General features: G+C 38.1%; 56 protein-coding genes (2 of these 56 cut by a window edge). 41 read left to right on the top strand and 15 right to left on the bottom strand.

What is annotated here, in order from left to right; translation table 11 throughout:
* Both JI666_RS13855 and JI666_RS13850 read left to right on the top strand, forming a co-directional pair.
* On the top strand, positions 1–3,318 hold the 3' portion of the coding sequence (locus tag JI666_RS13855) for a C40 family peptidase (RefSeq protein WP_206892852.1). 615 nt of this gene lie to the left of the window's left edge; 3,318 of the gene's 3,933 nt are visible here — the last part of the coding sequence; the start codon falls outside the window, past its left edge; it ends in the stop codon at positions 3,316–3,318.
* A 96-nt stretch (positions 3,319–3,414) separates the two neighbouring features.
* Positions 3,415–4,089, top strand: a complete 675-nt coding sequence (locus JI666_RS13850) for an N-formylglutamate amidohydrolase (RefSeq protein WP_206892849.1) — start codon at positions 3,415–3,417, stop codon at positions 4,087–4,089.
* A 163-nt stretch (positions 4,090–4,252) separates the two neighbouring features.
* On the opposite strand, the gene JI666_RS13845 is transcribed toward JI666_RS13850, so the two are convergent.
* Positions 4,253–5,620 (bottom strand): FAD-binding oxidoreductase, encoded by a 1,368-nt coding sequence (locus JI666_RS13845; protein WP_206892848.1) that lies wholly within the window; start codon positions 5,618–5,620, stop codon positions 4,253–4,255.
* A gap of 306 nt (positions 5,621–5,926) precedes the next feature.
* Between JI666_RS13845 and JI666_RS13840 the strand changes: the two genes are divergently transcribed.
* Positions 5,927–6,211 (top strand): hypothetical protein, encoded by a 285-nt coding sequence (locus JI666_RS13840; RefSeq protein ID WP_206892847.1) that lies wholly within the window; start codon positions 5,927–5,929, stop codon positions 6,209–6,211.
* A gap of 109 nt (positions 6,212–6,320) precedes the next feature.
* Here JI666_RS13840 and JI666_RS13835 read toward each other — a convergent pair whose 3' ends face one another.
* From JI666_RS13835 to JI666_RS13825, 3 genes are read right to left on the bottom strand one after another with little or no spacing between them, the layout of a single operon-like run.
* Entirely contained in the window at positions 6,321–7,025 is a 705-nt protein-coding gene (locus JI666_RS13835) for a YfjC family protein (protein WP_206892846.1), read from the bottom strand.
* A gap of 39 nt (positions 7,026–7,064) precedes the next feature.
* Positions 7,065–7,367, bottom strand: coding sequence for a hypothetical protein (locus JI666_RS13830; protein WP_286170825.1), 303 nt, complete (start codon positions 7,365–7,367; stop codon positions 7,065–7,067).
* A 45-nt stretch (positions 7,368–7,412) separates the two neighbouring features.
* The gene (locus tag JI666_RS13825) at positions 7,413–9,083 is read right to left on the bottom strand and encodes a T7SS effector LXG polymorphic toxin (RefSeq protein WP_206892845.1); all 1,671 of its coding nucleotides are present in this window, start codon (positions 9,081–9,083) and stop codon (positions 7,413–7,415) included.
* A gap of 294 nt (positions 9,084–9,377) precedes the next feature.
* On the opposite strand from JI666_RS13825, the gene JI666_RS21925 reads away from it, so the two are divergent.
* The 8 genes from JI666_RS21925 to JI666_RS13785 all read left to right on the top strand — a co-directional run bounded on the left by JI666_RS21925 (position 9,378) and on the right by JI666_RS13785 (position 13,489).
* The gene (locus JI666_RS21925; protein ID WP_349769340.1) at positions 9,378–10,100 is read left to right on the top strand and encodes a TNT domain-containing protein; all 723 of its coding nucleotides are present in this window, start codon (positions 9,378–9,380) and stop codon (positions 10,098–10,100) included.
* A gap of 2 nt (positions 10,101–10,102) precedes the next feature.
* Positions 10,103–10,723, top strand: a complete 621-nt coding sequence (locus tag JI666_RS13815; protein WP_206892844.1) for a hypothetical protein — start codon at positions 10,103–10,105, stop codon at positions 10,721–10,723.
* A 72-nt stretch (positions 10,724–10,795) separates the two neighbouring features.
* Positions 10,796–11,047 carry a hypothetical protein gene (locus JI666_RS13810; RefSeq protein ID WP_206892842.1) on the top strand — a complete coding sequence of 84 codons (252 nt, stop codon included), beginning with the start codon at positions 10,796–10,798 and terminating at the stop codon, positions 11,045–11,047.
* Positions 11,048–11,201: 154 nt separating this feature from the next.
* Positions 11,202–11,987, top strand: coding sequence for a hypothetical protein (locus JI666_RS13805; RefSeq protein WP_206892841.1), 786 nt, complete (start codon positions 11,202–11,204; stop codon positions 11,985–11,987).
* Positions 11,988–11,994: 7 nt separating this feature from the next.
* Positions 11,995–12,300, top strand: coding sequence for a hypothetical protein (locus JI666_RS13800; RefSeq protein ID WP_206892839.1), 306 nt, complete (start codon positions 11,995–11,997; stop codon positions 12,298–12,300).
* Between the two features lie 18 nt (positions 12,301–12,318).
* Positions 12,319–12,771, top strand: a complete 453-nt coding sequence (locus tag JI666_RS13795; protein WP_206892837.1) for a hypothetical protein — start codon at positions 12,319–12,321, stop codon at positions 12,769–12,771.
* 18 nt (positions 12,772–12,789) lie between these two features.
* Complete coding sequence (locus JI666_RS13790; protein WP_206892836.1) at positions 12,790–13,170, top strand: hypothetical protein; 381 nt, start codon at positions 12,790–12,792, stop codon at positions 13,168–13,170.
* 13 nt (positions 13,171–13,183) lie between these two features.
* Positions 13,184–13,489, top strand: coding sequence for a hypothetical protein (locus JI666_RS13785; protein ID WP_206892835.1), 306 nt, complete (start codon positions 13,184–13,186; stop codon positions 13,487–13,489).
* Positions 13,490–13,737: 248 nt separating this feature from the next.
* On the opposite strand, the gene JI666_RS13780 is transcribed toward JI666_RS13785, so the two are convergent.
* The gene (locus tag JI666_RS13780; protein ID WP_206892834.1) at positions 13,738–14,433 is read right to left on the bottom strand and encodes a YfjC family protein; all 696 of its coding nucleotides are present in this window, start codon (positions 14,431–14,433) and stop codon (positions 13,738–13,740) included.
* Between the two features lie 746 nt (positions 14,434–15,179).
* Between JI666_RS13780 and JI666_RS13775 the strand changes: the two genes are divergently transcribed.
* The 3 genes from JI666_RS13775 (at position 15,180) to JI666_RS13765 (ending at position 16,619) form a co-directional block, all read left to right on the top strand.
* Complete coding sequence (locus JI666_RS13775) at positions 15,180–15,620, top strand: UCP033725 family protein (RefSeq protein ID WP_524535770.1); 441 nt, start codon at positions 15,180–15,182, stop codon at positions 15,618–15,620.
* Positions 15,621–16,058: 438 nt separating this feature from the next.
* Positions 16,059–16,334, top strand: a complete 276-nt coding sequence (locus tag JI666_RS13770) for a hypothetical protein (RefSeq protein WP_206892825.1) — start codon at positions 16,059–16,061, stop codon at positions 16,332–16,334.
* 9 nt (positions 16,335–16,343) lie between these two features.
* On the top strand, positions 16,344–16,619 hold the full coding sequence (locus JI666_RS13765) for a hypothetical protein (protein WP_206892823.1): 276 nt from the start codon (positions 16,344–16,346) through the stop codon (positions 16,617–16,619).
* A 243-nt stretch (positions 16,620–16,862) separates the two neighbouring features.
* Here the strand turns inward: JI666_RS13765 and JI666_RS13760 are convergent, their stop codons facing one another.
* Together JI666_RS13760 and JI666_RS13755 are read right to left on the bottom strand one after the other, a co-directional pair.
* Positions 16,863–18,044, bottom strand: coding sequence for a hypothetical protein (locus JI666_RS13760; RefSeq protein ID WP_206892821.1), 1,182 nt, complete (start codon positions 18,042–18,044; stop codon positions 16,863–16,865).
* A 252-nt stretch (positions 18,045–18,296) separates the two neighbouring features.
* Entirely contained in the window at positions 18,297–18,713 is a 417-nt protein-coding gene (locus JI666_RS13755; RefSeq protein ID WP_206892819.1) for a hypothetical protein, read from the bottom strand.
* A gap of 427 nt (positions 18,714–19,140) precedes the next feature.
* Between JI666_RS13755 and JI666_RS13750 the strand changes: the two genes are divergently transcribed.
* From JI666_RS13750 to JI666_RS13710, 9 genes are all read left to right on the top strand, one after another.
* Positions 19,141–20,424 (top strand): ammonium transporter, encoded by a 1,284-nt coding sequence (locus JI666_RS13750; protein ID WP_206892818.1) that lies wholly within the window; start codon positions 19,141–19,143, stop codon positions 20,422–20,424.
* Positions 20,425–20,459: 35 nt separating this feature from the next.
* Positions 20,460–21,443: a DUF294 nucleotidyltransferase-like domain-containing protein gene (locus tag JI666_RS13745; protein WP_286170823.1), complete on the top strand. Its 984-nt coding sequence runs from the start codon at positions 20,460–20,462 to the stop codon at positions 21,441–21,443.
* Positions 21,444–22,175, top strand: coding sequence for an exonuclease domain-containing protein (locus JI666_RS13740; RefSeq protein ID WP_206892815.1), 732 nt, complete (start codon positions 21,444–21,446; stop codon positions 22,173–22,175).
* A gap of 185 nt (positions 22,176–22,360) precedes the next feature.
* A complete protein-coding gene (locus JI666_RS13735) occupies positions 22,361–23,950 on the top strand; it encodes an amidohydrolase (protein WP_206892813.1) in 1,590 nt (529 codons plus the stop codon).
* 239 nt (positions 23,951–24,189) lie between these two features.
* Positions 24,190–25,473, top strand: coding sequence for a CYP152 family fatty-acid peroxygenase CypC (gene cypC / locus JI666_RS13730; protein WP_349769339.1), 1,284 nt, complete (start codon positions 24,190–24,192; stop codon positions 25,471–25,473).
* A gap of 372 nt (positions 25,474–25,845) precedes the next feature.
* Positions 25,846–26,982 carry an acyltransferase family protein gene (locus JI666_RS13725; protein WP_206892812.1) on the top strand — a complete coding sequence of 379 codons (1,137 nt, stop codon included), beginning with the start codon at positions 25,846–25,848 and terminating at the stop codon, positions 26,980–26,982.
* A gap of 225 nt (positions 26,983–27,207) precedes the next feature.
* Complete coding sequence (locus JI666_RS13720) at positions 27,208–28,002, top strand: nucleotidyltransferase domain-containing protein (RefSeq protein WP_206892811.1); 795 nt, start codon at positions 27,208–27,210, stop codon at positions 28,000–28,002.
* 239 nt (positions 28,003–28,241) lie between these two features.
* Positions 28,242–29,276 carry a hypothetical protein gene (locus JI666_RS13715; RefSeq protein WP_206892810.1) on the top strand — a complete coding sequence of 345 codons (1,035 nt, stop codon included), beginning with the start codon at positions 28,242–28,244 and terminating at the stop codon, positions 29,274–29,276.
* Positions 29,277–29,407: 131 nt separating this feature from the next.
* Entirely contained in the window at positions 29,408–30,262 is an 855-nt protein-coding gene (locus JI666_RS13710; RefSeq protein ID WP_206892809.1) for an SDR family oxidoreductase, read from the top strand.
* Positions 30,263–30,414: 152 nt separating this feature from the next.
* Here JI666_RS13710 and JI666_RS13705 read toward each other — a convergent pair whose 3' ends face one another.
* Positions 30,415–31,770: an SLC45 family MFS transporter gene (locus tag JI666_RS13705; RefSeq protein WP_206892807.1), complete on the bottom strand. Its 1,356-nt coding sequence runs from the start codon at positions 31,768–31,770 to the stop codon at positions 30,415–30,417.
* A 518-nt stretch (positions 31,771–32,288) separates the two neighbouring features.
* Between JI666_RS13705 and JI666_RS13700 the strand changes: the two genes are divergently transcribed.
* From JI666_RS13700 to JI666_RS13680, 5 genes are all read left to right on the top strand, one after another.
* Positions 32,289–33,491: a M14 family zinc carboxypeptidase gene (locus JI666_RS13700; RefSeq protein ID WP_206892806.1), complete on the top strand. Its 1,203-nt coding sequence runs from the start codon at positions 32,289–32,291 to the stop codon at positions 33,489–33,491.
* Positions 33,492–33,526: 35 nt separating this feature from the next.
* Positions 33,527–34,579 carry a M14 family metallopeptidase gene (locus tag JI666_RS13695; protein WP_206892803.1) on the top strand — a complete coding sequence of 351 codons (1,053 nt, stop codon included), beginning with the start codon at positions 33,527–33,529 and terminating at the stop codon, positions 34,577–34,579.
* A 257-nt stretch (positions 34,580–34,836) separates the two neighbouring features.
* Positions 34,837–36,282, top strand: coding sequence for a cell wall-binding repeat-containing protein (locus JI666_RS13690; protein WP_206892802.1), 1,446 nt, complete (start codon positions 34,837–34,839; stop codon positions 36,280–36,282).
* Positions 36,283–36,599: 317 nt separating this feature from the next.
* On the top strand, positions 36,600–37,484 hold the full coding sequence (locus JI666_RS13685) for a DUF1672 family protein (protein ID WP_206892795.1): 885 nt from the start codon (positions 36,600–36,602) through the stop codon (positions 37,482–37,484).
* 37 nt (positions 37,485–37,521) lie between these two features.
* The gene (locus tag JI666_RS13680) at positions 37,522–39,609 is read left to right on the top strand and encodes an SA1320 family protein (protein WP_206892793.1); all 2,088 of its coding nucleotides are present in this window, start codon (positions 37,522–37,524) and stop codon (positions 39,607–39,609) included.
* Positions 39,610–39,979: 370 nt separating this feature from the next.
* Here the strand turns inward: JI666_RS13680 and JI666_RS13675 are convergent, their stop codons facing one another.
* Complete coding sequence (locus JI666_RS13675) at positions 39,980–40,579, bottom strand: YvcA-related protein (RefSeq protein ID WP_206892792.1); 600 nt, start codon at positions 40,577–40,579, stop codon at positions 39,980–39,982.
* Between the two features lie 346 nt (positions 40,580–40,925).
* On the opposite strand from JI666_RS13675, the gene JI666_RS13670 reads away from it, so the two are divergent.
* The 3 genes from JI666_RS13670 to JI666_RS13660 all read left to right on the top strand — a co-directional run bounded on the left by JI666_RS13670 (position 40,926) and on the right by JI666_RS13660 (position 43,118).
* Positions 40,926–41,852: a DUF1672 family protein gene (locus JI666_RS13670; protein ID WP_206892789.1), complete on the top strand. Its 927-nt coding sequence runs from the start codon at positions 40,926–40,928 to the stop codon at positions 41,850–41,852.
* Positions 41,853–41,952: 100 nt separating this feature from the next.
* Positions 41,953–42,855, top strand: a complete 903-nt coding sequence (locus tag JI666_RS13665; protein ID WP_206892787.1) for a DUF1672 family protein — start codon at positions 41,953–41,955, stop codon at positions 42,853–42,855.
* A 170-nt stretch (positions 42,856–43,025) separates the two neighbouring features.
* On the top strand, positions 43,026–43,118 hold the full coding sequence (locus JI666_RS13660; RefSeq protein ID WP_206892785.1) for a LysM peptidoglycan-binding domain-containing protein: 93 nt from the start codon (positions 43,026–43,028) through the stop codon (positions 43,116–43,118).
* A gap of 101 nt (positions 43,119–43,219) precedes the next feature.
* Here the strand turns inward: JI666_RS13660 and JI666_RS13655 are convergent, their stop codons facing one another.
* A complete protein-coding gene (locus tag JI666_RS13655; RefSeq protein ID WP_206892783.1) occupies positions 43,220–43,486 on the bottom strand; it encodes a DUF6792 domain-containing protein in 267 nt (88 codons plus the stop codon).
* A 4-nt stretch (positions 43,487–43,490) separates the two neighbouring features.
* The gene (locus JI666_RS13650; protein WP_206892781.1) at positions 43,491–44,090 is read right to left on the bottom strand and encodes a YvcA-related protein; all 600 of its coding nucleotides are present in this window, start codon (positions 44,088–44,090) and stop codon (positions 43,491–43,493) included.
* Between the two features lie 457 nt (positions 44,091–44,547).
* Between JI666_RS13650 and JI666_RS13645 the strand changes: the two genes are divergently transcribed.
* The gene (locus JI666_RS13645) at positions 44,548–45,810 is read left to right on the top strand and encodes a glycosyl hydrolase family 18 protein (protein ID WP_206892778.1); all 1,263 of its coding nucleotides are present in this window, start codon (positions 44,548–44,550) and stop codon (positions 45,808–45,810) included.
* Between the two features lie 69 nt (positions 45,811–45,879).
* Here JI666_RS13645 and JI666_RS13640 read toward each other — a convergent pair whose 3' ends face one another.
* Positions 45,880–46,059, bottom strand: a complete 180-nt coding sequence (locus tag JI666_RS13640; protein WP_206892775.1) for a hypothetical protein — start codon at positions 46,057–46,059, stop codon at positions 45,880–45,882.
* A gap of 99 nt (positions 46,060–46,158) precedes the next feature.
* On the opposite strand from JI666_RS13640, the gene JI666_RS13635 reads away from it, so the two are divergent.
* From JI666_RS13635 to JI666_RS13600, 8 genes are all read left to right on the top strand, one after another.
* The gene (locus JI666_RS13635) at positions 46,159–47,091 is read left to right on the top strand and encodes an endonuclease/exonuclease/phosphatase family protein (RefSeq protein WP_206892773.1); all 933 of its coding nucleotides are present in this window, start codon (positions 46,159–46,161) and stop codon (positions 47,089–47,091) included.
* 170 nt (positions 47,092–47,261) lie between these two features.
* Entirely contained in the window at positions 47,262–48,371 is a 1,110-nt protein-coding gene (locus tag JI666_RS13630; RefSeq protein ID WP_206892770.1) for a plasmid pRiA4b ORF-3 family protein, read from the top strand.
* Between the two features lie 619 nt (positions 48,372–48,990).
* Positions 48,991–49,974 (top strand): ATP-grasp domain-containing protein, encoded by a 984-nt coding sequence (locus JI666_RS13625; protein WP_206892768.1) that lies wholly within the window; start codon positions 48,991–48,993, stop codon positions 49,972–49,974.
* The gene (locus tag JI666_RS13620) at positions 49,968–50,648 is read left to right on the top strand and encodes an HAD family hydrolase (RefSeq protein WP_206892767.1); all 681 of its coding nucleotides are present in this window, start codon (positions 49,968–49,970) and stop codon (positions 50,646–50,648) included. The genes JI666_RS13625 and JI666_RS13620 overlap by 7 nt, the downstream gene beginning before the upstream one ends.
* 324 nt (positions 50,649–50,972) lie before the next feature.
* Positions 50,973–52,436 carry an oligosaccharide flippase family protein gene (locus JI666_RS13615; protein ID WP_206892765.1) on the top strand — a complete coding sequence of 488 codons (1,464 nt, stop codon included), beginning with the start codon at positions 50,973–50,975 and terminating at the stop codon, positions 52,434–52,436.
* 88 nt (positions 52,437–52,524) lie between these two features.
* Positions 52,525–53,130 (top strand): sugar transferase, encoded by a 606-nt coding sequence (locus tag JI666_RS13610; RefSeq protein ID WP_206892756.1) that lies wholly within the window; start codon positions 52,525–52,527, stop codon positions 53,128–53,130.
* An 86-nt stretch (positions 53,131–53,216) separates the two neighbouring features.
* The gene (locus JI666_RS13605; protein ID WP_206892753.1) at positions 53,217–54,308 is read left to right on the top strand and encodes a peptidoglycan bridge formation glycyltransferase FemA/FemB family protein; all 1,092 of its coding nucleotides are present in this window, start codon (positions 53,217–53,219) and stop codon (positions 54,306–54,308) included.
* 7 nt (positions 54,309–54,315) lie between these two features.
* Entirely contained in the window at positions 54,316–55,584 is a 1,269-nt protein-coding gene (locus JI666_RS13600) for a glycosyltransferase family 4 protein (RefSeq protein ID WP_206892746.1), read from the top strand.
* An 863-nt stretch (positions 55,585–56,447) separates the two neighbouring features.
* Here the strand turns inward: JI666_RS13600 and JI666_RS13595 are convergent.
* From JI666_RS13595 to JI666_RS13585, 3 genes are all read right to left on the bottom strand, one after another.
* On the bottom strand, positions 56,448–56,597 hold the full coding sequence (locus tag JI666_RS13595; RefSeq protein WP_206892745.1) for a YvrJ family protein: 150 nt from the start codon (positions 56,595–56,597) through the stop codon (positions 56,448–56,450).
* 67 nt (positions 56,598–56,664) lie between these two features.
* Positions 56,665–56,883: a DUF2922 domain-containing protein gene (locus JI666_RS13590; protein ID WP_206892741.1), complete on the bottom strand. Its 219-nt coding sequence runs from the start codon at positions 56,881–56,883 to the stop codon at positions 56,665–56,667.
* Positions 56,884–56,914: 31 nt separating this feature from the next.
* Positions 56,915–57,133 carry a DUF1659 domain-containing protein gene (locus tag JI666_RS13585; RefSeq protein WP_206891294.1) on the bottom strand — a complete coding sequence of 73 codons (219 nt, stop codon included), beginning with the start codon at positions 57,131–57,133 and terminating at the stop codon, positions 56,915–56,917.
* Positions 57,134–57,404: 271 nt separating this feature from the next.
* Between JI666_RS13585 and JI666_RS13580 the strand changes: the two genes are divergently transcribed.
* Positions 57,405–57,671, top strand: the 5' end (the start) of a protein-coding gene (locus JI666_RS13580; protein ID WP_206892740.1) for an acyltransferase family protein. 798 nt of this gene lie beyond the right edge of the window; 267 of the gene's 1,065 nt are visible here — the first part of the coding sequence; it begins with the start codon at positions 57,405–57,407; the stop codon falls past the right edge of the window.

Here is a 57,671-nt window from a genome sequence, read left to right as displayed (position 1 = left end):
TATATACCGGAACTTAGAGAATACCAATGGGAAGCAGGGGAAGAAGTTGCAGAAGGTGATTTGCAACCAGGCGATGCTGTATTCTTTAGCGATACATACAAACCCGGAATCTCCCATAATGGAATCTACATTGGGAACGATCAATTTATTCACGTAACGACTAGCTCTGGGGTTACAGTAGATTTCATTCAAGGGGATGACTACTATCGCTCTAAATTTACAGGTGCGAAGAGATATACCAATGTAATGCCGCGGCCTGAAAATTCATTTGCTAAACAAGCTATTAAACTACTAGGTACTCCATATGAACGTGGAGGAGATTCAAAAGAAGGCTTAAATAGCTCTGGATTCATTGAATATGCTTTCAAAGAGGAAGGCGTAATTGTTCCTGGATTAACTGAACAGCAATGGGAGACAGGAGAAGAGATCTCGAAAGAAAACCTTCAACCAGGAGATGTTGTATTCTTCAGTAATACTTACAAGCAAGGCATCTCTCATAATGGAATTTATCTCGGAAATGATCAGTTTGCACATGTGACCACTTCTGAAGGTGTAACAATTAGTTATCTAGATAAAAACAACTATTATAGCTCTAAATACACGGGTGCAAAACGTTACGATAACGTCACACCTGAACCATCAAACAGCGTTGCTAAGGAAGCAATGTCCTTGATTGGCGCACCATACAAGAGAGGTGGAGAATCTCCATCGGGCTTCAACCATTCAGGTTTGATTGAGTATGTATTTAAAACTGGTGCTAATATCATTGTCCCACGCTTGCGTGATGATCAATGGGCAGCAGGTGAAGAGGTTGCAAAAGAAAACCTTAAGCCAGGAGATGTCATCTTTTTCAGTGATACGTATAAACCAGGCTTGTCACATAATGGTGTATATGTAGGAAATGATCAATTTGTTCACGCATTGTCTTCCAGTGGCGTAACAATCGATTACCTTAGTAAGAATAGTTATTACAGTTCCAAATATACTGGTGCTAGAAGATATGATGATTTAACACCTAAACCGACAAATGAGGTAGCAAAAGAAGCGATTTCGCTGATTGGAGCTCCATATCAGAAAGGCGGAGACTCACCTGAAGGCTTTAATGGTTCAGGATTTATCGATTATGTCTATAAGAGTGGGGGGGACATCGTCATCCCACGCCTACTAGATGACCAGTGGTCAGCAGGTGAAAAAGTAGCAAAGGAAGACCTTGAGCCTGGAGATGTTGTATTCTTTCAAGATACGTATAAACCAGGGATCTCTCACAACGGTATATATGTAGGAGATGATCAGTTTGTTCACGTCACAACGTCAACTGGCGTAACAATTGATTATCTTGATAAGAACGATTATTACTCATCTAAGTATGCAGGAGCAAGAAGATATCATTCGGTTCAATCAGCTAAACTTGCAAACAATCCAATTTCAGATAAAGCTATTGAATTATTGGGTTCTCCATATGAGAGTGGAGGAGAATCACCATCAGGTTTCAATAGTACTGGTTTTATTGAATATGTGTTCCAGAATGCTGCAGATATTGTAGTTCCGCGGCTGCGTGATGATCAGTGGGTAGCAGGAGAAGAAGTTGCGAAAGAAAACCTAAAGCCTGGAGATGTTGTATTCTTCCAGGATACGTATAAGCCAGGAATCTCGCATAATGGAATCTATGTTGGAAGTGATCGTTTTGTTCATGTAACGACTTCTTCAGGGGTTACAATGGATTATTTAGATGGAAGCAGTTATTATTCATCTAAATATGCAGGTGCAAGGCGTTACAATGATTTAAAACCAACAGCTGAGAATGCTATCACGAAAGAAGCTCTTTCTCACTTTGGAGCTCCATACGAAAGTGGAGGAGAATTACCGTCAGGTTTTAATAGTTCTGGTTATATTCAATATGTTTTCCAGACTGTACTAGAAACTGTCATTCCTAGAACGACGGACAACCAGTGGGAGACTGGGGAAGCTGTGGCAGAAGGGGACCTCCAACCAGGAGATGTTGTTTTCTTTAGTAACACATATAAAGAAGGAATCTCGCATAATGGAATTTACCTTGGAGATGATCAATTCATCCATGTTACAACATCGGGTGGCGTTGTAATAGATTATATTAACAAGAGCAGTTACTACAGTGATAAATACACTGGAGCTCGTCGATTTGATGGACTAAAGGTGGTAGCTAAAAATGCTATTACTGAAGAAGCACTATCTTTAGTAGGAACACCATATGAATCAGGGGGAACTACGCCATCCGGATTTAATAATTCAGGATTTGTTCATTATGTGTTTGATTCGGTAGATATTCCAGTACCCAATTATACCGAAGAACAATCTGAAGTAGGCGAAACAATTACACTTGAAAATCTGAAGCCAGGAGATGTTGTTTTCTTTGAGAACACGTATAAAGAAGGCATATCTCATAACGGTATCTATTTAGGGAACGATAAGTTCGTACATGCTACTTCTTCAGACGGTGTAACAATTGAATACCTTACTAAATCAGATTATTATTCTTCCAGATTTGTTTTTGCAAAGCGATACACTGGATTGAAGTTGCCACTTGATATTCCGCTCGTAGCTACTGCTGCGTCTTATCTAGGAGTTCCTTATGAGAATGGAACAACTAGAACACCGGAATATTTTGACTGCTCAAGCTTCATTCAACATGTCTTTAAAGAACAATATGGAATCTTCTTGCCAGGTACAAGTGCTGAGCAATGGGAATTTGGTCAACCAGTAGAGAAACAAGATTTACAAGTGGGAGATATTGTATTCTTTAGTGATACGTATAAACCAGGCATTTCTCACAATGGAATCTATATTGGAAATGGTCAAATTATTCATGCGAATGGACAGGATGATGAAGTATCTGTCGCATACCTGGATCATAATGCTTACTATAGCCCGAAATATACTGGTGCAAGAAGATACGATACTACGAGCGCAGCAGAGAAAGCTTCTGGAGATGACATTATACTAGAAGCTAAAAAACACATGGGTATTCCTTATACAGAGGATGGAACTACTCCAGATGGATTTGATGCTTCAGGGTTTGTACAGTACGTCTTCTCGCAAAATGACGTCGTTATACCACGCTATGGTTTCCAACAGATTGAAATTGGAACACCAGTGTCCAAAGAAGATTTGAAACCAGGAGACCTTGTTTTCTTTGAAGGTAGTTATATCCATCCTGGTATCTATATCGGTAACGATGAATTCATTCATGTCTCCCATAGCTCTGGGGTAGACATTAGGAACCTCTTGAAAGACAGTTATTATGCTCCTAAATTTAAAGAAGCAAGAAGAGTTATTGAATAGTCACGATGCTAAGTCAGGAACGTATGCGTTCCTGGCTTTTTGTATAGTGTCACTTTCGTTATAATAGGGTTGTTCATTATGAAAGGTTGTTTTTATATGAAAGTAAACTTACAGGAAGTACTAGAATTAGAAGATCAATTTTCTCAACATAAATATCATGGTGCCATACAATCTAATGAATTTACATCTAATAAAGAAGGAGTATTACCAATTCTGATCTCAGCTCCACATGCTACAAAACATTGGAGAAACGGAAGAGTTAAATCGGCTGATATTTATACTGGATCTATCGCTTTATTGCTGTATCAATTAACAGGCTGTCATGTGATGGTAAAAACAAAAATTGGTGAGGATCCAAACTACGTAGTAGGTGGGGAATATAAAGAAATTCTGAGTGAATTTTGTAGAACGCATTCTATTCATACGATCATTGATTTACACGGAGCATCTAGTGAACATTCATTCGACATTGAAATGGGATCAAATTTTGGTGAAAGCTTATCAGATGATAAGGCTAGAAGAATAGCTCAAGTTTTTCAAAACCATAGGTTTAAGGTAGCACTTAACGGAACATTTGCAGCTTCACATAAAGGAACAATAACAAATTATGTATCTCAAGAGTTGGGAATAGATGCAGTTCAATTAGAGATAAATAAAGAATATCGTAATCCGAGGAACGAGTTGGAATTGTTTTTGAAGATGGTAGATTGTTTGAGGGATATAGTAACGACCGTTGGGAATCACGGTGAATCACGGGGACGGTTCTCGTGATTCTGTCTAGAAATAATAATGCAGGCTTTCTATAATAGTGTAATATTGTGTTCATTTTTACTGTACTGGAATTAAAGTGTACACTTTATTCTACTAACAAAAAATGCATTGCTAATAATAGAAGCTCAAGAATCTACCGATTCTTGAGCTACTTCAACTTCCTCTATTTCTCCCCTGGCACAACATTATGATTATGACAGAACACATTTTTAGGATCATACATGTTCTTCACATCCACTAGACGTTCGTAATTCCCACGGAACGCAGCTTTGACAACTTTCTCGCTTGGTGTAATGCCATTTAAGTAAGAGGCTTCGTGATGGGAGGATGATAGTAGACTTCCATAAACCGAATCAACCCACTGTTTGCATAGATCGAGTTCCACATCCATCGCCATGATATCGAGAAGAAGAACGAAGTTGGCATCTCGGATAGCGTATGGTGTTCCGTTTGAAGCAACGCGATTCATTTTGCCATGAAGCGACCAGAGTTGAACAAGTACACTCGGTGCTGGAGCGTGATCAATTTTCGTTAGAATCGTATCGATCACGTCATCTGTTAGTCCTTTGAAGTAGAGAGAGGTTCCGTGTACGGGAACGTACTCCGGGACCATGATGTCAAGCTTGCTTTGAAGCTCGGTATAAGGCATGATGCCTGTACCATCAACGATCGGCTCTGCTAGTTCTCTCAAAGGTTTGATGACCTCTTCGCCTATGGAAGGCGTTCCGGCGAACATGCCAGTTAACATGATGACTTTTTTCATATGTAGAAAATCTGGGATGAACGGTGCAGGAGGCAAGGTTGTCATCGTCAGGTTAATCGACACCTCATCAGGAGCATCTTTCATATAGGCTTGTGCTTTCTTGATAACGTCTTTCGCGTCTTTGTAATCATACATCACATCAAGCGCTAACACTTCAGGACCCACTTCATGGAGCTGGTAGACAAACTCAGTGACGACCCCGAAGTTACCGCCGCCTCCACGGAGTGCCCAGAAGAGATCAGGGTGAGTCGTTTCGTTTACTTCGATTAACTCACCTGATGCTGTAACGACGTTTGCTCCAACGAGGTTGTCACAAGTTAGGCCATATTTTCCTCTTAAATACCCGAGCCCACCATTCAGTGTTAAGCCAGCAATCCCGGTTTCAGATACCGTTCCAGTCGGTGTAGCAAGTCCGTATTTTTGTGTTTCGTTATCTACATCCTTTAAAGTGGCTCCCCCTTGTACATAGGCCACTTTCTTTTCAGTATCTACCGTAACCTTTTTCATGTTAGATAGGTCGATCATCACAGCATGATCACCTACCGCAAGACCTCCCAGGTGATGCCCGCCAGCTTTGACTGAAACGGTAAGGTTGTTCTCATGAGCGAAAGCAACGCCAGCTTTTACGTCCTCTTCGGTTTCACAACGCACAATCAAACCTGGTTTACGATCAATCGCACTGTTCCACACCTTGCGTGCCTCATCAAAATTCTCGTGGTTTGGCAAGATTAATCGATCGCCAACCTGCTTTTCTAATGTTTGAAACATAAAATCCCCCCAATTGGATTATATAAAACAGACGTTCATTATAGCATACGATGGATAATAATGGATCGGTATAATGATAAAAAAATAGAAATAAAGGGAAATTTTATGAGTACAGAGGAGTAGGATAAAAAGCCTACCATACAAAAAGTTGAAATGTCTATAAGTCTTTTTCAAGGAGAAAAGTAGTGTTATTACTTTCGGTGCTAGTACTAATGCACATTGCGGTCATTTTGCTTGGTGGATTTCTTCGAGGTAGTTTGAGGAGTAAGGAGAGAGGTATTGAATTGATTCAATAAGGAGATGGAAGTGATAAAAGAGACTGTGAAAAACAATCGGTGGGAAGTTGTGTTAGGGTTCTTTTATGTTGCTTTAATCGTTGGTTTTATCGTGTTAATGTTCGATTCGAACCCTGATAATAATCTTTTTGCCGCGGGACTTTTCATGACGTACTGGTTTGTTCGAATCCTACGTTATGGATTAAGAGAACGGACAGAGGGTAATAAGAGTCATGCATTATATCATTTTGGACTGGCCATTATCGCCGGTATGGTTATCGTTGCAGTAGGGGTGACTTATTTGTTTGGGCTGTAGGTTTTTTTGCACTGCTATTGCTCCACTAATAATTCAAAAAAAGCCATATCAACATGCATGGCATGGTGGTATGGCTTTGATAATAATGGTTAAGTTTTACTTATTCAAATCACTCAAACAACGACTTAAATGAAAACGGAGCAATGGTGAGTATCTCACCCTCACTCTCAATAGACCATGTTTGCTCATTACCTGTGATATACAAAAGAGACCCAATCATGACTTGTTCATCTAAATAATAATCATATAATGCATTTAACTTTCCTTGTTTCTTTTTGAGTACTTGCAAAAATTCTGTAGGGAACAAGTTCGATTCTTCGCTTGTAAGCTCCTTATTTTCAAGTAATTTATCGATCACTTTTTCAAATAGAGGCTCTTTAATAGAAAATGGTTCATGATTTACTTTTACATCGCTTAGATCCATAAGTTCGCTGAGCGCCTTTTCATTGTTTTCAGGGAATAACTCTATAACGCGGTTATCATATAAAGATTGCTGAACAGTGTAATCGTCGTTACAGAACAAAGAAGTGGTCAGCATCGCTGTATCAGTAGCAATCTGACATCGAATCACACGAGGTGTATTCGTTAACTTCATCAGAAACTTTTCAAACTCTGCATCGACACTCTCTTCATTTTCCTCGATCGTTAATAACCCTTTGGAGAGCAATCCATTTGTGGCACTATCTAAACGAGTTTCTAGTTCTTGATCGGAAATGTCTTCGAAAACCTCGTCTTTTATAGAAGCTGCCGCCTGGACACCATCTATTAATAGTAAGGATAATATGTATTCTTCAGCAGATAGAGTATAAGACATATAGGTGTAGTCCTTTCGTTTATTAGTTATAAGTTGATATTATAATAAGTCAAACAAAATAAAGAACAAGATTGCTAGTATCAACAGTAAAATGGAGTATAAGATAAGGATGATTCTAGCTTTAAACCAATTGTACTTTTCATATAATCTACTTGCTACGTATTGTGTTAATCCCAAAAAAGGGAAGATTAATATCGTTAATAGTTCAAAATCATCGTAAGTTACCCAACGATATAATCCTTTTCCTGCTGATTTGCTAAGCAAATATAATAATGAAAAAAACATATTGAAAATTAATGAAAATCCAATAGCACCGCATACAACGGCTAATATATCCATCATATTTATCAAATCCTTTTCGCTACTTTAGGGAATATGCAGCTGAATTTATATCCATCCGAGTATTTTATCTGTTGACTCACTTAATGTGTCTTTAACATTAGTTAATGTTTCTTTTGCTTTCTCTTTAGTGTTATATAACGTTTCACTAACAGCAGCGCCAGCATCGCTTGCCCACTTATTTGTGTATTTTGAAGCCCATTCACCTACTGCGCCACCAATGGCACTTCCAACTACACCTCCTACTGCTGCTCCAAATGGAGCGAAAGGGCCAGAAAGCGCTCCCCCAATAAGAGCTCCAGCATATGCTCCAACAGTTGCTCCAGTAGCACTTGCCCCTACTTTATTGATCTCTTCACTAACTATACGCCCAGTAACTTCAAATTTTTCTTTACCTTTTAAAGATGGGTTTTTGTCTGTCCTTCTACGAATATTACTAATAGCAGTTATGCCCCCAACCACTGCTGTACCAATACCTGAAGTTCTAGCAATGACTTTGTTAAACGCTTTTTTAGATATAACCATATCTTTAGAGGAGTATTTGATTAGTTTACTCTTTACGTGTTCATGAACAGGACGATTCCCAGTTGCTAGTTTAATAAGCAAACTTTTAGCTTTGGTTGAACGTGTTCGATTATCTACAAATTTTGTATTGTTTGATATATTTTTCTTTTGGGCTTTAATATACTTTTCCATTTTGTGGTTATCTCTTGCTGCTTTGTTTATCTTTTGGATCATACTTTTCGTCCACTCAGGTCCTGTTTTCCCCTTCAGAAAATGAAGAATTCTCCTGTCGTATTTAAATGTATAGTGGTTCTTTTTCTTAGTATATTCAACGCGGAGTATACCAGATTTGTGTGAAGCGGTCATAATGGCTAAAGGTGCAACGGAGCCAATTGCACTATCTAACAAAGCATTCAACAAAGAGTCATCTTCGCTTGGCTTTGTTGTTGATTCTACATTTTTACTCTCCTCGTAATCCAGTAATAAATCTAATGCACGTTTACTAGTTGGATTTTCATGGTTTATACTCCCTTGCACACTAGTAGCTATTCCTACTGGTGATTGTACCGCTTGATTTAATTTCTGAAAAAGGGAGCCGGGCTGGTAACCTTCTACACTGATCTGGTTACTGTGAAACATAGAGCTAATTTGTTCAACGTAAGCAGAAGCATCGTTAGCATGATCTGCTACGTAGTCTAATTTTTTTACCTGTTGGCGGTCGTACTGATGTAATTGTTCTATTGTTTGATTAATTTTTTCGTCTGCGCTGTTTAATTGATTCATGATATTGCTATCTTGCAATGTCGGAATCATAATAATATCACTTACAGAGTTAATGATAGAATTTGCTTCATTTGATAGATCTGTTGTTATGGTTTTTACCTTTTTCATAGCATGATCTAAATCATTTTGTAAGAAATCCTCCCGAATCGTTGCTGTATTAGAGGATTCAAAAGCTTTTAATTCATTCTTCATGTTATGTAAAGCATTTTTATATTCATCTAAAGTCGATTCATAATACTTTAGAAATGGGATATGACAATCTTGATAAAATGAACGAATGGCCTGCCCACCCTTACCTTTTAAAGCCTCATCTAACTGAATAAATTCCATTACAGCAGAATCTATTTTCTTTATATCTCTTTCTTGGGAGTCCAATTGTTTAAGAGTCAATTCAATACCAGAGAGAAAAGAATCTACCTCCAACGTTTTCATCGCAATATCGCCACCTTATCTGACATTATAACTCTTTAATATAATATCATAATTAGTAGAAGAGAAAGGGAAAGAGAGATAAGGAAACAGATCTCCATCCTGCCGTGTGGTAACCACCGAAGCGGGTCTCATGGTTCACTCAAAAATATAAAAAGATTGCCACAAATAATAAAAAACCAGTTAACTCATCATTTCAAAAATGGTCTAACTGGTTTCTAATAGGAATAGAGAGTGAATCAGTAGAACCGTCCCGCTGATTCTGTAAATTACCTGACCATTGGTGGAGCGGATCTGGTGAACGGTGCAGTAAATCCTGAAGATGATTTTTCTAAAGAACATTGGATGAGTAGTATTGGTCTGGCTTCGTTGGTTGGTGGGGCGAGGGTAGGTGTTCCTACTAAACGTTCTGTGATTTCCCCTACCAATAGTTTGAAGAAAAATCCTATTGTGGAGAAGGATCAAAACAACTCAATATTGAGCTTTGCAGATATGATGGATGATGAAGGCGCTAATAGATACAGTCAATTTTGGGATTATACACAAAAAAATATAAGTGTAGAAGATAGAATTAAGTTATCAGATTGGAACTACAGTCCATCGGGTCATTTGTATGAAAAGTATAAAATGACTTTCGATGATCCCAAATATTATGATCAAAAAACTGGCGATATAAATTGGACTCCCAATAATGGTTTTGAGGGTGAACCGCAACCGATGATATTAAGTAAAGAAACTCTTATTGATCGATATGGTTTTCCTGAAGGAAGTTTCTTTTCGGAAAAAGGTGTACCATATGAACAACGCGCTTTAGCATTGCATAGCGACACAGCAGATTATCATATTTATAAAGTTCTTGAAAATCTTGAGGTTATGGGTGGCAAAGCTGCACCTTGGTTTGACAGGGTTGGAGGGGGAATTCAATTTATTAAATACCATAAAAATGGTAAAACATATTCATTACAAGAGTTAATAGACGAAGATCTAATTGTAGAAGTTACTTTTGAAAGAGAGGAATAGAAATGGATATTGAGAAGTTAGTTCAATTATTAAAAAGCCAATATACTGTTAATGTAGAAAAGAAGAGTGAGTTATTACTGATAATATATCCAAAAAATAAAGATGGTACTACTAATCTTGATATGGGTTTTAAATTAGTAAGCGTAGGTCATGCGTTTTATTTGTATGAATTACAAAGAAACCAAGAATATAAATTAGCTCAATTTAATAATGAACAAATGGGATTATTAGGTTTATATACTGCACTAGAAGGAACTTATGGTGATATCAAAGTTGAAGAAAGCATTAAAAATAAATTAAGAAATATAGACAAGGATGTTCAGCAAGCCATAACTATACTAAATGAAAAAGTTAGTAATCATTTATTTTCTATCTTAGCTGAAAAGAGAGGTGCCATTAATGTAACCTTAAACGATAGTAAGTATGATATCTACTACTTAAGTTTACTAGATGAGAAAGTCATTATTTCTGAAAGTAGACCATTTTCAAGTGCCTTAGTAGTAACCTATAATTTTTCTAAAAAGCTTGAAACATTTGATGAATTTATTAATGCATTGGAATTTGATTTTATACCTTCTATTAGTGATATAGAGCAATTAAAAAGACTATTTATTGGTAAATGAATTATTTAGAATCACGGGACGATTCTCATTTATCATATTAATTAGATTTTCTAAAAGTCATTGAATTAGTAATTGAAGAAAAAGAAAAAAAGGAATCATGAATTTTTAGATACACTATTAAATAAGCTCTCAAAGTTACTCACTGAGATTAGCAATGAAGGAAAGGGGAAAATCAATATAGAGTTGAATGGTGTTTTACGAGCGTACTTTGACACAAACTTAGTTGAAAGTTATCAAGAACCATTAGTTATTGAACTTGATAAATTAGAATCAATGATAAAAGGTATTGGGAATCCCGGTGACGGCCCTCGTGGTTTAAATTAAGTGAATTTCCCTTTACCAATATTGAGAAAAAAGCAGACGAATGTAATCATTTTAGATTAATTCATCTGCTTTCTTTTTTGTATACGGGTGAATCAGTAGAACCGTCCCGCTGATTCTCGGATTGTTCGACGGCGTGCGAGGTACCGTTAACGCAATGGACGAACGTTCTGATAAAGCAATGGATTCACCTTATGATTTTGTAAATTACCTGACCATTGGTGGAGCGGATCTGGTGAACGGTGCAGTAAATCCTGAAGATGATTTTTCTAAAGAACATTGGATGAGTAGTATTGGTCTGGCTTCGTTGGTTGGTGGGGCGAGAGTGGGAATTGTAGGAAAAAGTGATGTGAAAGCAGAGGGGATATTAAAATATAAGGGCGAGAGAACCACTTTTGATGTAGAAAATGTTAATACTTCTAATATAGATGTTCTTTCTAAACAATTAGAAAACATTAAAACAAAGGATGAAAAGGTTGGGTACTTAATGGAAAAGTCAAAGAATACTGATGTATCTACAGAAAAGAATAAAGCGATTTTTTATGCGGGTAGAGTTGAAGCTTTTGATAATAAAATTGGCCAAATGAAGTACACATCTGCCAGAGAATTAGCAGAAAGGTATGCTGATAATCTTTTTATGGAAAAAGAAGTAACAAAGTTAACATTAGAAAGAACACCTGGTGGTAAATGGATGGATAATCTAAGGTTATATGAGCAGTTGCCAAATGGAAAGTACAGGTATGAAGAGTATGGATTAACGTTAGAGCAAACAAATGAAATATGGTCTAATTTATCTAGTAGATATGCAGAGGGAGCAAGCGGAGCGGTAACAGCATTTACGAAGAATGTACCTGATTTTATTAAACCAAAAACGATCTTCTGGTCAACGGAATTACCACAATTAAGGAATAATAAGAAAGTTAAGCATATTAACATAAGGTGATGATATAATGAACAGCTTTATTACTAAAACAGATGGGATTGACACTCTAACATATGAAGATAATTCTTGTGACGTTGAATGCAATGTAGCCGATTTTAGAGACCAAATATGGTGGATTTCTATTATAAAAGTCGTAAGTAAAAAAAGTGGGAGTCCTATTACATTAACTACTAGTAAACAACTTGAGCTATTGCAAAGAATTGAATTTGATTTAGGAAGCCGTCATGGAATCAAGGAAATATATTCTTCTATATTTGGTGTAATTATTTATGATGATGTTAAAGATTTAACTTATGATTTAACATTATTATGAAAAAGAGGTAGATAAATTGTGAAAATAAATATTGGTGATATCCTAATAAATATGCAAATGGGTTGGAGTTTTTTGTGCTTAAATTATGCTGAAAAAAATTATCTATTTCCGATCGTTCCCATGATATCTGAACCTGTTTATATATCAGATATAACTATTAAAGAATTTTCTAAGGAGGAATTTATTAATGTATTTTCAACTATACTTTGGAACAGAGGTATTAGAATTGAAAATGTTGATCAAATTATAAAAGGGAAATCAAACGAGGTTCCAATATTAGAAGATGGTACTTTAGAAAGTACTAAAACAGGAAAAGAGTTTATAGAATTAAATCTATTTAACCCAAACGGTACTCATGAATCACTTCTAAGTTTAATCAATTTTACACCACTAATAATACTCAAAGAACCAGGTGAACTAATCATTCTATTGATTGGCTCATCTGGTTTCTCTTTTATACAAGAAAAGTGAATCAGTAGAACCGTCCCGGTGAATCCAAGCTTTACATCGAATATTGCTAGTACTTTCAAAGATGCTAATTATAGAACAGCAATCACTAAAGAAAAGATTACTTTGTATAGAGCTTTTGGAGGACATGCTGATGCTGCTGGGACGTTTGTTACTACGGTTCCAGCAGTAAATAGGATTCAAGCAAAAGTTGGTTTAGCTCTACTGCCTGAGTGGAAGAACACCAGGCAGTACGAAGCAATTATTGAAATTCCTGAAGGAACTATTTTAAATCTTGGTAGAGCAGAAAAGCAATATACAAAAATGGGATATATTCTTAAAGGGAATGAAGATCAAATATTATTACCTTTAAATTATCCTATAGAATGGATATCTGAAATAAAACAAATTCGGTCAAGGTAGGAGGAGAAATAAGGTGCGGAACAATTTAAAGTTTAAAATACAAATTGAAAAAGTCATTCAATTAGTAATTGAAAAAAAGAAAAAAAGGAATCATGAATTTTTAGATACACTATTAAATAAGCTCTCAAAGTTACTCACTGAGATTAGCAATGAAGGAAAGGGGAAAATCAATATAGAGTTGAATGGTGCTTTACGAGCGTACTTTGACACAAACTTAGTTGAAAGTTATCAAGAACCATTAGTTATTGAACTTGATAAATTAGAATCAATGATAAAAGGTATTGGGAATCCCGGTGACGGCTCTCGTGATTCAAATTAAGTGAATTTCCCTTTATCAATATTGAGAAAAAAGCAGACGAATGTAATCATTTTAGATTAATTCATCTGCTTTCTTTTTTGAATACGGGTGAATCAGTAGAACCGTCCCGCTGATTCAAGAAAATAGAAGGGAGGTAGGGTTACATAAACAGGAACCGAGGAGCTAAGGTTTTGTCGTTTATAAATTAGTAATAGTAATCAACAGAACCTCCCCTTTATTCTTGGTGATTCCCGGTCATTTCTTTAAGTTCATTCAAACAGAGACTTAAACGAAAGCGGAGCTATTGTAACGAACTTACCCTCACCCTCGATCGACCATGTTTGTCCATTACCTGTAATATACAAAAATGAATTGGCTATTCCTTGTTTCTCTTGGTTATAATCATATAACGCATTTAACTTCCCTTGTTTTTCTTTTAATATTTTCAGGAAGGCTGGATGGAACAAGTCTGATTCTTTACTTGTAAGCTTTTTACTGGCAAGTAATTTATTAATAACTTTCTCGAAATGCCGCTCTTTAATTGAAAAAGGGTCTTGCTCTACTTTGTCCTCGCTAATATTCATAAGTTGGCTGAGTGCTTCCTCGTTGTTTTCTGTGAATAATTTAACCACACGATTATCATCTTGAGATTGTTGAAATATGTAATCATCGTTACAGAACAAGGTAGCTGCAAGCATCGCTGAATCAGTAGCAATTTGCAATCGGATGACACGAGGTGAATTCGTTAACTTCTTCAGAAAGAATTCAAATTGTTCATCAACGTCTTGATCCATTGTTATTAATCCTCTTGAGAGCAATCCATTTGTGGCACTATCTAAACGATTTTCTAGATCACGATTAGAAATGTTTTCAAAAACATCATCTTTTATTGAGGCTGCGATCTGCTCACCATCCATTAAAAGTAATGAAAATATGTATTCTTCCATAGATAAAGTATAAGACATATGGGCATAATCCTCTCATTTTGTTTCAGGTTGCTTCGGAAAAATGAATAAAGTAAATAAAGAAAACGGTTTGTAAGAGAAGGAGCAAAATTGAGAATAAAATAAGCATCAATAGCTTTAAAACAATTAAACTTAACATAATAGCGATTTGCTGCATATCGAGTTAATCCTAAGAACGGAGGGGAGAACCAATATCTAGGTCCACATGAGTGGCCCAATAATAAAATACATGCCCTGCTGTTCTACTAACGAGATATAATAAATAAAAAAATAAATTAAACGCTATCCATACTGAGATAATACCACAAGCTATAGTTAAAGACTGCATGCATTTACTTCTTTTCTAATAGTAAACTAAGAGAAACAAAAGATAGCCCAAGAGCTACCTTTTCTAATGTTTTATGAAGGTTACAAATAAGCATCTACTTAGACTTTACTGAATTCCTATGAAACGCTTAATAAGCGAGGCTTCACTTAAATTTTATCTTTTTAATCACTTTCACCATTAGCTATTGAACTTGATAAATTAGAATCAATGATAAAAGAAATTGGTGAAATCTCATGTTGACAAATTATGCAGAATACAAAAACAACGGTAAGATGAAATTACGAGAACAGTTTGATTGGTTTATTTCACAGATTTAATAGCGTACAAAATATGACTTAAGAACAACCAGGGGGCTAACCGTTCTATTATTTAGTCCACCTGGTTTTTCTGTTTGCTATTTTGATACAGCCATAAAGGTATCTATGCCTATAAGGTAAAGGAGGAGAAAGAGCTGGAGAAAGGAAAGTATGCTAAATATAACAATAATGTATATAGTGTTAGTAAAAGTGATTTGAATAATATTAGATTGGTTAGCAAAAACAAAAGTGATTTAGGTAATGGATTTGTGAAAAAAACTTATCCAAATAGTTTTAAGGATGCTAAGAATCTTCCGGAAATCTATATTAAAGAAGTAAAAAGAACCGACATTGAAATGCTAATTAAGATAGATTATAAGGCAGAGTATAATGGTCATGCCTTTAATGTTAATTTCCCAAAAGATCAAACGAAAATAATAATCGGAACTGCAGATGCAGAACTTGCAAAAGAAAATGGGTTTGAACGATCAGATAAATATTATTATGAGAAATTAGTTGATGTAAGAGATGTGAAACTAATTGAACTATGGCAGGAAATTTAATTAATTATGATCACCACGGGGACGGTTCTCATGATACACTTCCAAGTTTAATGAAATCTCTTCGGCTTCAAAGAAGAACTAGGATATTTTGTACAAATGAATCAGTAGAGCTGCTACCCCCGTAATTCAAGGTTATATACGAGAAATAAAGTAATGAGGTGAAAATATTGAATATTAGTCAGGTTTCGATGCTTATGAATAGTTTCGGACTGTTTACCAGAATCACGGGGACGGTTCTCGTGATTCACTTCCATGTTTAATAAAATCTCTTCAGCTTTAAAGAAGAACTAGGTGACACAACCTACTGATTAGTTGATCTGGTTTGTTTTATATTTTGTACAAATGAATCACCAGAACCGTCCCCATGATCCAAAAGAAGGTAATTATAGAACTGTAATCACTGAAGAGAATATATTATTATATAGAACATATGGCGGAATGGCCAAAATTCATGGTTCTTTTATAACTATTATTCCAGCAGTAAATAGAATAAACGCTAAGGTCAATACTGCTCTATTACCAGATTGGAAAAATTCTAGACAATATGAAGCAGTAATTGAAGTACCAAAGGGTGAAGTTCTAAATATTGGTAGAGTCGAAAAACAAAATACAAAAACGGGAGCACTACTGAAAGGCGATGCAGATCAAGTACTATTACCACAGGGTTGGCCTTCAGAATGGATAAAAGAAACTAGAGAGGTTCCTAGTAGGTAGGAGGATATAATGGACAAGAAAAAGCAGTTGATCGAACAAATAAAAGTAGTGTTAAATCACCTTGAAGTAAATTACTCTAATGAAATTAACGATGGAATATTACAACTTATTTATAAAAGATATGAAAAGGCGCTGGAAATATTAGAAAATAATAATGATATTAAAAATATAAATATTGTTGGTGGTGTTAGGGCATATCTGGATAGTTATAGCGACTATGAAAATCCGCTTTTAGGAGAATTGAATAAATCCGAAAAATTATATCAAGTACTATTAAAAATGTAGAGTGTAATGCGTCTTAGAAGGTAGCTCTAGTCTAGGACGGAATCACAGAAACGGTTCTCATGATTCATTTTTTAACTAGATAAATAATGTTAGGTCAATCCTTATAAAGAAGGTGAGCGAATTATAGATATGGTTCATGCACCTTCTTTTGATCTTTTACTTTAATGCATCAACAGAACCGTCCCCATGATCCACTCATAAAAAAAGTACCTCTTCCAATAAGGAAAAGGTACTTATCCACATTTATTCCGCTTTCTCAATAACCATATTCAGTGTTTCTTTAATTTCTTTCAGCTCTTCCATTGCCTTTTCTTTTTCATCTGATTTAACAGCTTCTAGATAAGACTGGGCATGGTCAGAAAGGGTGTTGTAAGCTTCTTCGCCTTCCATGCGCTCGATGTCGCTTGAAATCATATCGATGAAGAGGGCACCTTCAAGGGCAGTGATTGTGGATTTATCTTCTCCCCATTCTTCTTCGCTTTCTTCATATTCATGAAGGGCTACTTTCGAGAAGCCGCGAATAAACGCATGGTTAACAGCTTCTGGGTCGATCTCTGCTACATCGTTTTCAAGACTTAAATTTTCTTCGATTAGTGCTGCATCTTCTTCAGCGTGGTTCGTAATGTAATTTGAGATCGATTGATAGAATGCCCATCCTTCTGCTTGTTCCACACGAGCATGCTCAGGATCCTCTTTTGCTTCTTTAGCAGCTTTTGTTGCATATCCTTCAGGAAGAGCGCCAGTGGCAAGATAGAACGTCTTCATTAACGTTTTATCAACCATTTGGCTTCCGAGTACAAATTGAAGGTTGTCATCGTTTTCGACAGCGGTTTCCATTTCACTGAAACCAGAGTCGATTTGAGAAACCATGGAAGTATCGTATGCCGCATCACGTTTTTCGACAGTGCCTTTTAACACTTCATAGTATTCCTTCGCTTCTTCAATCTCTTTGTTCACTTCTTCTGTATTGCCCCAGTTTTCATTCACTTCGTCAAACTCATGCTTTACTGTTAAATAGAAAACCTTTTGCATTAGCTTATCGTAGATTTGTTTCACAACTTCGCCATCTAGGTCACCAGATTTTCCGGCTTCAAGAGCAGAAGAGATCTGTTGATCCATTTCACCTTCTCTTTGTTCAACAAGAGGTTTTAAGTCGTTATTATAAAGATCAATCACAGCCTGATAGTCAACGTCTTCACCTTCAGAAGCTTTCTCAAGCTCTGCTTTCCCTTCATTAAAAGAAGAGATGAAATCAGCATCTTCTTCCTTTTCTTCACCATTCTCTTCATCCGCTTTTTCCGCGCTATTCTGTTCTGACTTTTGATCAGAAGCATTTTCATTGGTAGAGTTCCCATTTGATTGCCCGCAAGCAGCTAGAACTAGACCTAAAGCAAGAAATAAATATAAGATCTTATGCTTCAACACGTTTGATTTCCCCCTATTTTCTATGTAGTAATCGTTATCATTTCAACATTATCATATAGAGAATGATTCTCATTGTCAACCGGGGGAATGAATCACGGGGACGGTTCTCGTGATTCACTTCCATGTTTAATGAAATTTCTTCAGATTCAAAGAAAAACTGGGTGACATAACCTACTGATTAGTTCCTCTGGTTTATTTGTATATTGTGTACAAATGAATCAGTAGAACCGTCCCCGTGATTTACGTGATTCTCTAAAACTCCCGATCCAACTCCCGCAACCGATCATAAGATTCTACCAAATAATCAGGCACCAATCTCCGCCCAAATTCCCAAGCGTTCTCTTCAATCTCAGCAAGCAGCTTCTGCTGAACTTCCTCATCTTCATACATTAAAATCCTTAAATCATGTCTGTGTTTCTTGAAATCTAAGTAATACCCGATTTCGTGATAGAGAAGGAGGAGTGCAATGTTTTCTTCTGTTTCTTTTAGTTTAAAGTTCACTTTGGCTTGATAGCCGTTTATTTGTAAATAGTTAAATTTGATTGTGTTGGTTGATACGTTATAGCTCATTGGAGCGTTAAGTTCATTATTGAATTCGTAATTAATGTTTAACTCGTGCTGTTCCAATGTATCTTTAATGATCTTTTCAACATCCCAAATATATAACATGTTTCTCATCACTACCTTTAAGTTCTGCTTTTCTTGTTAGTGACCTATTTTAAACCATAGAGCCTAATCCTACCACTATTTTAATGGGCTTATGAGGTATTGCCTGTATACAATCAACCATCCTGTTAAACAAACGTTTGATTGATTTCTAATAGTAGTTGAAATCTAGGCTAGATAGGACGTTTTGAAATGTATATTCATAAAAGATAGTTGGTAACGCTTACAACGTTTGGTTGATAATGAGTAATCAGAATAACGTGAACTCAATGCGGTTTCAACGCTTTATTTTGTAGGAGAGATAATGTGACATGATTGTTGTAGAACGGTTCTTTTCATGCAAAAATACTTATAATCATAAATATCAGATAAATTAGTATTTTCTAAAAATGTCTTTTGAGGTTCTGAAAAATGGAGAGGGGAAGTTAGAATGGATTCAATGTTTCTGATGAATAGTCTTTGGGTGATGGTTTCAGCAGTACTCGTTATTTTAATGTTAGGTGGCTTCATTTTACTTGAAGCAGGATCAACACGAATGAAAAATGCTGGCCATATTGCAGGTAAGACCGTTTTCACGTTTGGGATTGCGTCACTCGTCTTTTGGGCAGTTGGATATGGGTTGATTTTCGGTGAAGGCAATGCGTTCTTCGGTTTAACAGACTTTTTCTATTCAGGTTATGAAATTGAGGGGTTAGGACTTTCAGCGCCGGTGTTCTTCTTATTCCAACTAGCGTTCGCGGGTATTTCGTTAACGATCGCGTTTGGTGGTTTTGCAGAACGCGCGAAGTTAACTGCTTATATTCTGTTTGCCGTACTATTCTCAGTCCTTGTATATCCAGTTATTGCCCACTGGATCTGGGGCGGTGGCTGGTTAGCAGAACATGGGAAGCAGGACTTTGCGGGATCAACGGTTGTTCACTTAACAGGTGCGATGGGTGCTTTCGCCGCAACCATTCTTTTGAAACCTCGTATCGGTAAATACAATAAAGATGGTTCTCCAAACAATATTGCCGGACACAACCAGGTATTCACAGCGCTTGGTGTGCTTGTATTATGGGTCGGTTGGTTCGGGTTTAATGCAGGAAGTACGTTATCTGCGGATGCTGCATTCTTTGGCTTTGTTGCCATGAATACGAACTTAGCAGCAGGTGCTGGAGCCGTAGCGGCTCTAGTTGTAGCGTGGGCTGTAACAGGAAAAGCGGATGTACCAACGATGTTAAACGGTGCATTAGCAGGTTTGGTTGCCATCACAGCATCTTGTGCCTTTGTTGATACGTGGGGAGCGGTTGTGATTGGCTTGGTTGCTGGTTTCATCGTGTTCTATAGCATGAGATTCTTCGAAAAACGGAAAGTGGACGATCCGATCTTTGCCTTATCCGTTCACGGGGTAGCGGGCGTATGGGGTACATTATCAACTGGATTCTTCGCAACACCGGAACTTGCGACGGTTGGTCAACCAGGGCTTTTCTACGGTGGCGGTTTCAGTCAGCTTGGCGTTCAAGCGCTAGGTGTTGGTGCAAGTGGCGCTTATGCTTTTATTGTATCGTTTATTCTTCTCGTGATAATTAAGAAAGTACTTAACGGATTACGTGTATCTGAAGAAGAAGAGATTATTGGTCTTGATCTTAGTGAGCACGGTAGCTATGGTTACCCTGAGATGTTTCAAGCAAACAGCTCAAGCCAACAAGTAGACGGCACCTCAAAATCCGGTTAAGTCGCTAACTACTGAGAAGCAAGGGGGCTGTTAGCATGGTAAATGATTTGGAAACGTATGAGTCGTTAATGAAAATGCGAGAACAACAAATTAAAGGTGTTGTAGAAGACCATGTGGCGCTCAATGCCTTCCATGATCAACTTATGAGGCAAGTCGTTCATCTTGCGGAACAGAAAGTGAAAAAAGAGTGGGGTCCTGCCCCCTCTTCTTTTTCATTTTTTCTGATGGGAAGCGGTGGGCGGTTTGAACAAGCGTTATGGAGTGATCAGGATCATGGCATTGTTTATCAAGAAACGAGCGAAGGGGCAAGCGATTATTTCCTCAAGCTTGGTAACGAAATTTCAAATGGGCTACATGCGGTTGGGTATGAATTCTGTGATGGGAAAGTGATGGCTTCAAATCCGTTGTGGTGTAAATCAACGGACGAATGGAGAGGGCAGCTTGAAAGCTGGATCGATGATGAACGTTTTGATGCGATCCGTTACCTGTTGATTTTTGTTGATGCGAGAGTGTTAGTTGGTCGTGATCAACCTATTGATGAGTTAAAGAAACTGATTCACCTTAAACTGGAAGAATCACCGCACTTATTGAAGAGAATGTTGAAAAACACGATGCATCTGCAAAAAGGAGTCGGCGTATTTGGGCAAATTCTTGCCGAAACGCACGGGGAGCATACAGGAGAAGTGAATTTTAAACAGACTGCTTTCTTTCCGTATGTGAATGCGGTTAGGCTTCTTGCTTTGAAAGAGAAAGTGATGAACACGTCTACGTTATCAAGACTAGAAGCCTTATCCGATCAAACGCTTCCTCGCTCAGAACGTCAATCTTATGAAAATGAGTTTATGAAACTCTTACACTTCCGCCTACACTACGGGAAACAAGAAAATTATGAAGCCGTTCACTATGTGACGATTGATTCTCTTCCTAAAGAACAGAGGAAAGAGCTTAAAGAGATGATGAAAAAAGGAATGGAACTCTACAAGTACACCAAAAAGGCAATCGAAAAAGGGTGTTCTTAAATGCGAATGAATCAAATGATTCAATATCTTAAGCAAATGTCTGGGAAGGTTAATACGAGCATGTATGCTTCGATTCAAGATCAATCAAATCCTCACCATATCTCGATGCTGAGGCAGATGCAAAAAGAAATTAAAATGAAAAACACGCTCGAAGTTCCCTTGAATGAATTGCGCGTTGTGGTGTTTGATCTTGAAACAACTGGTTTCTTTCCGAACAAAGGAGATGCGATGCTGTCGATTGGGGCTGTGAAAGTAACGGGTGAAACGATTGAGGAGGATACCTTCTATTCGTTAGTTCAATCGAATACAGCTCCTTCTGAAGAGGTGACAGTATTAACAGGAATTAAAGAGGAAGATCTATATTCAGCCCCACCTCTATCAGAAGTTCTTGCTCAATTCTATGAATTTATGAAAGGACACACGTTAGTTGCACATCATGCCAAACATGAACAATCCTTCATGCAGCATGCCACTTGGAGCTTAATGCGTTCTAATTTCGACCATCGGATTGTGGATACATCTTTTCTCATTCGAATTGTTGATCCTGAGCAGAAAGGATTTCAATTGGAAGACTGCTGTACGAGTAGCGGGATTGAAGTAAGAGATCGCCATCATGCCTTGGGAGATGCGAAGATGACTGCTGAGCTTTGGTGTTATTACGTGAAGAAAGTTCAGGAATTAGGGTTTCGTAATTTGCGTGAGGTGTATGAGCGGGTGGCGCGGTTGGGGTGAACCACGGGGACGGTTCTCGTGATTCACCGGTGATTTGAAAGCTAGGTTATGTAATCGTGCTCTAGATTACATAACCTAGCTTTTTTCTGTTTAGTAAGTCTATTAAATTACTTATGAAGTAAGCGAATATTTTTTTGAGTAGGGGGTAGATAAATAATAGAATTCGATAAACAAGGAGTGGAACAATGAGTGTCATTAACAATGTGAGAATCTATCAACCAGGCAAAGAAACACTAGACGATGGACATCTGATCATAAATGACGGGAAATTCTCTTACATAGGAAACGGGCCATATGAAGGGAATGAAAGCGACGTTGTTGATGGGAAAGGGAAGACGGTGGCTCCTTCCTTCAATGATACGCACCTTCATTTGCTTCGATACGGGTTAATGAAGAAAGAACTTGATTTACGAGAAGTAACTTCTTGGGAAGAAATGAAACAAATCGTTCACGATAAGTACACGGAAGAACAGATGGAAGAGCATGAGTGGATTATTGGTCGGGGACTCATTGATAGTCAGTTCACAGACATTGATCATCTTCTAAACGCTCATGATCTTGAAGAGCTAGAATATAAGAAGCCAATGTTCTTTCTACATGATGATGGTCATGAATGCATCGTAAATGAAGAAGCGTTACAGATTATTAAAGAACATGATGGACTTGAGAAGAATCATGACAAATTCATCGAGAAAGATGAAGACGGAAATTGGACTGGACGCTTTAAAGACAGTGCCGTTCACTTCATTAAGTTTCATTTCAGACAAAAAACAGAAGATGAGGTCTATGAAGCGATTCATGATGCTGTTCCGCATCTACTGAAGCATGGAATTACGTCAATCCATACAGATGATCTAAATTATACAGGTGCGTTTGATCGCGTGTGGGACAGCTATCGGAAATTAGAAGAAGAAGGTGGCCTACCTGTTCAGGTTCATCTTCATCATTACGTTTACAATCTCGATAACATGAAGGAGTATCTCTCTACTTATAAGAGAAGAACGGGTGAAGGGTCTGATCGCGTGCGGATGGGAGCTTTCAAGATTTTTCTTGATGGGACGCAGCGACTTCACACGGCAGCATTGAGACAAGCCTATCAAGATAAACCGGAAACAAGCGGAACGTTAATCTATTCACAAGAAGAGCTCGATGAGATGGTGAAAACGGCAGATGAGAACAACATGCAGGTAACGATGCATGCGATTGGAGATCGAACAGTCGAGCAAGCGATCAATGCGATTGAAAAAGTAGGCGCAGGTAAAATGCGTCATCGTATTATCCATGCCCAAATTCTTGCGCCTGATTTATTAGAGCGACTGAAGAAACTGAAGCCTTACCTCGAAATACAGCCAGGATTTATGATGAAGGAATATGACCAAACGGCTGATTGGGTAGGAAGAGAACAAGAAAAATATTGCAACCCTTGGAAAACAGTCAGCAAGATGGAAATTCCGTTTACGGGAAGCTCCGATTGTCCGATTGGGCCATTAAATCCGCTGATGCACATCTATGCCGCCGTTACGAGGCAAGATGAAGAAGGAAAGCCTGAAGGTGGCTGGATTCCAGATGAGCGTCTTTCTGTTGATGAAATCTATTACGCCTATACAGCGACAGGAGCAGAATTAGAATTCCAAGAAAAGGTGAAAGGGAAGTTGGAAAAAGGTCATACAGCAGATTTCGTTGTGCTATCAGCACATCCAAGGGAAGTTGAACCGAAAGAGTTGAAGGAAATTGAAGTTCTTGAGACTTGGGTTCAGGGAGAAAAGGTGATGTGAGAATCACGGGGACGGTTCTCGTGATTCACAACACGTGAATTGCTATTCCTTCTAAAATAACGGCAGATGAACTTAATCAGATCTTGATTAGGTTCATCTGCTTTTTATGTGTGTGAAGTAAAAGTAATTGGTCTAAGATTGTCCAAGTCTGCGTTTTGGATGACGAAATAAGTGGAAAATAATAGGGTAGATTAAAAGTGGAAGCATTATGCGAAACGTTGATCATAGGAGGAGAGCAGATGATGGAACAGAATAGCAGTATGCCAAAGGAAAAGGGACTAGACCACACGTTAAACGTTCTGAAAGAAGGATATGAATTTATTCTAAATCGACGTGATAAGTATGAAACAAATGTTTTTGAAACGAAGCTTCTAGGCGAGAAAACGATTTGTTTAACGGGAAAAGAAGCGGCGAAGCTTTTCTATGATAATGAGAAATTCAAACGAAGTGGAGCTGCGCCAAAACGTGTTCAGAAAACGCTTTTTGGAGAAAATGGTGTTCAGGCTTTGGATGGAGAGGCACATCACCATCGTAAAGAAATGTTTATGTCATTGATGACCAAAAGCATGCTAGCGGAGATCTCAGAACTGACGAAAAAATATTGGACGAAATATGCAGCAGAATGGGAAACAAAGGACAAAATTACGTTGCATGAAGAATCGAAGAAAATCCTAACACATATTGCTTGTGAGTGGACAGGTGTTCCTCTTGAAGATTCTGAAGTAGACATGAGAGCAGAGCAACTTGGAGACATGTTTGAAGAGGCTGCAGCCGTTGGTCCTGGTTACTGGAAAGGAAAAAAAGCTCGTTCTCATGGGGAAGAGTGGATGGAGGAAATGATTGAGAAAGTTAGAAATGGAAAGATGAATCCTCCGGAGGATCGTGCTCTTTATCGTTTTTCTTTCCATCGTGACTTAGATGGGGAGCTGTTAAATCAACAGGTTGTAGCAGTTGAATTACTGAATTTACTAAGGCCGATGGTTGCAATCTCTGTTTACATTAGCTTTCTTGCTCACGCTCTTTATGAGAACAAAGAGGAGACCGAGAAGCTTAGATCTGGTGACCCTGATCAGCTACAAAGATTTATACAAGAAGTTCGTCGCTTCTATCCGTTCTTCCCGTTCGCTGGAGCAAGAGTGAAGCAGGATTTTACGTGGGAAGGCTACCTTTTTGAAGAAGATACGCTTACGCTAATGGATTTGTATGGCACAAACCACGATCCGAGCGTTTGGGCGCAGCCAGATGAATTTCAACCGGAACGATTTAAAACATGGAAAGGAAGTCCATTTGACTTTATCCCACAAGGTGGAGGCGAATTTGATATTGGCCATCGCTGTGCAGGAGAGTGGCTCACGCTCGATATCCTTAAAGAAAGCCTCAATTACTTAGTAAATCACATGACGTATAAGCTACCTGACCAAGATCTGAGCTATTCGATGTCGGATATTCCTAGCTTGCCGAAGAGCGGAGTTGTGATGACCGATGTGAAACGGAAGGAATCAGGTTCTCGAGATGCGATTTAGCAACAAAAAGGACCGGATCAGATAAAGCAGCATAGCAGATCTGACTGTTATAAAGAAAACGAGGAGGCTATCAACATTCTTGATGAGCTCTCCTCGTTTTTGATGTATACAAATAATCGGCATAACCGAAATGGTACTCCTATAACAATCAGTCACATTCATTACATAGCGGTAGAGGATTATGAACAAGAAGGTGGAATATGTTAATCATTCAGTGGTTAGTTACTAGTGTTCTAGTTATGAATCCTTTGTTGCAAAGCACGATCAAAAGCTACAGATGATGACAGGAGACATACGCAAAAGCCTCTCCTTATTAGTAGGGAAGGCTGTTGTTCAAGTAAGCATCTTAATCCCATTTTGAGGAGGTGAGAAATGGATCATTCAACAATAACGAGGCAGCATGATCTCGACTGGATTAAAGTAATAGCGACACTCGGTGTATTCCTTTACCATTGCTCCATGTTCTTCAATCCATTTCCATGGCACGTTAAAAATAATGTTGTGGATTCTAGTAGTATATTGGTTTTTTCGTTGTTTGTTGGAGCCTGGATTATGCCTGTCTTTTTCGCTGTCTCAGGGATTAGTATGACGTACACGATGAAGAAACGAGGCTTTTCTGAGTTTGGTCAGGAACGAATGAAGCGATTAGGGATCCCGCTTTTGTTTGGGGTATTTACTCTAACACCACCCCAAATTTATATCGAACGGATGGCTAATTTACAGTTTCAAGGATCTTTTTTGGCATTTATGCCTCATTATTTCGAAGGTGTGTATTTAGATTTTGGCGGAACAGGCAACTTTGCCTTCTTTGGATTGCATTTATGGTACTTGCTTGTGCTACTCGTCTTTTCGTTCCTAACGTTTCCTTTATTTAAGCGTATAAAAGGTAGCAAGAACGTGAGCTATCTTCATGTCGGTATGCTACCTCTCATCCTTTTTTTATCTGGCTTTGTTCATACCCAGCGATTAGGCGGATGGGATCTCGTTTTCTATTTCATCGTCTTCGTGTACGGCTATTATTTTTTCTCAAGTTCTGCTTTTAAATTAATACTCCATTCAACTATTCCCTTTTATTTGATTGTAGCTATGGTAACCTCAGTGATTTACATCGTATGGTTTATGGCGGCGTATCCTGAAGAAGGGTCAGTTATGGGAATTGTTTTCTATGGTGTTAGAACGATCAATTGCTGGAGTTTGTTAGTAAGCATTTTCTACCTCGCAAGCAAGTACTTATCTTTTTCCAACCGTTTTCAAACGTATGGAAGTGAAGCGTCTCTCCCTTTTTATATTTTACACCAGCCTGTCATTGTTCTATTGGGTTACGTTATACGTGATTTACAGTGGCCCATTTTAGTGAAATTCATCTTTCTTAGTGTCGTTTCTTTTATCATCATTGTGAATTGCTATCACTTTGTCATTCGGCAGTCTCGTATGTTGAGGGTTTTACTTGGATTGAAAAGTAAGAATAGAATTATGGAGAGAAGTGGTGTGCAAACTGATCATGTATGATGGCAAAAGTCCTATCGCGTTGATTCATTCCAATATACTAGTGAATTTCTATGTATTTCCATGTAGAATGAAATGAGAACCAGGCTTCCTCATCTATTGGCGATGGGAAAGCCTGGTTTATCTCTGTTCTTATAAAGCTTTTTAACGTAGGAGTCAGCGGAAACGTCTGCTAGTTCTTGTCGTTTGCTGATAAAGGAGAGAAAACTACAATAGAGGGTGATTGTTGTGCATGAACACATAGTCGATGTGATTAAACAAACTGAAAAGGATCATGATATTAAAATTCTTTATGCTTGTGAATCTGGAAGTCGAGCATGGGGGTTTCCTTCGAAGGATTCTGATTACGACGTTCGGTTTATTTACATACATAAGAAAAATTGGTATTTGTCGATCGATCAAGAAAGAGATGTAATTGAAGTTCCAGATCGAGACAAAGTCTCCATCCCGGTTCATGAGTTAGTAGATATGAGCGGATGGGAGCTTACAAAAGCACTTAAACTGTTCCGAAAGTCGAATCCACCTCTTCTGGAGTGGCTCCACTCGAATATTATTTACGATGAGTCCTTTTCAACAGCTAAGCAAATGAGAGAATTAGAAGAAACTATTTTCTCGCCAAGGTCCTGTTTGCATCATTACTTAAACATGGCAAGAGGGAATTTTCGTGAGTACCTACAAGGAGAAAACGTTCGAATTAAAAAATATTTCTATGTTCTAAGACCAGTTCTTGCTGGCAATTGGATTAAGAAGTATCAGTCGATCCCACCACTTGGATTTGATGAACTCTTTGAAGATGCTGCTCTTTCACCGGAACTCCATGAAGCTATCACAACCTTGTTAAAACGTAAAAAAGCAGGGGAAGAATTCAATGTCGAACCGAGAATCGACATCATCAATGACTACTTAGAAAAAGAAATTGAGCAATTAGAAGCGTATGCAAAAACAATAGACGTTGATTCAGAAGATCCGACAGACCAGTTAAATGACCTTTTTAGAAGAACGTTAGAAGAAGTTTGGGGATAACAGGAGAATCACGGGGACGGTTCTCGTGATTTACTGTTACATTTAAGAACTCGAGAAAAACCAGTTTGCTACCTAATTTATTTAGTAGCTGAACTGGTTTTTTGATGTCTAGAAGAAATGAATCAGCAGAACCGTTCCGGTGATTCCTTTAAAAGAATAAAAGATAAAGAAGGTCTTTCTAAAACGGTAAATAAGCTCTATTATAGAACTCGTGAAGTATACGAAACGAGTGATATTTTATGAAAATAAACTTAACTAAAAGAGAAGTTCATCCTGCTTCAGGGGCCATTATGATGGCAATTGGAATATTCCTTTATGCTGATGTTGAGGCTTTTCCTCTTATTGACCAAAATGTAGGGTGGATGTTCATCATTGCGCTTTATCTTATTAGCATTAGGTTATTAACGTCTCTATTCCTACAATTCTCTCGTAACGAGTTTATAGAAAAGGCTCTCCGTCATCCTGTTCGTTTCTTTGCAATGGGAACGTGGATTGCTGGGATATTTGTTTTATGTCAAGTTACGTTAAAGTATTTTCCCGAATGGCTTCACGTTATTCAGGTTGCCGCAGGTTTAAATACGAGTTTATATGTTGTATTTCTATTCGGATGTATTATTCAGATGCGCGCCCTTTTGAAAAACCAAGCAGCCTTTTCCCCCCACGGTATTATTTTACTATCAACCGTAGCTACCCAATCTTTGGTTATTACTTGGGCGAAGATCTACACCATTCCAGTTAAGTTCCTTCTGATTGGTGTGATAATAGGTGCTCTTTTCTATCTTTGTAGTGTTTGGCTTATAAACGGTCGGTACCTGAATGGGGAGAACTGGTCTTTAAAGGACGATTGGCCAAATACAAACTGCATTCTGCATGGTGCATTATCGATCACTGGTTTGGCTCTTGTGTCTACTCAAGCTTTGTCGGGAACAGGCCTTCTTCTAGTTTGGCTAGCTGTTCTTCTCGTATTGCTTAGTGTTGAAACGGTTGAAATCGTCAGAGCGGTCAAGAGAGTGCTGGCGTATGGGTGGAAAAAGGGCCTATTCACATATGATGTGAGTCAGTGGTCGAGAAATTTCACCTTTGGGATGTTTTACGCTTTTTCGGTTGCAATGCCAGAACCACATTCCTTGACGATCTTACATCAGTTTCATACTGGTTTCTTGCTCATTTGGAGTTGGGTTGTTCTCCTTTTTCTTTGCGTTGAAATTTTCTTATGGGCGAGCTCGGCTTCTTATTCGGTGAGAGAAAAGGAGGTTACAAACTTGAGGCGATGAGTCATTTGATTCTTTTTTACCCTTTATCATTGGGTACGCTTACAAATGTTTACACTTTTTTCTTCCGTGGTATCTCAATTAAATAGTGAAAGTGCTTTTCGAATGAATTGAGATAGAAGGAGAGATATCACGTGAATAACAACGGTCAACCAAAGCAAACACAGCCTGAACAACCTGGCATTGAATCTAAAATGAACCCAAGGCCAGACCAACCACATGATTACGTAGGCAGCCATAAGCTAGATCATAAAGTAGCGCTCATTACCGGCGGTGACAGTGGAATCGGTCGCGCTGTAGCAATTGCCTATGCGAAAGAGGGCGCAAATGTTGCGATTAATTACCTTAAGAAAGAACAGAGCGATGCGGACGAAACGAAAAAGCTAATTGAAAACGAAGGCGTCAACTGTCTGCTGATTCCTGGTGACGTTTCTGAAGAGAAAGAATGTAAAGATCTCATCGATCAAACGTTGGATCACTTCGGAAAGCTTGATATTCTAGTGAATAACGCGGCCATCCAGTTTCCAACTGAATCTATTGAAGATATTTCTTATGAGCAGTGGGATCAAACGTTTAAAACAAACGTCTATTCAGTTTTCAATATGACGAAGTACGCGGTTCCTCACTTGGAGAAAGGTAGCTCGATTATCAACACGACTTCTATTAACCCATACACAGGGAATAAAGTCTTAATTGATTACACTTCAACAAAAGGCGCAATCGTAGCATTTACGCGCAGTATGGCAGCGAACCTTGTAGATAAAGGAATTCGCGTCAACATGGTCGCCCCAGGTCCAATTTGGACACCACTTATTCCATCTACGTTTGATGAAGATTCCGTAGCAGAATTCGGAACAGATAACCCGATGGGACGTCCGGGACAGCCGTCTGAACTGTTTGGACCATACGTTTTACTCGCTTCTGACGATGGTTCTTACATGACAGGCCAGTGTATTCATGTAAATGGCGGAGGATATATGTCTTCTTGATCGATTGATTTTGATATATTGTCCAAAATCCCAGTTTATTGTCCAAAATCGTAATATATTGTCCAAATTAAGATTATATTGGCCAAATCTAGCATTTATTAGCCAAAACATTAAAAGCGACTAACCAAATTTGGCTAGTCGCTTTTCTTTCGTTACTTCGCATACGTCTCCTTAATAATCGGCACTGACAAAGCACCAACAACAAGTAAGACACCAGAAAGTAAGATCATAACCGGCATGGAAGATCCGATTAATGGGAACAACACAAAGCTTAAGAGAGAGGCAACGATTTGTGGTAAACAAATACTACCGTTAAACAGCCCAAGATAAGTTCCCATGTTCTTGCCTTTCAAAGCGTTCGTCAGGATCGTGAATGGGAAAGTCATCATGGCTGCCCACGCGATTCCAATTAAGGTAAAGGAAAGAACCAATGCCCATTGATTGTGAATGAAGAACACAGAGCCAAAGCCGATTCCACCTAGCAATAAGCTAATCGCATAAAATGATTTTCTCTGGTCATTTGGCATACGAGATAGTACAAGTGACCATATGACAGCACCGATTGATTGAACTGCTGTTAGAATACCAAACCAGTTTCCTGCATCTTGATAGGCAGCGCTCGCTGGATCACTTGTATTCCAAACGTTGATGGCAATTGCCCCTGTACCGTACGTCCATAAGTATTGAAAGCCCATCCAACAGAATAACTGTACGAGTGTTACCGTCCAAAACACTTTTGGAGCGCTTCCAAGTAATTTGAAAAGGTTTGCTTTTTCTTTCGTCGATTCCTTTGTAATTCCGTGATACATAGCAAACTCGTCTGGATCATACTCTCTCACTTTAAATACAGTAATGAGACTACAAATGATGAGAACACCCGCTCCAGCATAGAATGAAATGACAACCGATTGTGGGATAACGCCTTTTGGTGCACTATTTGAAACACCGATAAGAGTTAAGGCAAAAGGGAAGATACTTGCTAATACAGCACCGCTGTTTGATAGAAAGCTCTGAATTGAATAAGCAAATCCTTTTTGTTCTTTGTTAACCATGTCGCCAACCATCATCTTAAAAGGCTGCATCGCCATGTTGGATGAGACATCCATAAAGAGAATGGCAACTGCTCCAAACGCCATAGCTGTTACAGCACTAAACCCAAAACTACCTGAATTCGGCAATAGGCACATGACAATGACGGCTACAACAGCGCCAACTAGTAAATAAGGAATACGCCGACCAAGTCTTGGCATCCAAGTACGGTCAGAGAAATACCCAACTAGTGGCTGAACGACGAGCCCAGCTAGGGGTGGCAGGATGAAGAACAAACCTAGATTATGAGGATCGGCCCCGAGCGTTTGGAAGATACGCCCCATATTGGCACTTTGCAATGAAAAGGCCATTTGCACACCTAGAAACCCAAAGCTAATTAACCAAATTGTACTGATTGGTAGGAATGGTAAGTCTTTCTGATATCTTTGTTCGCTGGATACTGCTTTTTCTTCTAGCATAATTGCCTCCTGTAACGTGACGAATAGTTAATACGAATAAATTATCGAAGCGTTTTCAGTTTGAATTGCAATCGTTTGCACAAAAACTGAAAAATAAGGTGCTTTTCATTTGCCTTTAACATTGATTAACATAGTAAAAAGGTATTCTTCCTGACATGAGTTGAAAAACACTTATATATTACCTGTTCAATATATAAGAATAATCATCCATAGTATTGGTAAAAAATTATACTTGAAAAGTATATACTATAGTAATGCGTTTAAGCAACCGTTTGCATAAATTTCATAAAAATTAATACGGTGGTTCTCGTAATCCATTTCTTATAGAACATAACAATCTACACCCCTCTAACGTACTATTCTTCTAGCACTCTCTATTCTAACTGTCCATGCAGAACGAACTATTTTCCAAAATAACCCTAGTTCAAACGTTCCGTTTTAGAAGGGATCAAAAGGTAGAAGCGACGAAAAACGAGAACTCCTTCAGTGGTAGACTTTTAAAACTGAGGAGGAGTCAAATGGGTCGAAAGAAGAAAATGACGTTAGTATGTAGCACGCTATTATTGTCATCTGTACTAGTTAGTCCTGCAATGGCAGCGCCAAGTGAGCAGCGTGAAGCGCAAACTCAAGAATACGCCACATCTGGTTTTATTAGTCATGCGGAGTTAAGTAAGAAGCTAAAGCAGATTCATAAGAACAGCCAGGGGCAAGTTCACGTAGATGTTGCTGGATACTCCAATCAGGGGCGTGAAATCTACAAAGCAACGGTGGGTTCAGGAGATAAAGTGATCTTATTGCAAAGTGAGATTCATGGGAATGAGAAAACAGGCACGGCTGCGCTATTAAAGATTTTACAGCAGCTTGGCTCGAACTCTCCAGAAGCTGAGAAAATAAGAAGTGAAGTGACAATTGTCGCGATGCCGATGATCAATCCTGATGCGACAGAATTAAATCGACGAGCTAATGATCTATCGTGGAGTGAAGTTGTGGAAGATTTTCCACAGTTGGCTAGTGCGTCGCCATCATGGAACTACTACACATATACCAATCAATATTGGGATTATGCTTCGAATCCTGGCTTTGACGTGAACCGAGACTTTAATCCAGATCTCGACTATGTGCCTCAACCTGAAGATTTTCCCAATAACTCATCGAATCCAGGGTGGTACATTACTCCTGAAGCTCAAACCGTTCGTGATGTTTACAAAGAATTGATGAATGAGTATGGCAAAGTGGATGTGTTTGTCGATTTACATCACCAGGGTGAGTACTATGTGGAAGGCACAGATGATAAAGTAACGCTCTCGATTTCAGGCGACTTCATTCCTGATCCTAGTAGTGCTGAAGGAGCAAAATATAGTGAGTATGCAGATACATATGATGGCGAGTTTTCAAAACAGTTAAATGTAGCTGCTTATAATGCTTTACAGGAGAGAGGGAATTCTCCATTTGATAACATTACACTCTATCCACAAAATCTAGATTTACCAGGTACAGCTCTTGGTTCTTTTGCTCTTAATGGAAGTGGCGCTGTGCTGTTTGAAGTAACGGGTCAAACGCAAAGCTATGGTCAAAAGAGAATTGGACAGTTGGTTAAAGCGGTTGAGCTTGGACTTTACGGGATTATCGATGGTGTGACGAGCGGAGACGTGTATTCGATTGATCCTGACGAATATGACGATATTCCATTGACAGATCGAGATCAAGATTATGGTCATTAATCCAAAGTGAGATTCTAATTTGTAGGAGGATGAATGTGAAAAAAGAAATTCTAACATTAACAGTAGCAGGAACGATGCTCGTGTCAGGGTCATTTCTAACAGGGAATACGGTACTAGCCGGAGAGAACGGACCAAATGGGCCGAACTATGGTGGAAATGAAACGGTTCAAAATGAACGACTTCATTCTTATGAAGAGATGGTAAGCTTTCTAGAAAAAGTGGACAAGCGTTCTGAAGCACTAGAGTTAGAGGTTTACGGTCAGTCAGTGAAAGGCAGAGATCTTTACCTCGCTAAGTTTGGGAGTATGAATGAAGACAACCCAACAATCCTTTTCTTAACCCAGCAGCATGGGAATGAGACCTTAACAACAGAAGGTGCTCTTGAAATGATTAAGTATCTATCTTCGAATGGTAAGAATGTACAAGAGATTCTTGAAAATGTGAATGTGCTAATCGCTCCACGGTTAAATGTTGACGGGGCAGAAGGGGATGTGAATTTCTCATTAGAAGACTACGTGTCTGGGACTCATACTCGGTATAATGCAAATGAGGTAGATCTTAACCGTGATCACGTGGATCGTGAGCAACCTGAAACGAAGGCATTGCACGAGAACGTATTGCAGAAATACCAACCGGATTACATGATTGATCTCCATCACCAGGGAACGCAAACGACGCTAGGTGACACAGGAGAACTTGTATCTGGTTCTATTCTTTATCCAACGAACGAGAATGTTAATCCTGAAGTTGTGGAACAATCGAAGGAACTCGGAGCAGTCGTTTATCATGCGGTAGAAGCGAAAGGGTATGGATTACTTTCGAAATATCCAGGAGGTAGTGCTCCAACGATTAGCCGAAACGGATTAGCGATGGAATATGGCATTGCAACACTGCTGTTCGAAATGCGAGGAATGGCTGATCACTATCGAGATGACTATGTTCTAGGTCAGAAGAGTAACGGCTACTTAATCCAACAGGCCGTGACAGCAATGAAAGCTAGTTTAGAAGCATTGGCTGATGATTCGATTGATTCGACAGATACTTCTTTCTGGGATACGTTACCAGAGAGTAACTATGACGGTGAGTAAAAGAGGAATCACGAGAGACAATTCTCGTGGTTCTTTTTATTTTCTTAATGGGATAGAAAAGATTTTTCACCTAGTAGAACCCTATTAATCAAACGTTTAATTAATGCGATTACTTATATTTCAGCTAGTTAATATAGAAGATAGTGTGTCGAACAATTCCCATCCTTCGACAGTAACTCTCATGGTTTCTAATCCCTAGTACCTATATAATAGAGAAGTGTTTATTACACATTTTGGGAAAAATGGAGGATGATTGGATGGGGAAGGTAGTCTTGTATTTGGTAATTGGTCTTTTGTTAGTAGGTGGATTTGCGCCTAACGGCTATGCAGCAAATGATAGCCATGTCGATTTGAAGAATGAAATTAAGAAATTGAAACAGCATGAAGGTACGACTTTTTCTAGGGAAGAATTAGAAGACATCCAATCACAGTTAAAACAGAAGCTAACAAATGATCCTACTAAAGTGAAGACACTCAGTGAATATTGGGAGAATGAACCAAATGATTCGTTTGATCAGGCGAATCTCTTAAACCTTGATGACGTGGTGTATGGGACGTTTGAATGGGATGATGTTGATGTGTATCAAATTGAAGTGAAGAATCCTGTGGATTTGATTGTGTCAGGTATTGCGCAACCAGGGATTGACCTCGGATTTCTTCTTGCTGATGAAGAGGGAAATTGGTTAGATCCTGCACTCTATGAGATCTATGATGACGTTCAAGTTCAGGTCTATCCTATACCACCAGGTACTTATTATGTAGGAGCCATTGATTTAAATGGTGGTGGGACAGATGGTATCTATGGTCTGTCTGTTACAAACTTTGAATTTATTAACCGCATTTCAGGATCTGATCGCTATGAAACGGCGATTGAGATTGCAAAAGCGGGTTGGCCGAAGGGAGCCGATAACGTCGTTCTAGCAACGGGCTTAACATTTCCAGATGCTCTAGCAGGAGCACCGCTTGCTTTTCAAATGAATGCACCAATCCTTCTAACACCTAAAGGGAAGCTTGATGAGAGAGTACGTAAGTTAATTGAAGATTTGGGAGTGAAGAAGGTTACTATTCTTGGTGGAACAAGTGCAATTTCATCAGCTGTCGAAAAGGAATTAAAAAATGAGATGAAATTAACGGTTAATCGAATTAAAGGTGAGAATCGTTACGAAACGGCTGCAGCGATAGCGGCGACGCTTCTGCCAAATCGAACAGCGGTCGTAGTATATGGCGGTAACTTCCCTGATGCTCTTTCCATGGCACCATATGCGGCAATGTATGGGTATCCAATCTATTTAACAGATAAAAATGAACTATCAAAAGCAACAAAGGATGCCATGGCAAACTATACGAAAACATACGTCATCGGTGGCCCAAATGCGGTTAGTGAAAAGGTGAAGAAGCAACTTCCTTCTCCAACGAGAATACAAGGGAGTGATCGCTATGAAACGTCGATTGCCATTGCCAAGAAGCTTGAAATGCCAACTTTCGAAGTGTTTGTAGCAACGGGTGAAGGATTTGCAGATGCGTTAGCTGGGTCAGTCCTAGCAGCAAACAATGGAGACCCCATCGTTTTAACTAAGAAGAAGAATCTACCTGACTCCACGTATCAATTCTTTAAAGAAGAACAAACGTCTAGCTACACGATTTTAGGTGGTACAAGTGCAGTAGGTGAGGGCGTTGAGGATGATATTTTTTCGTTAGATTGAGTTGATCCAAGATAATAAATCAAGAAAACCAGGAAGCTAACTAATTTATTTAGTAGCTCACCTGGTTTTTTGTTGTGTGTAGGTAGATCCGTCCAGGTCAATTATATAACTAGGTAATAGTGAATAAGTCTATCAGACTATTTTTGATGAAAAGGAAATTACCAGGAAGCCTTTAGATCATTTTCATTTATACTATAAAATAGTAAACCATTATTGGGCGTTGTGAAAAACTGAAGAGGGAGCTATCTATGACTAAAAAAAGATACCTATATACTGGCATCCTTTGCAGTGCATTATTTCTGGGAGGTTGTTCTGCTTTGACAAATACAAACGATGAACCGAATAAAGAGAAGGAACAAAATGAAGAGAAACAAATTTCTAATGAATCATTAGAGGATCAATACTTTAAATCTGTACAGGACTATACAGCGGAGGAATATTCATTACCGAATGGCAGTGAAACTGACAAAATTGCCGAGGAACATAAAGAAGAAGTACATAAAGCAGTAAAGGCATACTTTAAAGCAAACTATAAAACAGATGTTAAGGTACATAACATTGTTGGGGCAGTAGGTGGGGCTAGCGTATCTGTGGAATCAATTGGAAAGCCACACTTTTATTCCTATGCGATTATTCCGGTCGATAAACAAAAAGGGGAAGTAGATCCTAGTGGTGTTTGGTCTCAAGAAGGGCAAGTTGAAACAGCTATTGTCAGCGGATTATACGCTTGGATTTTCAATGACAAGTTTAAGAAACTTGATCAGTATTTAAATGAAAAAGTTAATGAGTATCCAATCGTTGGTATACCTGAAGAGGCTAATCAGAATGGCGTTGGTAACTACCATACAACGCCATATTATAAAGTCGTTATATATGGTGGAACTGTGGAAGAAAAGCTATTAAAACCATACCTAGAGAATCCTGATCGGTCAAAAGAAGAATGGGCAAAAATGTTAGAGAGTGAATCAATTAATCCTGCTAGGGTTGGTACGCTTATTCAGTTATACATGGAAGAACCTGATGTTGAACCAAACTCGGAAATATTTGATCAAATTGTAAATGACCTGTCTACTATGGAAGGGCTACCTGTCGGAAAGTATAGCTTTCTACTTCATGACAATACGATTGATAAAACAAGAGGACAGAATACTAAGGGAAATACCCTAGAAAGGGCTGCTCCAAATTATATTGTTAAGGAATAATGTTATATATACATATCTATAAAAGGTGGAGATATACTTGAAAGCTGTACAAAATAATAATATTAGTGATAGGGACCTTGTAGAACTTTCAGGTTTTCACGCTTATAGAGAACTTTTTGCTTCTGAAAATTTACAGGTAAATGGTAATATTTACGAAGTAATTGACCGTATTGTAATTAATTCATCAGGCTTAAATGCAATTACTGTTCAAAAGGTTTCAGATGATATCAATTCTTTGGATATAGCAGTTATCTATGTAGGAACTGATCCCAAAGATAAACAAGATGTTATGACTGATCTTAAACTCATTGGTGCTGACACCCCGCAGCAGTTAAAAGACGCTGGTCAATATTTCAATGATATGGAAGAGAAGTTCGGAGAAATCTCATACGTAGCAGGCAACTCTCTAGGTGGAGCACTCGCAAACTCAATTGCAGTTAAAAACAAGGACGTTAAAAGTGTGACGTTAAACCCTGCTATTTTACCAGGTGATTTAATAGATCCAACAAATCTAGAAGTTAATAGCACAAACTATTTCATGGAATACGATCCTTTAACAAATGGGGAAGAAGCATTGGGACTGGGTTATCGCATACCAGGAAAAGCCTATCGAATTGGTGGAGGAACCCCAACAGGATCGCTTCTTTTAGGAGCAAATCATACCGGTTATCTAGACGGGGATATGAAAGACCAACAAGTAGAGATTGGTGTGAAAGGTGAACCGGGTTACGGGTTTATCCGAATTGGTGCTGATGAGCACATTGTAACAAGCATTTGGACTGGTGAGTCACTACATACAGGTAATTCAAGTCGCATTGAACTTAATGCAGAAACAATTGATACCCTGTATCAAGGGATATTTGATCTTGTAGCGAATCGTCTTTCTCTTTCTACAGAATACATCGGAAATTCTGTTAGTATCGTTGAGGATGAGCGAGCAAAATTTGAAGAGCGTGTAGCTAATTTAAAAGAAACATTCTCTAACTTTGTCGAAGATCTAACCTCTTCACAAGTTTTAAAGGGAATTACATCAACCGGTTACCTCATACAGGTGGAAATTGAGAATATGAGAAAACTTTTGTATATGGCAGAGGATCGCTTTAGGGGGCTAAATTCGTATCTTAATTCTCCGCCAGCTGAGATTGCTGAACATATTTTTAAGATTGATGTTAGCGTGGAAAGTATCTTTAGTGATATTCAGCTGAAAATTGATGAAATGGAAAGCCATTTCGAGGATCTTGTACAGCATATGAATTACATACGAGAGAATAAACTCCCTGAATTGTTTGAAGGGGGAACGGATTACTTTTATGATGCCATAGTTGGTGAATTAGCGTCTCATTACAAAATTATCAACCAGAATAAAGACTTGTTATCAGGTCAAATCATGAACTTTGGAACGAGTGTTTCCGAAACGGCAGCGTCACTCTTTGATGGTGACCTTTCATTAGCGGCTTCTATTGAGTCGAAGGTAAACCGAGTTCAAGAGGTTAAGAAGATATCAAAAATAGAAAAATCCCGTCTGATTGATTCTGAGTATTTACCAAATGGACTATCCATTAAAGAAAAAGTTCTGGAAGAAGCGACGGAGAAAATCGTAAATGCTATTTGGATGCATATTATTCCGCCTCTCTCAACAATAAAAGGGATACTGTCTGCATTTGGTAGTATGCTACAAGCTCTCATTAATTCTATTCGGTATATACAAGTTCAATCCACTTCCTCGTTGCCAGTCAAATTACTAGGCTTATTCAGCAGTTTTGATGAAAAGATTAACGAGTTTGTATCCGTCACAATTAGCCCATTAGAACAGCTGCTTAATATGGTAGAAGGTCTAGAAGAAGGCACACAGCAACTGTTAACAAACTTCCCTGAGTTAATTGGTCGCTTCAAACCTTACATCGATACAGCTCTTTTTAACATTAGCAAGTACGAAGATGTTCGGTTATACAATTTGAGTTCTACCGATATCTTAGAAGAAATGACCCTATTATTTTCGGATGTAATCAACCAACTCTCTCATCAAAAAGCAGTATCGGTCGATGCTCTCGTTGAAGCATCTGAACAGGTTGTTCATAATCTTAAATTTCTTCACGCACAGGTTGAAAGAGGGACAGTTATGTAGAAGCATGTGACTATTAAAGGTCATGTGCTTTTATTTTGAACGAATAATCGTAACCGTTCTGAATCATAGGGACGGTTCTCATGATTCACTATTAGACTTATATTTAAGAACTCAAGTAAAACGAGGAAGCAAACTAATTTAATTAGTAGCTCACCTGGTTTTTTTGATGTGATGAAGCAAATGAATCAGCAGAACCGTCCCGGTGATTCATTACAAAATAGATTTGGAAGAGTTTAAGAACCAAGAATTATAAAAAGGCCTCTTTCGCCAATGGTGGTGGCTAAGGTATAGTGAGATGAACTTATAGAGAATTTTTAAGGAACACTTCTTTCACATGTTCAATTATATATGAACTTATTTTTTTATGAGTTTAATCACTATTATTCTTATTTAAAAATGTAATTGTTTCCATCCAATTTTCGATGTCTTTTTTCTTGTCTTCAATTCTTTTTGTGCAATCTGAATTACTTTCTTTGCACTGAAATGTGTAGTCTACTTCAACCGCACCAGAGTCTTTTGTGTTTTGAATGAAACCAACAACAATCTGATTCCCGATTTCATCCTCGAAAAAAGCGATGTTTATAGATCGTCCATCCAACTTTTTTTCTTCGAATTCAAGTGGACGATCATAAAGGTCATTTAATGTTTGGAGGCTGGAGTCTTTAAACTCGTTTTTCATAAATTGATAATACTTTATTACTATTTCTCCTTCAATTTCCCCGCTTGTATTGCCAATTAGATAGCTTTCAGAGCCCTCTTGTAATGAGTATCCTGCTTCTCCGATAATTCCATCTGCAGGAAAGTCCATTTTATAATTTCCAGTTCCAGATAAAAAAGGATAGTATCCATTTCTGGTCTCTTCAATCGACTGCAAGAATCCTCTGGTAAACTCATTTTCAAATGCCCTTACTTTCGGCAATTCTTCGGCATTAACTTTCTCTGGGTCAGTTGTTTGGTTATCATCACTCATCTGGCACCCTCCTAAAAATAAAGACATAATAATGAGTAGACTAATCGATAATCTCATCGTCATCCTCCAGCTTCATATGGTTGATATGTATTCCTTATTAAAAAATACAACAGATAAACTTTTCTTGGAACGTATTACAGACACATTCAATTGTATTCGTTAAAGTGAGGACATTGGTACTAGGAATTTAATACTAACGTTCTCTAAAATTCTTTCAATATTTATTATTTTGAAAATCATATATATAAACAATAGTGTTGGCGGATGTGTTGTTAAATTTGATTTATAATGTGGAAGCGTAGAGAAATAATATGATTGTTCTTTACAGATAAAGAGGTGGCTATCCATGAACAAAAAAAGATTTATATATACTAGTATCCTTGCGGGTGTAATCATTCTGGGAGGGTGTTCTACTTTCACTAATCCAAAGGATGAACCGAAAAAGACCACGAAAGAATTAATAGAGGATCAATACTTTAAATCTGTACAGGATTATACAGCGGAGGAATATTCATTACCCAATTGCAGTGAAACTGACAAAATTGCAGAGGAATATAAAGAAGAAGTACATAAGGCAGTGAAGGCATATTTTAAAGAAAACTATAAAACAGATGTTAAAGTACACAACATCGTTGGAGCGGTAGATGGTGCGAGTGTTTTTGTGGAATCAGTTGGGAAGCCACACTTTTACACATATGCCATTATTCCAGCCGATAAACAAACAGAAGAAGTAGATCCTAGTGGAGTTTGGTCACAAGAAGGGCAGGTCGAAACAGCTATTATTAGCGGATTATATGCTTGGATCTTTGAAGAGGAATTTCAGAAACTTGATCAGTATTTGGACGAAAAAGTGACGCAGTATCCGATCGTCGGTATACCTAAAGTGTCTAATCAAAATGGGGTTGGCAACTATCATACAACTCCATACTATAAAGTTGTTATTTATGGTGGAACTTTGGAAAAAAAGCTATTGGCACCGTATTTAGATAAACCTAATCGATCAAAAGAAGAATGGGCAAAAATGTTAGAGGGTGAATCAATTGATCCTTCCATGGTAGCTACTCTTATTCAGTTATATATGGAAGAACCTGATGCTGAACCAAGTAAGGAAATATTTAATGAAGTGGTAAGTGGCTTGTCAGAAATGGAAGGACTAGCCGTGGGACAATACGGTTTTATTTTACATGACAATACAATCAATAAATCGAGTGGTCAGAATACAAAGGACAATAGTCTAGAACGAACTTATCCAGATGATATTATTAAGGATTAAACAAAACATTAAATTAGCTACAGCTGATTTAATGAATTTCTTCTATCATACAGAAGAGTCATAAAGGTCTGTTTCTTACTAATTGAAAAAGGGGTTATGAATGATTAAAAAAAGATACCTGTATAGTAGCATTTTTTGTAGCACATTACTTCTCAGTGGGTGTTTGTTCAATGATAAATCAGAAGAAGATATTATAGAAGACAAGTACTTTGTATCAGTTCAAGACTACACTGGGGTAGGTTACCTCCTCCCTAACGGCGATGAAACTGACAAAATTGCTGAGAAACATAAAGAAGAAGTCGAAGAAGCAGTGAAAGCCTATTTTAAAGAAAACTATCAAACCGAAGTTAAGGTACATAACATTGTAGGAGCAGTAGACGGTGCGACGGTATTTGTAGAGTCAGTTGGGCAGCCGCATTTCTATTCCTACGCTATTATTCCTGTTGATAAAGATAAGGAAGAAATAGATCCAGAAGGCGTTTCGTCGCAAGAAGGGCAAGTTGAGACAGCTATTGTCAGTGGTTTATATGCATGGGTTTATGAAGATAGATTTATGGAACTTGATAAATTTCTTGAAGGTATAGTTCAAGAGTATCCAGTCATCGGAATAAGAGAAGAAGCAAATGAAAATGTAAGAGGAAATTACTTTTTAACGCCATATTATAAAGTGACTGTTTATGGTGGGAGATTAGAAGAATTATTACCAGTATATTTAATGAATCCAAACAAAACCAGAGAAGAATGGAAAAGTATCCTGGGACCTGAACCTATTGATTCTTCAAAGATTTCAATTACAATCCAAATGTATATGGAGGAACAAGACGTAGATCCAAATGAAAAAATATTTGATACAATCGTCGAGCAAATTACAGTAAAGGATGGACTTCCTTCAGGCAAGTATAGTTTTCTTCTGCATGATAATACAATCGATAAAACAAGTGCACAGAACAATAAAGAGAATTCACTTAAAAAAGGAGCACCAGATTATATTGTAAAAGAGTAAAAGCTCTAAGGATTCTTTTAACAGGAATTGAGCAATCCGTACTTACATCAAGATAGTATATTTTAATATCGCAAATCTTTCCCTCTCCTCCTCAAGAAAATCCTCCTTCTTGAAGACCCTCATTCCAAAATAGACTATTCATATAGCGTATTGCGCAACGGGGGGATTCAATGGCGATCCACACAGTAATGGTGGGTGATAATCTTTGGGGCATTTCAATTGCTTATGGTGTATCGATGGAGTCACAGGGACGGTTCTCATGATTCACTATTAGACTTATATTTAAGAACTCAAGTAAAACGAGGAAGCAAACTAATTTAATTAGTAGCTCACCTGGTTTTTTTGATGTGATGAAGCAAATGAATCAGTAGAACCGTCCCGGTGATTCTCCGATGTCATCTTTTTCAGATATAAAATGTATGGCCGTACCATCGTATCCCGATGTGTCATTATTAAGGTGAGAAGACTGAGAGGAGTGAAAAATGTCCAATTTAGCAGGAAGCGTTTCTTCAAATTCTTCAAGGTAAATTCTTTGAACTTCTCGAATGAACTCACTTTCAGATAAATTGTCATATTCTAAGTCAGTGATTCTTAATCGGAATTCTCGCGAACTTAATAATTGATTTGTCATAACTTTATTCACTTCCGGTCTTAGTTCTAAATTTAATAGACTCCAGCCATTTTGAAATAGTTGTTTTTGTATCTTCTATAATCTGATTACAGTTTTCAGCGTTTTCCTTACATTCAGAAACTGTTGATATTTCAACCGCCCCGCTATTCTCAGAGTTTTGAATCATGGCAACATATCCAAAGTAGCCTAGATCATCTTTGTAAAAAGCTTTTTGCAGAGTACGACCAGGTAAATCTTTTTGTTGAAATTGTAATGGTGTATCAGAATTTTCTTTAATTGTTTGGAGCCTTGAATCCATAGAGTCTGATTTCATAAACCCAAAATATTTTATGTTTATTCTGGCGTTAAATTCATTGCTTACATGGCCAATGCTAAATTTTTCAGTACCGTTTTGTTGGAAATATCCTCTTTCATCTATAACGCCACCTGCGGGGAAATTCATTTCATAATTACTAGTCTGAGATAAAAAAGGATAGTATCCTTCTTTAGTCTCTTTAATTGATTGCAGGAAACCTCTGGTAAACTCATCTTCAAATGCTCTTACATTAGGTAGTTTCTCTGCTTCCACCTTCTCTGGGTCAATTGTTTGGTTATCATCACTCATCTGGCACCCTCCTAAAAATAAAGACATAATAATGAGTAGACTAATCGATAATCTCATCGTCATCCTCCAGCTTCATATGGTTGATATGTATTCCTTATTAAAAGATACAACAGATAAACTTTTCTTGGAACGTACTACAGACACATTCAATTATATTCGTTAAAGTGAGGACATTGGTACTAGGAATTTAATACTAACGTTCTCTATGACTCTTATTTTTATGGAGTCACAGGGACGGTTCTCATAATTCACTATTAGAGTTATATTTAAGAACTCAAGTAAAACGAGGAAGCAAACTAATTTAATTAGTAGTTCACCTGGTTTTTTTGATGTGATGAAGCAAATGAATCAGCAGAACCGTCCCGGTGATTCACCAGGTGATTCAAAACCTCCCTCATGAATCTCCGCATTCCAAAATAGACTATCCATATAGCGTATTGCGCAACGGGGGGATTCAATGGCGATCCACACAGTAATGGTGGGTGATAATCTTTGGGGCATTTCAATTGCTTATGGTGTATCGATAGCGACTATAAAGACTGTGAACGGTCTCTTTTCTGATCGACTCGTTCCTGGATTAACTCTTTATATACCAGATCAGGCACTGCCTGAAAGGTACTATCAAATCAAGCCAGGTGATACGTACTGGAAGCTTTCCCAACAATTTCAAACTTCAATTCAAGCGATTATGACAGCAAATCCAACAATCAATCCAAATGCTCTTCCGATCGGACTAAGAATCCGTATCCCTACGCCAGAAAAGTACCGTATGCAAACTCTGGTATTTTTTGATGCGTTATCGGGTGCACCTTACCTTGACATGCTTAATGATCTTGCAGATTCCATCACATATTTAGCGATATTCACTTATTCCTTTACGGCAGAAGGCGAACTTCTTACGATAGATGATAATCTTATTTTACAAAGAACGAAAGCATTAAACATCAAGCCATTACTCGTGATTAGTAACTATGAGAATCGTATGTTTAGCCCAGCATTAGCGGATGTTGTTCTCAAGGATCCTATAAGGAGAAAGACATTAGTTCAAGGTCTCGTTAAAAAGGTAAAGGAAAAGGGCTATGCAGGCGTCAGTATTGATTTTGAGTTTGTTCCTGCTGATAGAAGAAATGATTTCACTGCATTTCTTAAAGAATTAAAGCTGGGCCTTGGAAACTTAATTCTACAACTCAATGCGCATGCAAAAAGTAGCGACATGGCAACGAATCGATTGGTTGGTTTTCTTGATTATAAGGCCACTGGCGAGATTGTGGATATTGTATCCGTTATGACAATTGACTATGGCTATGCGATTGGACCGCCTGATCCGATTGCGCCGGTTTGGTGGATTGAACAGGTAATGATGTATGCGACTGGTCAGATTAACAGGCGGAAAATCATGATGGCGATAAGCCTTTATGGGTATAATTGGACGGTGCCACGACAGGGAGATGCAGCAATGATTCCAAATCAAAATGCTCAGAACCGTGCGCTTGAAGGATGGATACCGATTCAATACAATCCTACTGCGCAGGCTCCGAACTATAGTTATAACCTTATGAACAAAGAGCATATCGTTTGGTTTGAGGATATCAAAAGTTTGACGGCGAAATACAAACAAATGGAGGCTTATAATTTACTTGGAAGTACGTACTGGCGGTTACGATTCCCTTTTCCGCAGAACTGGGCGTATGTGAAGAAGAATATAGATGTTATGAAATAAGAATTGCGAAGAATCAGGGGAGCGCTCTCGTGATTCTTTTTTTATTTTACAATAAGAAATTGCACTGCTCTATTTAGGAGATCGGGGTTTGCCAAATGCCCAATTTCCGAATGCAAACACAAGTCCAAGAATAAATGCTTGTAGAGTGTTATCTAGTAGATTTAATGCTTTATCATTAAGATAATCAATAAATACTAGTGTTACGAATGAAGATATAAACAATAAAACGCTAAATATTAATAATCTCATACTATCGCCTTTCTAAAAGATCATTGGTTGGTTTACTGTTTTGAGATTTGAATCACTTTTATCAGCAATTATACTATAAAATAACACAACAATAACGAGGTGATTCACATAACTAATAAACTAATGCTCTTCTCATGGAATGTTCGACAGGGTGGAGGCAAAAGAATTGATGAGCAGTTAAACGTAATAAGAGATTTACATCCTGACTTAGTAGCTCTTCAAGAAATGACCATAAAAAATGTTGATCAGTATTCAGAAGCACTTAAGGGATTAGGATTTAATCATATACACAATACTTTTAAATTAATTAGTGAGCCTTCCATCATAGTTGGTCCTAGAAGATATGGTCTATTAATTGCAAGTAAGTGGCCGCTAGAAATAATAAATGATTTCGTAATACCTTGGGAAGAGAGAGTACTAGGTGTTAAGGTGGATAGTCCGGTTGGGCATATCGAGCTTTATAATAGCCATGTTCCTCCTGGTTCATCAAATGGTTGGGTTAAGATCGATACGTTTGAGGGTATTTTCAATAAATTAGCCTGCTATTCTTGTAATCATAGAATTTTATGTGGGGACTTTAATTCGCCTCAGTTAGAAACGAATGATGGAGAGATTATTACCTGGGGGCAAGTTTTATATAAAGACGGTTCATGGAGACTTCCTCCAAAAAGTGAAAAATGGGATGCAGGAGAAAGAAGTGTTCTAGAACGGCTATCTAATTATGATTTAGGAGATGTCTATCGTTCACTTTATGGATTTGCGAAAAGCGACTATAGCTTTATTTTAAAGAGGAAAGATAAAGTGTTTCCACGCAGGTTTGACCACTGCTTTGCATCTAAAACACTGAATCCTGTATCATTCAAGTATTTGCATATCTATCGAGAGCAAAAATTAAGTGATCATTCTCCATTCATTGTCACATTCCAGCCCAATCATCTGGATAAGAATCTTCATGAAGGAGAGAAAACCAGATCAGATAAATTCTCATATACCGAAGAAGAGTTTAGAGTTCTTCGAGATATTAAGAAGTAAGCTAACTTGGTTTACGTCTTGAAAAATCTACAAAATGTACTAAAATCAAACGTTTAATTAAGATACACTTTTGGTATTGGACAACTGATTATACCTTGCTTATGGATATGATAAACTGTACTCATAAAAATAACGAACGTATCCCTTAATGGTAAGAAGGAGTGTGTCTATTGCTAATTCAATGTACGAAGAAACTTTTAGATGAACTAAAAGTCTCCCCAGGAACACCTTCAGAAGAAAACGCGCTTTTTGACTGGCATGCAAATGTAATAAAGATTGGCCGTAAGAAGGTGCTAGTGCTGGTGAATGATTTAACTCGCTATGTGATCGTCCTCTATGGTGTAAAAGCAAAAGACCTGAAGCATATTGATAAGCTGATTTCACAAGCTCTTGAGAAGGTGTGGCAAGCTGAGAATATCAAGGATGAAATCATTCAAAATTATTTGCAGCAGGCCAATGCTAATGAGATTACCTTTTCCAAAACAAAAGATCGAACGTCTGTCGCGCGGTTAAACAAAGCGTGTGAGAATGCTCATTACTTTGAAGATTTGGTTGATGAAGAAGTAATTATTCAAGAAGATCTAAGTTTAAGGATCAGCAGCATGTTAGCAGGGAACGGAAAAAGTTACATTCATCCAAATGAGGAGATGTATAAGAGTTTAGAGGAGTTTGCTGGTGAATCGGCTTTCAATTCTGAAGCGGTAGAGTTAAATGTAACGCTGAAGCTAGATCATAGGTCGGTATGGCGCAAACTCGTAGTTCCGATGAATACCACTTTTAGTAACCTGCATCATTTCTTACAGGTAGCATTTGGTTGGCAAAATAGCCACTTACATGACTTTATAATTTACCCGGATTTCAGTGGGGAAAATGTCATCCCAATGAATCAAAACCAAGCGACCATTAATTTAGTATGTAGTGAAGAAGCGTTTAACTATCCAGGTGATATTCCAATGAAAATGGAAACCGGGGTTAAGTTGTTTGAGTATCTGCCTGCCAAAATTGTCTACAACTACGACTTTGGTGATGATTGGGAGCACGTTATTGAGGTTGAAAAAGTAGTCGATAATTATAAAGTGAATTATCCAATCTGCCTTGATGGGGAAGGGAACGCGCCTCCAGAAGATGTAGGTGGAGAGGGGGGTTATGAAGAATTTCTTCAAATTATTGGCGATCCCAATCATCCAGATTATCAACATATGATCAGCTGGGGAAAGATGCAGGGATATAAAGAGTTTGATCTTAAAGATATTAATTTTCGATTGAAAATGGGGTTATAAGAATAGGAAACCCTATCATAGATCAGTCTCGTCAACTCCATTACGAAAAATAGAGTGGCAGCTAAAATAGCCACAACCAAACAAGACCATCTGTAGTGTTCTTCTATTCCAGTGGCCAACAAAAATATCGCATACATGGATAACGCTACAATTAAATGAATCTGATCTTCTCATCTCCTTTAGTCATTCACCTCGTATAAATTAGGAAAGGTACAGGCCATGTATCTTTCTTTTCAATTTCTCACTCCCTCATCTATATTTCAAAATGTATTTATACCTTGATTTATCCAATAACAGGACTTCCATTTTTAACGAAGACTCTTTTCTAATTGATTGTTTCTTTTCAAAAATTTTCTTATAGAGAACCACATATCATAGCGGAAATCCACCACTTTATAGCAACAATGTTTACATAAAGAGTCATAACAATAGGTATTCTTAGAAAAAAACCAAGTGACTTTTCTAATAGTTAGGAAGTCACGATCTCAGAATATATGTATTTCAAACTAAACAATTGAGAGGGTAGACGGTATAATAGATTGAAAATATTAACTAGTTAATCATTTTTTCATTTAGAACTGTCGTAGTAAGAGGTCGAGGCAGTAAAGAGGAGAATAATATGGATGAAATCAATATCTTAATTCTAAGTGCTGGAAGAAGAGTGGAACTGGTTCAAAGTTTTCAAAAAGCAGCGAAGAAGTTAACTGTTCAAAGTACAATTGTTGCCGCAGATTGTTCTGATACTGCGCCAGCCTTATATCTTGCTGATAAAGCTTATAAGCTACCAAAAATCACCGAACCAAATTATGTGGAAGCTATTATTGATGCTTGCTTAAAGGAAAAGATTGCACTAATTGTTCCTACAATTGATACAGATTTATTGTTGCTTGCGGAAAATAGATCGTTGATTGAAGAAAAATCAGGAGCTAAAGTACTTATTTCGGATGCAAATGTTATTAAGATTTGTAGAGATAAAATCAACACACAATTATTCCTCGAGAAGAATCAATTTCAGATTCCTAAAATGTATTCTCTTGAAGAAATCAATACTGGGACCTACGAATTTCCACTTTTTATTAAACCCAAATCAGGAAGTTCTAGTGTTAATACATTTAAAGTGACTACTCTTGATGAGTTGCAAAATGCTCTAAGTATCGTTCGCGACCCTTTGATTCAAGATTATATGGAAGGTGACGAGTTCACGATTGATGTATTTCTAGACTTCAATAGTAGCGTCGTTTCTGTTGTACCACGATTAAGAATCGCTACACGAAGTGGTGAAATATCCAAAGGAAAGATCATCAAGGATAGAGAAGTTATAAACGAAGTGATTACCTTAATGGAAGTACTTAAACCAATTGGTCATATTACAGTGCAAGTAATGAAGACAGTAAAAGGGATTGAATTTATTGAGATCAATCCACGATTTGGTGGTGGTGCACCTATGAGCATTCAATCTGGTGCTGATTCCACTGAAAATCTTTTTAGATTACTACTAGGTCAAGAACTAACGTATCACGAAGATTATAGAGACAACCTGACGTTTGTTCGATTTGATAGTAGCATTTGTTTAGATGAAAATATGCAGCCAGTCCAATGGTGAAAGCCGTCATTTTTGATTTAGATGATACGTTAATTTCTGAATATCAATACATTGAAAGCGGCTATTCACACGTATCACAACTATTAAGTAATCAATTTCAAGAAGATTCAATGGAAATTAAATTGATTTTGATGGAACTATTTCATGAATGTCCTCAAAATGTGTTTAATAGATTGTATGAGCGGTTGGAGCGAACATATACAAACGAGATGATCACCGATCTCGTCCAAGAATACCGTAATCATGATCCAGTGATCGCTTACTATTCTGATGTGTTGCCTTGTTTACTAGCTTTAAAGAATAAAGGTATAAAAATGGGGATTATTACAAATGGCTATGCAAATGCGCAGAAGCAAAAGTTGAGAGCTGTTGGTCGGTTAGAGTTTTTTGATGAGATTATATTAACCGATGAAATAGGAAGTGAATACTGGAAACCTCATGCAAAAGCCTATGAGATGATGAAAAATAGACTTAAGCTAGACTATGGAGAAATGGTGTATGTTGGTGATAATGTAAGTAAAGATTTTGTTGCGCCAAACAAATTAGGAATGAAGACTGTTCATATTGAGAGAGAAAAAGGGATCTACCAGGGTGCAGATGTTTCGTATGGACTAGAATTCCAAGCGCAATATGCTATTAAATCACTGTGGGAATTAATGGCGTTGTTTGAATGAAGGTACTTCATAACGCTCGTTATACGGTGATTAATTCTTGAGAGAATTGTACGAATGTGTCATATAGTGAACAGTTTTGTTGTGTAAGTAAAAAGAAGGTTACAAGAGAATAGAGTAGTTAATGGAAGTAATAACCTCTAAACTGCGGTTATTTAAGCAAAAACAGAATTTCCCAAACTACTCTTGGGTCTTTATACTTACACTATAGTTCTCTAAAAAGAACGATTCAAAGTAATAGAGAGAATATAAAAAATGCTTTGTATAGAGGTGATGGTAAACGATAAAGGATCTTAACTACATTCATTTAAATAAGGTGGCCTTAATATGAAAAAGCCGAACGGAAATTCAATAGCGATGAACATTCTTCACCTATTCTATAGTACGGCTCTTGCAAGTGCGTTAAATGCTGGGGCATTAATTGTTCTCGCATCTTATCTTAAATCTTCTAATTATGGGATGTTCAGTGTTGCGCTCGCTTTTGCGATGATTATGGCCTACTTTACTGATGCAGGATTAAGTAAGATTGTTTTGCGTGAAGGGTCGAAGGAAAAAGCGGATATCGGTGTTGTCATGTCGTCCTATATTAAATTGCGTTTCATTCTTTTACTAGCTACATTTATTGTTGGGTTTATCATTATTCAATCGCTTCACTCAGAAGATACGATGCTACTTAAGACGTCTTACTTTCTTATTATTCCTTTTGTTATTGGCGTCTCTATGCAGAGTATTTCATCCACATACTTTCAGCTTGTTGAAAAAATGCAATTCTCAGGGATTATCAGGATTACTTCCTCTCTCTTACTTGTTCTGTCGATTACGATTGGTATGATCTTTAACTGGCATCCTTATATCGTTTACTCGGCATATGGTTTATCGTATTTATTATCAGGTTTAATGGGAATATTCCTGGTTCTCAAGTATACGAGAATACCGCTTCGCTGCTCGTTCCACAAAGGATTGTTCGATCAGCTTTTATCCTTCACAGTGACTGGATTGCTATTTGTTATTCTACCGCAGCTAGGTCCGATTCTACTAGAGAAAACGGTATCTCTTGCTGAAGTTGGCCTTTTTGCAGTCGCTTATCGGATTCCGCAAGCACTTCTTCAGCTTCCTTTCATTGTGGCAGGCGCTTTTTATCCAGTTCTATTCCGTTATTACAATAGCAACCACATAGAAGAACATGAGTCGTTAAACATGCTTCAAATGAAAATCATGGGGTTAGTTGGTATGGCAATGACGGTGCCCCTCTATTATTTCGCAACACCTATTATTGAATTGTTATTTGGATCTGAATGGGTTAGTGCAGCAAGTTTATTGAAGATTATATCCATCGTTTTATTTCTTCAAGGAATTACAATTGCATTAGCTGATGGATTAACAACAAGAGCTCGTCAAACTCAAAGAATGATTGTACAATCACTTGCTGTGATAGGGGCAGCTATTTTCTATTGGATGTTGAGTCAAAGCTTCGGATTAATTGGAGCAGCATGGGCCTGTATTCTGATTGAAGTAGTTGCGTTTCTAGGGTTTTGGGTTGTGGCACCGAATCGGTCGTTTATAGGAAAGAGAATGATTCCATTCATTACGATTCTTCTAGGAAGCCTAGTTTTATGCGACTTGGTGTTCAACGGCCTTCCGATTCTCGCAGCGGTCACTCAATATGTCATCATTGGCATCTATATCTTGTTAGATAAACAATTGAATCACTCGCTTTTCTCTTACCTAACGAACAAAGGATTGATTCAAAGAGGGAAGGTAAGGAGTTCTGAGAGGGTAGACGGGTTGTGATCAATCTATATCCAAAGTGGCACAGATGAATCATAATCATACACGATCGTTCTTTATAAGAAACGAAAGGGGTTAGGGGGAAAGGAACATGAAACGATTAGTTGATGTACTGGGGAGTACGTTTATTATTCTGCTATTATCAACAATCATCCTAGGAGTGAGCATCCTTCTTAAAGCTAAGATCGGCTCACCGATTCTTTATAAGCAAGAGCGAATCGGCTACAAAGAAAAACCGTTTACGATTTATAAATTCAGAACGATGACCAATGAGTGTGATGATAACGGAAAGCTTCTGCCGTCTTCAGAAAGGCTAATTCCATTTGGACGGGTGTTAAGACGTTTAAGCATAGATGAACTTCCACAGCTCGTCAATGTGTTAAAAGGCGATATGAGTTTTGTAGGACCAAGACCACTCCTTCCAAGATACCTACCTTACTACACTGAAAATGAACGAAAACGGCACGATGTGAGACCTGGTATAACAGGGCTCGCTCAAATCACAGGACGAAATCATCTTGGATGGGACGAACGACTGGCATTGGATGTTCACTATGTTAGGAATTGGTCATTATGGTTCGATTTCAAAATTATTACGTTAACTATTGTGAAAGTGTTAAAGCGAGAGGATGTCGTTGAGGATCCGGGGAATCATATGCTGAATTTTGATACGGAACGGAAAAGCGCTAATTCATGAGGATAAGATAACGGTTATGCCACTACATACTTGAGGATCAGACATAGCCTATTGACGTTATCGACTCGAATCATTGGGAGGATTTCATGGGAAAACAATTATTCGGTCTTACTGACAAAAAGGAATGGCATGAATATCTAAATCGTTTGGATCAAAAGGATGTCTATTTCACCCCCGAATATTGTGAGATTCATGAGAAAAATGGTGATGGTCTTGCACAGGCTTATCTTTACGAAGAAGGAGAGGACTTTGTGTTTTATCCGTATTTGTTAAGAGATTTAACAACGTTACCCCACCTAAGGCAAGTTACTCAAAAATACGGAAAGCTCTATGATATTACAACACCCTATGGTTATGGAGGTCCATTAACTAACGTAAAGGATAAAGCGAGATTAAAGGATTTTCTGCCACGATTCACACACTCATTTCGTGACTATTGTAAGAACGCTCAAATCATTACGGAATTTATTCGGTTTCATCCTCTGTATCAAAATCAAGACTACTTTGGTGGGGTTAAGAAAGCCCATATAAGAGATACGATTTATGTTGATTTAACAAAAGAATATGAAGAGATTTGGGCGAATTACGATACGAAAAACAGAAATCGAATTCGAAAATCCAAATGTTATGACTTACGAATTCAGCACCGAAATCGAAACGAACGGCAAGATCTCCTCAGACTTTATAACTCGACAATGGAGAGAACAGGGGCTAAAGAATATTATTATTTTACCGATACTTACTTTCAAAATACGCTTGAACTATTAGGAGAAAACGTAGAGTTGATTGAAGTCGTGACAGAAGATGAGCAAGTCGTTATGTCGGTTATTTTTATACTTGGAGATGAGTATATTCATTATCATTTATTAGGATCTGATCATGAGTATTTACGTCTAGCCACGAACAATTTGGTTATAGATTACATGGTTCAATGGGCCAAGAAGCAAGGGTTCAAAGCCATGCATTTAGGAGGTGGATATGCTGGAAATGATGATAGTTTGTACAAGTTCAAGAAGCACTTTAATAAGAATGGAGCACTGCCATTCTATATTGGGAAGCAGGTACACAATGAATCAATCTATAAAGAACTTGCTGCTTCTATTCCTGAACAATGTCAGGGTTATTTTCCAGTCTACCGCCATTCTGATTTGTCGCAGGTTAGTACCATGAGAAGGTAGTGGGAAGTTGCGTGTACGGCCATCATACAAAGAAGGGATGGATGAAGCCTTGATCTCAACCAAAAAAGATGTTCTCCTTGTTGCACCGTTTACGAATTTACCTGGAGAAAAGGGATTTAATCGGTTTAGCTATATCGCAAATAAACTTAGTGAAATCGGTCATAACGTCACCCTGGTAACGAGTAGTTTCAAGCATAGAGAAAAGAAATTTAGAGATCAGAAAGCGATCTCTGAACGGTCGTTTCCATACAACCTAGTCATTATTCCAGAGTTAGGTTATACCAAAAACGTTGGATTTGATCGGATATGGAGCCACAGGCATTTTGCCAAGCAGCTTACAGCATATTTGAACGTAATTGAAATTAAGCCAGATGTCATTTATTGTGCGTATCCAATGATGGGCGCTGCATACGAAGTAGGAAAGTTTGCTAAACGGAACAAAATACCGTTTATTCTCGATATTCAGGATGTATGGCCAGAATCTATTAAAAACACGCTGAAATTTCCAGACCCGCTGACAGATACCTTGCTGTATCCATTAACAATGTACGCTAATCGAATTTATAAACTAGCTGATTCAGTTGTAGGGGTATCGCAAAGTTATATTGCACGTGTTGAAAAGGTGAATGATCATGCTAAGAACTTCCTACCAGTTTACATTGGAACAGATCTTAATCATTTCGATTCCTGTAAAGCTCTGAAAGTAATGAAGAAACAGAACGAGTTTTGGATTACCTATGTTGGAACGTTCAGCTACAGCTATGATATTCCAACGGTTATAAGAGCTGTAGCAAAGCTTAAGAAAAAAGGATTTGATCATATCGTTTTTAAAGTAATGGGTGATGGTCCGTTTAGAGCCAAATACGAAGAATTAGCAACTGAACTGGATGCACCGGTAGATTTCATGGGTCATTTATCGTATGAACAAATGATTCCCACCCTCGTCCGATCCGACGTTGCTGCAAATGCCATCAGCAAAGGGGCGCAACAAAGTATCACGAACAAGATTGGAGATTATGTTGCAGCTGGGCTCCCGATTTTAAACAGCAGTCAGAACAAAGAGTTTTGTGACATCGTAACTAGTAGAAAATTAGGTTACAATTACGCGCCTGGAGATGCGAATACACTAGCGGATCTCATTGAATCTCTTTACAATGATAGTGATTTAAGAAGAGCATTTGGAGCTAATTCTAGGAAGCTAGCTGAAGAGAAGTTTGATCGAAGAACGAGTTACCAAGAGATTTATTCGGTAGTGGAAGGTGTTTCTATACGATAACGTTCAGTAGTAGCTCTATTATTTAAAATACCAGGGCAGTGGTTAATCAAACGTTTGATTAGCTACTGCCTTTTCCATTAAAAGAATGGTAATCCATTTGTTATATACTAACGCCGTACTCCAGTACTCTAAAACCAACGTCAAAATCTGATCCGCTCCCCCCTTCTTTTCAACCAGGGCGCTTCGCTTATTGCCTAACCTTTTCTCTATCTACTTATTTTAATCTAGTAGATTATGCTGCACTTACTCTGTAATAGATAAACCGTTCCAAGCTGTTTGCTTTCGTGCTCCTTAACGACTGAAGGCACTAGACTGGATAGGAAACATTGGACAGAGAATGACTACCTTTACAGCACTGACAAAAAAGCATCAGCACTGTAAAAGCAGCCGTCCGCTCATACTGAAGTATACTGAGACCTTCCTGAGGTTTCCACCGTATCACCCGATTTGAACGCTTGAATTTCTTCAACAGCGCACTTTCTACACATTAAACCAGTCCAATGTGCGTCGTCATCTATGCGCTGCTACCCGTACCGTAGTACGCCTGGTTACCATACCGAACCGTTATAAGGGCCGTTCTCGCCATAGCTTCCCACCACATAAACCGGGAAATGCGGGGATGTGGGAACGCTGAATTTTCTGCATTGGCTCCAGCTAACCTGACAAGTTTAGTTTTGAAACGTGTGGTAGGCTTTCCACGTTCTGAACAACGGCACACCTTAAGAAACCTCGCAGACTCTTATTTTAAATAAGAGGTGGAAGCCATTGTTCGATATGAAGTTGGGTATGTATAGCGATAGAAAGGAATGGAGAGGTTCGCCTTGTCTATTGAACCTCTTCTTATTCAAGCTTTAATCTCTTACCTAATCCGAACTTCGAGCGTTCAACTGATCTGGTAGCTGCAGAATTGTATCGTTCAACGTGTCGAGTTTTCCTTCAATGCGATGTAGTAAGTAAAGCGTCACCACAATCGGAAAGCCAACATCGCTGATGAGTGACATCCAGGACTCCATCGTTTTCCCTCCTTGTTCGTTTATGAACTTATGAAAGAGGAAGGACAAATGCCCTTCCTTAGGTCAATTAGCTGATTACGATCTCATTCTCGTTACGTTCAACGAGTCGTGCGCCTTTCTTAGCTGTTACATCTCCACCGCTTGTTGTAAAGCAGTTCTGTGCGATGATGGCGTCCATTGCGGCTGCGATTGCTGCTGGGTTAACCGGTTCAACTGGATCGCTTAGCGTAATAGAGAATGGTTTGTTGTCACGAGTGTTGAATTGAAGTTCAAGTGTTTTGGGCATAGTATTTAACCTCCTTTCTTATTAATTGGGATTACGCTTGTAGATCAGATGAGTCATTGCGCTCGACCGCAAATAAGTTGTGCTGCTGAAGCGGTGCTAGCGCAAGTGCGACAGCGAAAAGCGCATCAGGTGTTGCGGAAGGCTTCACGTTGTTGAAGTTCTTGCTGCGGAAGATTGATTTGCCGTTCTCGTCAACGCCAGTTTCAAGTACCATACGAAGCTGCGTGTTCATGAGAGATGCTGTTGCCATGTTGATCACCTCCTTTCACCCTATATATCGTTTTGAAAATGGGAAAAGGGGCATTCGGTTAAAAATAAATTTTAGTTGCGATAAAAAGCACCCTGAAGAGAGTTCTCTCCAGAGTGCATATTATGGTTTATTCAACTAAAGCGGGGCTAATCTTGTAAGATTCATGACAGAGCTGTTAATGTTTTGTAAAGATTACCCAATATCTCTCCAAAACGAGCTTGGCATCTTTATAATGAAAGAATAAAGCCAAATCAGACCAGGATGTGAGCTCATGCAGAAAACGAATCAAGAGATGAAAATGATCTATTTTGTAAGTGCTATTACCTGTATCGGTATATTACTCGTTCATGTTCTCAACATGTTTTCTAGCGAAGCATCAATCACTGCATTTCCTTACGAGCTTGATCAACCAGGTGTTGCGATGCTTGCGGTAATTGTCGGGATGGTATTTGTGATTCTAGAGCGAAGTGTAGGATATGATCGAAAGCGATTCTATCAAGTAGGATTCGTCAAAATTGTTCTCCCTTTTGTAGGAATG

This window comes from Bacillus sp. NTK071, assembly GCF_017303315.1.
In the GTDB taxonomy this organism is placed as follows: domain Bacteria; phylum Bacillota; class Bacilli; order Bacillales; family Guptibacillaceae; genus Guptibacillus.
The sequence above is the reverse complement of the archived record's forward strand: the minus strand, read 5'-3'. Positions and strand labels throughout refer to the sequence as shown.

Excerpts from the sequence above, each read along its gene's own strand:
- JI666_RS13605 (WP_206892753.1), top strand. The coding sequence starts at position 53,217 with ATGGGAAAACAATTATTCGGTCTTACTGACAAAAAGGAATGGCATGAA.
- JI666_RS13700 (WP_206892806.1), top strand. The coding sequence starts at position 32,289 with ATGGGTCGAAAGAAGAAAATGACGTTAGTATGTAGCACGCTATTATTG.
- JI666_RS13735 (WP_206892813.1), top strand. The coding sequence starts at position 22,361 with ATGAGTGTCATTAACAATGTGAGAATCTATCAACCAGGCAAAGAAACA.
- JI666_RS13645 (WP_206892778.1), top strand. The coding sequence starts at position 44,548 with ATGGCGATCCACACAGTAATGGTGGGTGATAATCTTTGGGGCATTTCA.
- JI666_RS13615 (WP_206892765.1), top strand. The coding sequence starts at position 50,973 with ATGAAAAAGCCGAACGGAAATTCAATAGCGATGAACATTCTTCACCTA.
- JI666_RS13755 (WP_206892819.1), bottom strand. The coding sequence starts at position 18,713 with ATGTTATATATTTGGGATGTTGAAAAGATCATTAAAGATACATTGGAA.
- JI666_RS13765 (WP_206892823.1), top strand. The coding sequence starts at position 16,344 with ATGGACAAGAAAAAGCAGTTGATCGAACAAATAAAAGTAGTGTTAAAT.
- JI666_RS13595 (WP_206892745.1), bottom strand. The coding sequence starts at position 56,597 with ATGGAGTCCTGGATGTCACTCATCAGCGATGTTGGCTTTCCGATTGTG.
- JI666_RS13830 (WP_286170825.1), bottom strand. The coding sequence starts at position 7,367 with ATGATGGATATATTAGCCGTTGTATGCGGTGCTATTGGATTTTCATTA.
- JI666_RS13590 (WP_206892741.1), bottom strand. The coding sequence starts at position 56,883 with ATGCCCAAAACACTTGAACTTCAATTCAACACTCGTGACAACAAACCA.
- JI666_RS13655 (WP_206892783.1), bottom strand. The coding sequence starts at position 43,486 with ATGACAAATCAATTATTAAGTTCGCGAGAATTCCGATTAAGAATCACT.
- JI666_RS13770 (WP_206892825.1), top strand. The coding sequence starts at position 16,059 with ATGGCCAAAATTCATGGTTCTTTTATAACTATTATTCCAGCAGTAAAT.
- JI666_RS13660 (WP_206892785.1), top strand. The coding sequence starts at position 43,026 with ATGGCGATCCACACAGTAATGGTGGGTGATAATCTTTGGGGCATTTCA.
- JI666_RS13665 (WP_206892787.1), top strand. The coding sequence starts at position 41,953 with ATGATTAAAAAAAGATACCTGTATAGTAGCATTTTTTGTAGCACATTA.
- JI666_RS13675 (WP_206892792.1), bottom strand. The coding sequence starts at position 40,579 with ATGAGTGATGATAACCAAACAACTGACCCAGAGAAAGTTAATGCCGAA.
- JI666_RS13640 (WP_206892775.1), bottom strand. The coding sequence starts at position 46,059 with ATGAGATTATTAATATTTAGCGTTTTATTGTTTATATCTTCATTCGTA.
- JI666_RS13740 (WP_206892815.1), top strand. The coding sequence starts at position 21,444 with ATGCGAATGAATCAAATGATTCAATATCTTAAGCAAATGTCTGGGAAG.
- JI666_RS13750 (WP_206892818.1), top strand. The coding sequence starts at position 19,141 with ATGGATTCAATGTTTCTGATGAATAGTCTTTGGGTGATGGTTTCAGCA.
- JI666_RS13650 (WP_206892781.1), bottom strand. The coding sequence starts at position 44,090 with ATGAGTGATGATAACCAAACAATTGACCCAGAGAAGGTGGAAGCAGAG.
- JI666_RS13585 (WP_206891294.1), bottom strand. The coding sequence starts at position 57,133 with ATGGCAACAGCATCTCTCATGAACACGCAGCTTCGTATGGTACTTGAA.
- JI666_RS13705 (WP_206892807.1), bottom strand. The coding sequence starts at position 31,770 with ATGCTAGAAGAAAAAGCAGTATCCAGCGAACAAAGATATCAGAAAGAC.
- JI666_RS13620 (WP_206892767.1), top strand. The coding sequence starts at position 49,968 with ATGGTGAAAGCCGTCATTTTTGATTTAGATGATACGTTAATTTCTGAA.
- JI666_RS13815 (WP_206892844.1), top strand. The coding sequence starts at position 10,103 with ATGGATATTGAGAAGTTAGTTCAATTATTAAAAAGCCAATATACTGTT.
- JI666_RS13745 (WP_286170823.1), top strand. The coding sequence starts at position 20,460 with ATGGTAAATGATTTGGAAACGTATGAGTCGTTAATGAAAATGCGAGAA.
- JI666_RS13670 (WP_206892789.1), top strand. The coding sequence starts at position 40,926 with ATGAACAAAAAAAGATTTATATATACTAGTATCCTTGCGGGTGTAATC.
- JI666_RS13850 (WP_206892849.1), top strand. The coding sequence starts at position 3,415 with ATGAAAGTAAACTTACAGGAAGTACTAGAATTAGAAGATCAATTTTCT.
- cypC (WP_349769339.1), top strand. The coding sequence starts at position 24,190 with ATGATGGAACAGAATAGCAGTATGCCAAAGGAAAAGGGACTAGACCAC.
- JI666_RS13805 (WP_206892841.1), top strand. The coding sequence starts at position 11,202 with ATGGACGAACGTTCTGATAAAGCAATGGATTCACCTTATGATTTTGTA.
- JI666_RS13800 (WP_206892839.1), top strand. The coding sequence starts at position 11,995 with ATGAACAGCTTTATTACTAAAACAGATGGGATTGACACTCTAACATAT.
- JI666_RS13690 (WP_206892802.1), top strand. The coding sequence starts at position 34,837 with ATGGGGAAGGTAGTCTTGTATTTGGTAATTGGTCTTTTGTTAGTAGGT.
- JI666_RS13725 (WP_206892812.1), top strand. The coding sequence starts at position 25,846 with ATGGATCATTCAACAATAACGAGGCAGCATGATCTCGACTGGATTAAA.
- JI666_RS13610 (WP_206892756.1), top strand. The coding sequence starts at position 52,525 with ATGAAACGATTAGTTGATGTACTGGGGAGTACGTTTATTATTCTGCTA.
- JI666_RS13780 (WP_206892834.1), bottom strand. The coding sequence starts at position 14,433 with ATGTCTTATACTTTATCTATGGAAGAATACATATTTTCATTACTTTTA.
- JI666_RS13835 (WP_206892846.1), bottom strand. The coding sequence starts at position 7,025 with ATGTCTTATACTCTATCTGCTGAAGAATACATATTATCCTTACTATTA.
- JI666_RS13625 (WP_206892768.1), top strand. The coding sequence starts at position 48,991 with ATGGATGAAATCAATATCTTAATTCTAAGTGCTGGAAGAAGAGTGGAA.
- JI666_RS13715 (WP_206892810.1), top strand. The coding sequence starts at position 28,242 with ATGAAAATAAACTTAACTAAAAGAGAAGTTCATCCTGCTTCAGGGGCC.
- JI666_RS13845 (WP_206892848.1), bottom strand. The coding sequence starts at position 5,620 with ATGTTTCAAACATTAGAAAAGCAGGTTGGCGATCGATTAATCTTGCCA.
- JI666_RS13825 (WP_206892845.1), bottom strand. The coding sequence starts at position 9,083 with ATGAAAACGTTGGAGGTAGATTCTTTTCTCTCTGGTATTGAATTGACT.